Origin of the sequence: Aeromonas caviae (assembly GCF_000819785.1) — a bacterium.
Lineage (GTDB): Bacteria > Pseudomonadota > Gammaproteobacteria > Enterobacterales > Aeromonadaceae > Aeromonas > Aeromonas caviae.
In genome coordinates this window covers 1-57,671 of record NZ_CDBK01000098.1, presented here as the reverse complement: position 1 = coordinate 57,671, position 57,671 = coordinate 1, and the positions used below count along the sequence as shown (strand labels likewise).

The 57,671-nt window shown below is 63.7% G+C and carries 42 protein-coding genes (1 of these 42 running past the window's edge); 27 read left to right on the top strand and 15 right to left on the bottom strand.

Annotated elements, in window-relative coordinates; all coding sequences use genetic code 11:
* A protein-coding gene (gene kup / locus BN1120_RS17490; RefSeq protein WP_042017281.1) for a low affinity potassium transporter Kup crosses the window boundary here: on the bottom strand, nucleotides 1–990 show its 5' portion. It extends 879 nt beyond the left edge of the window; the window shows 990 of its 1,869 coding nt (coding positions 1–990); it begins with the start codon at nucleotides 988–990; its stop codon lies off the left edge, out of view.
* Nucleotides 991–1,586: 596 nt separating this feature from the next.
* Entirely contained in the window at nucleotides 1,587–2,666 is a 1,080-nt protein-coding gene (locus BN1120_RS21400; protein ID WP_158657314.1) for a phospholipase D family protein, read from the bottom strand.
* Nucleotides 2,667–3,323: 657 nt separating this feature from the next.
* On the opposite strand from BN1120_RS21400, the gene recR reads away from it, so the two are divergent.
* The 9 genes from recR (at nucleotide 3,324) to BN1120_RS17440 (ending at nucleotide 13,171) form a co-directional block, all read left to right on the top strand.
* A complete protein-coding gene (gene recR / locus BN1120_RS17485; RefSeq protein ID WP_039038914.1) occupies nucleotides 3,324–3,926 on the top strand; it encodes a recombination mediator RecR in 603 nt (200 codons plus the stop codon).
* 497 nt (nucleotides 3,927–4,423) lie between these two features.
* Nucleotides 4,424–6,337, top strand: a complete 1,914-nt coding sequence (gene htpG, locus BN1120_RS17475; protein ID WP_042017279.1) for a molecular chaperone HtpG — start codon at nucleotides 4,424–4,426, stop codon at nucleotides 6,335–6,337.
* A 238-nt stretch (nucleotides 6,338–6,575) separates the two neighbouring features.
* The gene (adk, locus tag BN1120_RS17470) at nucleotides 6,576–7,220 is read left to right on the top strand and encodes an adenylate kinase (RefSeq protein ID WP_010674422.1); all 645 of its coding nucleotides are present in this window, start codon (nucleotides 6,576–6,578) and stop codon (nucleotides 7,218–7,220) included.
* Nucleotides 7,221–7,339: 119 nt separating this feature from the next.
* On the top strand, nucleotides 7,340–8,314 hold the full coding sequence (hemH, locus tag BN1120_RS17465) for a ferrochelatase (protein WP_042017278.1): 975 nt from the start codon (nucleotides 7,340–7,342) through the stop codon (nucleotides 8,312–8,314).
* A gap of 64 nt (nucleotides 8,315–8,378) precedes the next feature.
* Nucleotides 8,379–8,771: an MAPEG family protein gene (locus BN1120_RS17460; protein ID WP_042017277.1), complete on the top strand. Its 393-nt coding sequence runs from the start codon at nucleotides 8,379–8,381 to the stop codon at nucleotides 8,769–8,771.
* 175 nt (nucleotides 8,772–8,946) lie between these two features.
* Nucleotides 8,947–10,251, top strand: coding sequence for an inosine/guanosine kinase (locus BN1120_RS17455; protein WP_010674425.1), 1,305 nt, complete (start codon nucleotides 8,947–8,949; stop codon nucleotides 10,249–10,251).
* A 162-nt stretch (nucleotides 10,252–10,413) separates the two neighbouring features.
* Complete coding sequence (locus tag BN1120_RS17450; protein WP_042017275.1) at nucleotides 10,414–12,042, top strand: methyl-accepting chemotaxis protein; 1,629 nt, start codon at nucleotides 10,414–10,416, stop codon at nucleotides 12,040–12,042.
* Nucleotides 12,043–12,165: 123 nt separating this feature from the next.
* A complete protein-coding gene (locus BN1120_RS17445; protein WP_010674427.1) occupies nucleotides 12,166–12,528 on the top strand; it encodes a DUF2750 domain-containing protein in 363 nt (120 codons plus the stop codon).
* Between the two features lie 148 nt (nucleotides 12,529–12,676).
* Nucleotides 12,677–13,171 (top strand): hypothetical protein, encoded by a 495-nt coding sequence (locus BN1120_RS17440; RefSeq protein WP_010674428.1) that lies wholly within the window; start codon nucleotides 12,677–12,679, stop codon nucleotides 13,169–13,171.
* Here the strand turns inward: BN1120_RS17440 and BN1120_RS17435 are convergent.
* On the bottom strand, nucleotides 13,134–14,771 hold the full coding sequence (locus tag BN1120_RS17435) for an EAL domain-containing protein (protein ID WP_042017272.1): 1,638 nt from the start codon (nucleotides 14,769–14,771) through the stop codon (nucleotides 13,134–13,136). The genes BN1120_RS17440 and BN1120_RS17435 overlap by 38 nt on opposite strands.
* A 188-nt stretch (nucleotides 14,772–14,959) precedes the next feature.
* Here BN1120_RS17435 and glgC point away from each other — a divergent pair, with 188 nt between their 5' ends.
* On the top strand, nucleotides 14,960–16,234 hold the full coding sequence (gene glgC, locus BN1120_RS17430; protein WP_039038908.1) for a glucose-1-phosphate adenylyltransferase: 1,275 nt from the start codon (nucleotides 14,960–14,962) through the stop codon (nucleotides 16,232–16,234).
* 58 nt (nucleotides 16,235–16,292) lie between these two features.
* On the opposite strand, the gene BN1120_RS17425 is transcribed toward glgC, so the two are convergent.
* Together BN1120_RS17425 and BN1120_RS17420 are read right to left on the bottom strand one after the other, a co-directional pair.
* The gene (locus BN1120_RS17425; RefSeq protein ID WP_042017271.1) at nucleotides 16,293–18,293 is read right to left on the bottom strand and encodes a hypothetical protein; all 2,001 of its coding nucleotides are present in this window, start codon (nucleotides 18,291–18,293) and stop codon (nucleotides 16,293–16,295) included.
* Nucleotides 18,294–18,439: 146 nt separating this feature from the next.
* Entirely contained in the window at nucleotides 18,440–18,991 is a 552-nt protein-coding gene (locus tag BN1120_RS17420) for a lipoprotein (protein ID WP_039038906.1), read from the bottom strand.
* A gap of 320 nt (nucleotides 18,992–19,311) precedes the next feature.
* Here BN1120_RS17420 and BN1120_RS17415 point away from each other — a divergent pair, with 320 nt between their 5' ends.
* From BN1120_RS17415 to amoH, 7 genes are read left to right on the top strand one after another with little or no spacing between them, the layout of a single operon-like run.
* A complete protein-coding gene (locus tag BN1120_RS17415; RefSeq protein WP_042017270.1) occupies nucleotides 19,312–20,499 on the top strand; it encodes an isochorismate synthase in 1,188 nt (395 codons plus the stop codon).
* The gene (locus BN1120_RS17410) at nucleotides 20,496–22,166 is read left to right on the top strand and encodes a (2,3-dihydroxybenzoyl)adenylate synthase (protein ID WP_042017269.1); all 1,671 of its coding nucleotides are present in this window, start codon (nucleotides 20,496–20,498) and stop codon (nucleotides 22,164–22,166) included. Before BN1120_RS17415 ends, BN1120_RS17410 begins: the two co-directional genes overlap by 4 nt.
* Nucleotides 22,167–22,183: 17 nt before the next feature.
* On the top strand, nucleotides 22,184–23,095 hold the full coding sequence (amoB, locus tag BN1120_RS17405) for an amonabactin biosynthesis bifunctional protein AmoB (RefSeq protein WP_042017268.1): 912 nt from the start codon (nucleotides 22,184–22,186) through the stop codon (nucleotides 23,093–23,095).
* The gene (amoF, locus tag BN1120_RS17400; protein WP_042017267.1) at nucleotides 23,092–26,181 is read left to right on the top strand and encodes an amonabactin biosynthesis non-ribosomal peptide synthetase AmoF; all 3,090 of its coding nucleotides are present in this window, start codon (nucleotides 23,092–23,094) and stop codon (nucleotides 26,179–26,181) included. Before amoB ends, amoF begins: the two co-directional genes overlap by 4 nt.
* Nucleotides 26,182–26,201: 20 nt before the next feature.
* Nucleotides 26,202–26,951: an amonabactin biosynthesis protein AmoA gene (gene amoA / locus BN1120_RS17395; protein WP_042017266.1), complete on the top strand. Its 750-nt coding sequence runs from the start codon at nucleotides 26,202–26,204 to the stop codon at nucleotides 26,949–26,951.
* Between the two features lie 14 nt (nucleotides 26,952–26,965).
* Nucleotides 26,966–33,238 carry an amonabactin biosynthesis non-ribosomal peptide synthetase AmoG gene (gene amoG, locus BN1120_RS17390; RefSeq protein WP_162183364.1) on the top strand — a complete coding sequence of 2,091 codons (6,273 nt, stop codon included), beginning with the start codon at nucleotides 26,966–26,968 and terminating at the stop codon, nucleotides 33,236–33,238.
* The gene (gene amoH / locus BN1120_RS17385) at nucleotides 33,235–34,779 is read left to right on the top strand and encodes an amonabactin biosynthesis glycine adenylation protein AmoH (RefSeq protein WP_042017264.1); all 1,545 of its coding nucleotides are present in this window, start codon (nucleotides 33,235–33,237) and stop codon (nucleotides 34,777–34,779) included. Before amoG ends, amoH begins: the two co-directional genes overlap by 4 nt.
* Nucleotides 34,780–34,985: 206 nt before the next feature.
* On the opposite strand, the gene BN1120_RS17380 is transcribed toward amoH, so the two are convergent.
* A complete protein-coding gene (locus BN1120_RS17380) occupies nucleotides 34,986–35,924 on the bottom strand; it encodes an ABC transporter substrate-binding protein (RefSeq protein WP_042017262.1) in 939 nt (312 codons plus the stop codon).
* A gap of 185 nt (nucleotides 35,925–36,109) precedes the next feature.
* On the opposite strand from BN1120_RS17380, the gene BN1120_RS17375 reads away from it, so the two are divergent.
* Complete coding sequence (locus BN1120_RS17375) at nucleotides 36,110–36,841, top strand: 4'-phosphopantetheinyl transferase family protein (RefSeq protein WP_042017261.1); 732 nt, start codon at nucleotides 36,110–36,112, stop codon at nucleotides 36,839–36,841.
* A gap of 89 nt (nucleotides 36,842–36,930) precedes the next feature.
* On the opposite strand, the gene BN1120_RS17370 is transcribed toward BN1120_RS17375, so the two are convergent.
* The 5 genes from BN1120_RS17370 to BN1120_RS17350 form a co-directional block, all read right to left on the bottom strand.
* Entirely contained in the window at nucleotides 36,931–37,749 is an 819-nt protein-coding gene (locus tag BN1120_RS17370) for an amonabactin ABC transporter ATP-binding protein (protein ID WP_042017259.1), read from the bottom strand.
* Between the two features lie 43 nt (nucleotides 37,750–37,792).
* Nucleotides 37,793–38,842: an amonabactin ABC transporter permease subunit 1 gene (locus BN1120_RS17365; RefSeq protein WP_042017258.1), complete on the bottom strand. Its 1,050-nt coding sequence runs from the start codon at nucleotides 38,840–38,842 to the stop codon at nucleotides 37,793–37,795.
* 12 nt (nucleotides 38,843–38,854) lie between these two features.
* Nucleotides 38,855–39,871 carry an amonabactin ABC transporter permease subunit 2 gene (locus BN1120_RS17360; RefSeq protein ID WP_010674444.1) on the bottom strand — a complete coding sequence of 339 codons (1,017 nt, stop codon included), beginning with the start codon at nucleotides 39,869–39,871 and terminating at the stop codon, nucleotides 38,855–38,857.
* Between the two features lie 78 nt (nucleotides 39,872–39,949).
* Nucleotides 39,950–41,923 carry a siderophore amonabactin TonB-dependent receptor gene (locus BN1120_RS17355; protein WP_042017256.1) on the bottom strand — a complete coding sequence of 658 codons (1,974 nt, stop codon included), beginning with the start codon at nucleotides 41,921–41,923 and terminating at the stop codon, nucleotides 39,950–39,952.
* Between the two features lie 60 nt (nucleotides 41,924–41,983).
* Complete coding sequence (locus tag BN1120_RS17350; protein WP_042017254.1) at nucleotides 41,984–43,219, bottom strand: MFS transporter; 1,236 nt, start codon at nucleotides 43,217–43,219, stop codon at nucleotides 41,984–41,986.
* A 215-nt stretch (nucleotides 43,220–43,434) separates the two neighbouring features.
* Here BN1120_RS17350 and BN1120_RS17345 point away from each other — a divergent pair, with 215 nt between their 5' ends.
* Nucleotides 43,435–44,184, top strand: coding sequence for a hypothetical protein (locus BN1120_RS17345; protein ID WP_041212937.1), 750 nt, complete (start codon nucleotides 43,435–43,437; stop codon nucleotides 44,182–44,184).
* Between the two features lie 9 nt (nucleotides 44,185–44,193).
* On the opposite strand, the gene BN1120_RS17340 is transcribed toward BN1120_RS17345, so the two are convergent.
* The 3 genes from BN1120_RS17340 to BN1120_RS17330 form a co-directional block, all read right to left on the bottom strand.
* A complete protein-coding gene (locus tag BN1120_RS17340) occupies nucleotides 44,194–44,655 on the bottom strand; it encodes a DUF2919 domain-containing protein (RefSeq protein ID WP_039038891.1) in 462 nt (153 codons plus the stop codon).
* 144 nt (nucleotides 44,656–44,799) lie between these two features.
* Nucleotides 44,800–45,747, bottom strand: a complete 948-nt coding sequence (gene corA, locus BN1120_RS17335) for a magnesium/cobalt transporter CorA (protein WP_005301617.1) — start codon at nucleotides 45,745–45,747, stop codon at nucleotides 44,800–44,802.
* Between the two features lie 414 nt (nucleotides 45,748–46,161).
* The gene (locus BN1120_RS17330; protein WP_042017253.1) at nucleotides 46,162–47,805 is read right to left on the bottom strand and encodes an electron transfer flavoprotein-ubiquinone oxidoreductase; all 1,644 of its coding nucleotides are present in this window, start codon (nucleotides 47,803–47,805) and stop codon (nucleotides 46,162–46,164) included.
* A 126-nt stretch (nucleotides 47,806–47,931) separates the two neighbouring features.
* Here BN1120_RS17330 and BN1120_RS17325 point away from each other — a divergent pair, with 126 nt between their 5' ends.
* From BN1120_RS17325 to aroG, 5 genes are all read left to right on the top strand, one after another.
* Complete coding sequence (locus BN1120_RS17325; RefSeq protein ID WP_039038996.1) at nucleotides 47,932–48,681, top strand: electron transfer flavoprotein subunit beta/FixA family protein; 750 nt, start codon at nucleotides 47,932–47,934, stop codon at nucleotides 48,679–48,681.
* A 103-nt stretch (nucleotides 48,682–48,784) separates the two neighbouring features.
* Nucleotides 48,785–49,714 carry an electron transfer flavoprotein subunit alpha/FixB family protein gene (locus BN1120_RS17320; RefSeq protein ID WP_042017251.1) on the top strand — a complete coding sequence of 310 codons (930 nt, stop codon included), beginning with the start codon at nucleotides 48,785–48,787 and terminating at the stop codon, nucleotides 49,712–49,714.
* A gap of 224 nt (nucleotides 49,715–49,938) precedes the next feature.
* A complete protein-coding gene (gene serC, locus BN1120_RS17315; RefSeq protein WP_010674452.1) occupies nucleotides 49,939–51,027 on the top strand; it encodes a 3-phosphoserine/phosphohydroxythreonine transaminase in 1,089 nt (362 codons plus the stop codon).
* A gap of 170 nt (nucleotides 51,028–51,197) precedes the next feature.
* Nucleotides 51,198–52,478 carry a 3-phosphoshikimate 1-carboxyvinyltransferase gene (aroA, locus tag BN1120_RS17310; protein ID WP_041212941.1) on the top strand — a complete coding sequence of 427 codons (1,281 nt, stop codon included), beginning with the start codon at nucleotides 51,198–51,200 and terminating at the stop codon, nucleotides 52,476–52,478.
* A gap of 197 nt (nucleotides 52,479–52,675) precedes the next feature.
* Nucleotides 52,676–53,731 (top strand): 3-deoxy-7-phosphoheptulonate synthase AroG, encoded by a 1,056-nt coding sequence (gene aroG, locus BN1120_RS17305; protein ID WP_041212942.1) that lies wholly within the window; start codon nucleotides 52,676–52,678, stop codon nucleotides 53,729–53,731.
* A gap of 86 nt (nucleotides 53,732–53,817) precedes the next feature.
* On the opposite strand, the gene BN1120_RS17300 is transcribed toward aroG, so the two are convergent.
* Entirely contained in the window at nucleotides 53,818–54,540 is a 723-nt protein-coding gene (locus BN1120_RS17300; RefSeq protein WP_042017249.1) for a TerC family protein, read from the bottom strand.
* A 117-nt stretch (nucleotides 54,541–54,657) separates the two neighbouring features.
* Between BN1120_RS17300 and BN1120_RS17295 the strand changes: the two genes are divergently transcribed.
* From BN1120_RS17295 to BN1120_RS17285, 3 genes are all read left to right on the top strand, one after another.
* Nucleotides 54,658–55,773, top strand: coding sequence for an ATP-NAD kinase family protein (locus tag BN1120_RS17295; RefSeq protein WP_042017248.1), 1,116 nt, complete (start codon nucleotides 54,658–54,660; stop codon nucleotides 55,771–55,773).
* A 107-nt stretch (nucleotides 55,774–55,880) separates the two neighbouring features.
* Nucleotides 55,881–56,159 (top strand): YfcL family protein, encoded by a 279-nt coding sequence (locus BN1120_RS17290; protein WP_010674457.1) that lies wholly within the window; start codon nucleotides 55,881–55,883, stop codon nucleotides 56,157–56,159.
* Nucleotides 56,160–56,258: 99 nt separating this feature from the next.
* The coding region (locus BN1120_RS17285) for an AMP-binding protein (protein WP_042017246.1) at nucleotides 56,259–57,671 on the top strand (1,413 nt) is incomplete at its 3' end.

Below are 57,671 nucleotides of genomic sequence, written 5' to 3'. Positions count from 1 at the left end.
CGAGGTGTGCACGATGCGGATGGGGGAGAGATAGCCGAGCCGCACCGCCTGCCGGGTGAGGGAGAAGACCCCGGAGATGACCGCCTGGGAGGCGATGACGGTGGCGAGCGTCGCGAGCAGCAGCAAGGGCAGCAGGGCCCATTTCGGCGCGAGCAGGAAGAAGGGATTGGCGATGGCCTCGGGATTGCCGAGCAGCAAGGCCCCCTGACCGAAGTAGTTGAGCACTAGCGATGGCAGCACCACCATGAACCAGGCGCGGCGAATGGGGCTCTTGCCAAAATGGCCCATGTCCGCATAGAGCGCCTCCACCCCCGTGATGGCCAGCACCACGGCGCCCAGGGCAAAGAAGGAGGCGCTCTGATAGGTCATGAAGAAGCGCAGCGCCCAGACCGGGTTGAGCGCCCCCAGCACCTCGGGGTGCTGGAGGATGCTATTCAGGCCAAGCACCGCCAGGGTCAGGAACCAGATCAGCATGATGGGGGCAAACAGCTTGCCCACGGCGGCGGTGCCGTGTTTCTGGATGGCAAACAGCAGGGTCAGCACCAGCACCGAGAGCGGCACTATGTAGGCGTCCAGGGAAGGCGCCACTATCTTCAGGCCCTCGATGGCCGACATCACCGACATGGCCGGGGTGATCACCACCTCGCCATAGAAGAAGCTGCCGCCAATCAGCCCCAGGATGATCAGCACCGGCGTCCATTTTTCCGGGGTGTTGCGGGTCGCGAGCGACATCAGGGTGAGTATGCCCCCTTCGCCCGCGTTGTCCGCCCGCATCACGAAGGAGAGGTACTTGACCGAGACCACCAGGATCAGCAGCCAGAAGATAAGCGAAAGAAAGCCCAGGATGGAGGCGGGCTCCACCCCGAAACCGAACTGGCCGGAGAGGCACTCGCGCAGGGTATAGAGCGGGCTGGTGCCGATGTCGCCATAGACCACGCCGATCGCCGCCAGCATGACGCCGGGCAGGGCGGGTTTGTTAGTACAGTTCATGAAATTATCTTGTCAGATTGCCGGTGGCATGGCTGCCAACACAGGGGCCCCGTACTACCGGGAGTTCACGGATAGTCGTTCGGGAGGATCTTCAGGATTGCGATGGGAGCGGGGGTTAGCTGGATATAAATAGGAGGCTCATCATGGACACAGTCTGTTTATCTGCGATTCAGCTTATGATGACACAGAGTCTGTGGGAGTATGTTCAGGTATAAATAATCAAAAAAGACTTTTGAACGAGGTTATTAATTACTCCTTGATTGAAATAGGCCCCCGTGCAGCGAGCAAGTGTTTGTTTTTGCTAAGCAGCCATTTTTAGCCAGTCTTTTCAATCAAACGGATTGAAAAACGGGCGATAAAATGTTGACCAATAAATTATCGGCAGGAGCGACAGAGAGGGAAGGCTTGGGTAGCAATGGAGTCTTTATTTCATCGGCTGGATGGAGAATGGTCGGGAAGAGAAGTGACCGCAGTAAAGACAGCCACTATAAAGTGAGGGCATAAATAGAGGGTGGGAATGTAGGGGGCAATGAACGAAGTGAAATGCACCATTATTAGCGCTGAAATGAAATTCACTTATTACACTCCCCAAAACATCAATTATTATACTCTTCAATCTTAGATATCAAGAATTTTGCAAATACTTCAGAAAGCTGAACCTTATCACTACCCATGTTAATAGTTCCAAGAGTTAATCCTCCAGCGTAAGTTACAGACTTTCCTGGGTATTTATCATGGAATTCGGATAACATATCTTGTCTTCTTAAATTATACTCCCACCATTTTCTTCCAAAATTAACGCTGTTGTTTTTCCCCTCTAGGTACCATGGCCAGCGTTCCATCCATGGATTAATTTTAACCTGAGAGTCAGTTACACTTTGCAAGCCGCTAGTAACTTTAAAATAGGACAATAATGATCCAGCTCCGATAGCTGTTGTAATGATGACATCACCTTTCTTTATTCCTTTGGGTTTCTTTTTTGAAAAGTGTAAATTTTGATGTAAATCTGAAAAATCACGTCTGTCATCCAACGTGATTGGGGAATCTTTATGGCCGATAGGTTTCAGATAGTATTTTGTTTCGTAGTTATTTGAATCGGAATCTGAGTATACAGAGCTTAATATATCATAGCTAATACTATCTTTTTCTATCCAATGAGGATTGTTTCCTAAATACACATCTGCAAATTGGCATGCTCGTTCAACTTGGAAACGAGTAACATCGGGGTATTCAATCAAATCGAATACTTGGTTCAATGCGTCTTCTATTAGGCTAGCATCTTTAATAAGCACTCCCCATTCATGGTTGTTAAATATACCGTTAGTGGTGAAGTTTCCTGATGTTAGTATTAGTTCTTTATTTATGCCAAGTGAAAAATATAATTTACCATGTAGATTGTTATCAATATGTACTTTGCAGGTAATATTCGGATGTTTCTCATCGAAAAAACTATAGAAGTCTCTTAGTTGAAATGGTTTTTTTATTTGTTCGATATCTCTTGGCTTGAATGTGGTTATTAATTCTATTTTTTTGGTTGATGAAAAATCAAAATGGTTGAGAAATGACTTCATGTCATCTGCAAGATATGGCGAAACGATAATAACTCGGTCACCACAGTTTTGAATGATACGTTTTAGATGCTCCGCTTGAAGATTATTTGTATTTGATAACAGCAATTTTCGTTTCCTTATTAAATATTTTTAATGGTTATATATTATGAAGAAAGGAAGTAATGATGGTGTCCAATTTTTACTATTGCTCCTAAGTTCATTCCCACAGCCCGCGCCTTTAGTCTGCACTGCAAAATCTTGCCGTTCCCTAGTAACGGCCTCAACGGAGCTGGTTGTCGCGTGAGTCATACTAATCGGCTAGTGAAAAAACAGAAGGGGGAGCCGTTGAAAACCGGCGCAACGTCATAAATCGGGACCTCAAGAGGGCATTCATTGTTTGGTTTTGTTAAACGATAACTGGTTATCGAATAGAAAAACCAAACAATGTGGGCCTGGTTTCTGGCCGTGCTGGCTTGTCTGGAGGCTGGTGGGGAGTGAGTTGGGGCAATCTGGGAGGGTTTCCCGGTTTCCCCGGAATTGGTTTGGCAATCATGGTGTGATCTGGGTTGTGGGAAGAGGGGAAAGGGAGGTTGCCGCTCAATGCTGCGCCCCGACCGGGGTGATGTTGGGCCGTCAGGCACTGTGGCGGGATCGGCCATTGGCGCTCGGGGCCGGCTCGGGTATAGTCCTGCGCCAACAAGATAGGTTCGGATGGAGGAGTCGGCGCCGCTTCAGGCAAGCGGGTCGAATCACTCCTTCGGCGCGGCGTTAAAGGATATCCCCATGAAATTCAGTCCCCTGCTCGATGAGATGATGAAGGCGCTGCAGGTCTTGCCGGGCGTGGGCCCCAAGTCCGCCCAGCGCATGGCGTTCACCCTGCTGGAGCGCGAGCGCAGCGGTGGTCTGCGTCTGGCCTCCCTGCTCAACCGGGCGCTCACCGAAATAGGTCATTGCAGCCACTGCCGCACCTTTACCGAGAACGATCGCTGCGAGATCTGCGCCAATCCCAAGCGTGAGGAGAACGGCCTGCTCTGCGTGGTGGAGAGCCCGGCGGACGTGGCGGCCATCGAGCAGACCGGCCAGTTCTCCGGCCGTTACTTCGTGCTGATGGGCCACCTGTCGCCCCTTGACGGCATCGGCCCCGAGGAGCTGGGGCTCGATATCCTGGAGCGCCGCCTCAAGGAGGAGCAGATCAAGGAGCTGATCCTCGCCACCAACCCCACCATCGAGGGGGATGCCACCGCCTGGTACATCGCCGACATGGCACGCACCGCCGGGGTGGAGGTGAGCCGCATCGCCCACGGCGTGCCGGTGGGCGGGGAGCTGGAGCTGGTGGATGGCACCACGCTCTCCCACTCCCTGATGGGGCGCCAGCGCCTGAGCTAAAGACACCACGGACCCCACCCCGGCCCTCCCCTTGGCAGGGGAGGGAGCAATGGATCTTGCCCCACTCCTCCCCTTGGCAGGGGAGGGAGCAATGGATCTTGCCCCACTCCTCCCTTTGGCAGGGAAGAAAGCAACGAACCCAACCCGGCCCTCCCCTTGATAGGGGAGGGAGCAATGGATCTTGCTCCACTCCTCCCTTTGGCAGGGGAGAAAGCAACGAACCCCACCTCAGTCCTCCCCTTGGCAGGGGAGAGCAAGGCTGACCCCGCCATTGGCTCCACGCTCGATCCCAATCTGACCCTCCTCGCCAGACAGGGGATGGCAGTGCACCTCCCCCTTGTGAAGGGGGAGGCCGGGAGGGGGTTGCCTGTGTGGGCCAAGCGAGGGGCTTGTGTGCAAATTTGCTCTCAAGTTTGCACGCAAGCCCCTTGATATTTGAAAGGCCAACCCCATCTAGCTTGGGAATCTGTTCAACCCGACGTTTTGAGGACTGGTCGATGACCCAAAGTGTTCACGCCGAAACCCACGGCTTTCAGACTGAAGTCAAACAACTGCTGAGCCTGATGGCTCACAGCCTCTACTCCAACAAAGAAGTATTCCTGCGCGAGCTGATTTCCAACGCCTCCGATGCGGCGGACAAGCTGCGCTTCAAGGCGCTTTCCGATGCCTCTTTGTTCGAAAACGACGGCCAGTTGCGCGTGCGCCTGGTGGTGGACAAAGAGAACAAGACCCTGACCATTTCGGACAACGGCATCGGCATGACCCGTGACCAGGTGATCGAGCACCTGGGCACCATCGCCAAGTCCGGCACCGCCGAGTTCTTCAAGCACCTCTCCGGTGACCAGGGCAAGGATTCCCAGCTGATCGGCCAGTTCGGGGTGGGCTTCTACTCCGCCTTCATCGTGGCCGACAAGGTGACCGTGGTCTCCCGCGCCGCCGGCACCGCGCCGGAGCAGGGCGTGCAGTGGGAATCACAAGGGGAAGGCTCCTTCACCGTGGCTGACGTGACCAAAGCTGGTCGCGGCACCGACGTCATCCTGCACCTGCGCAGCGATGAAGAGGAGTTCCTGGACGACTGGCGTCTGCGTTCCGTGGTCAGCAAATATTCCGACCACATCAGCGTGCCGGTGGAAATGTACAAAGAGGGCACGCCGGATCGCGAAGAGGATGGTGAAACCATCGTCGGCACCCCGGGGGAGTGGGAGCAGGTCAACCGCGCCACTGCACTGTGGACCCGTAACCCGAAAGATATCAAGGACGAGGAGTATCAGGAGTTCTACAAGCACGTCGCCCACGACTTCGAAGACCCGCTCCTGTGGGGTCACAACCGGGTGGAAGGGGCCCAGGAGTACACCAGCCTGCTCTACATCCCGGCCCGCGCGCCGTTCGATCTCTACAACCGCGAGCAGAAGCACGGCCTGAAACTCTATGTGCAGCGCGTCTTCATCATGGACGACGCCGAGCAGTTCATGCCGACCTACCTGCGCTTCGTGAAAGGGGTGCTGGATTCCAACGATCTGCCGCTCAACGTCAGCCGTGAAATCCTGCAGGACAACAAGGTGACCGCCTCCCTGCGCAAGGCCTGCTCCAAGCGCGTGCTCACCATGCTCAACAAGCTGGCGAAAGAGGATGGCGAGAAGTACGCCAAGTTCTGGAGCGAGTTCGGCAATGTGCTCAAAGAGGGCCCGGCCGAGGATTACGCCAACCGGGAAGAGATCGCGAAGCTCTTGCGCTTTGCCAGCACCGCCGGCGAGGGCGAAGCCCAGACCGTGTCGCTCGAGGATTACGTTGGCCGCATGAAGGAAGGTCAGCAGAAGATTTACTACATCACCGCCGACTCTTATGCCGCTGCCAAGAACAGCCCGCACCTCGAGATCTTCCGCAAGAAGGGCGTCGAAGTGCTGCTGATGTGGGAGCGGGTGGACGAGTGGCTGATGAGCCACCTGACCGAGTTCGACGGCAAGCAGCTGGTCTCCGTCACCCGTGGCGAACTGGATCTCGGGGATCTGGAAGACGACGCCTCCAAGCAGGCGCAGGAAGAGGCCGAAAAAGCCAACGCCGGTCTGGTGGAGCGGGTCAAGAAGAGCCTCGGGGAGGCGGTGAAAGAGGTGCGCGTCACCCACCGTCTGACCGACTCGCCGTCCTGCATCGTCACTGACGCCCACGGCATGAGCACCCAGATGATCAAGCTGATGCGCGCCGCCGGTCAACCGGTGCCGGAGCAGAAGTACATCCTGGAGCTCAACCCGGACCATGCCCTGGTGAAGAAGCTCGGCACCATCGAGGATGAGAGCCTGTTTGGCGAGTGGGTCTCCCTCCTGCACGAGCAGGCCCAGCTGGCGGAGCAGGGCGGCCTCAATGATCCGGCGAGCTTCGTCTCCCGTATCAACCGTCTGCTACTCCAGGCGTGATGTGATTGTGATTGGCCCACTGCATGACAGTGGGCTTTTTTTTGGCCGTTCCCCTCTGGTGCGCTGCTGCATTTTCAATCATTTTTCGTGGTCGTCGTCTGCGTCTTTGGTCGCAGAGACGGGGCGGGAGTGTGGTGATAATCTGGCCACTCACACGGGGCGAGCTTGTTAATACGGGCGAAAACGTGTAGTTTTTTGCCTTCTCAAGAATTGAATAACCAATCAACTAGGAGCGTGTATGCGCATTGTTCTGTTGGGAGCTCCGGGCGCCGGCAAGGGTACCCAAGCTCAGTTCATCATGGAAAAACACGGTATTCCGCAGATCTCCACCGGCGACATGCTGCGTGCGGCGATCAAGGCGGGTACCGAGCTGGGCCTCAAGGCCAAAGCCGTGATGGACGCAGGTCAGCTCGTCTCCGACGACATCATCATCGGCCTGGTCAAAGAACGCATCGCGCAACCGGATTGCGCCAACGGCTTCCTGCTGGACGGCTTCCCCCGCACCATTCCCCAGGCGCAAGCCATGAAGGATGCCGGTGTGACCGTGGACTTCGTGCTGGAGTTCGACGTGCCGGACGAAGAGATCGTCAAGCGCATGAGCGGCCGCCGCGTGCACTCCGGCTCCGGCCGTACCTACCACGTGGTGTTCAACCCGCCGAAAGTGGAAGGCAAGGATGACGTGACCGGCGAGGATCTGGTGATCCGTGCCGACGACGAAGAGACCACAGTGCGCAAGCGTCTGGATGTCTACCATCAGCAGACCGCGCCGCTCATCGGTTTCTACGGCAAGGAAGCGGAAGCGGGCAACACCCGTTACGTCAAGATCGACGGCACCCAGCCGGTGGATCTGGTCAGCCAGCAACTGGCCGCCATTCTCGGTTAAGCCATTCAGGGCCGGCAGGACGCAGCCGTTCGCCGGCTGGCGACGAGAGTGAGAAAAGGGTCCATACCGGGCCCTTTCTTGCATTCCATTCCCACGACACAGAACGACAGGATGCTAACGTGACCACGAAAACCGGGATCTTGCTGGTCAATCTGGGTACCCCGGCCGCGCCGACCACGGCGGCGGTCAAGGCGTTTCTCAGCCAGTTTCTGCACGATCAGCGGGTCGTCGACCTGCCGCGCTACCTCTGGTGCCCCCTGCTTCACTTCATCATCCTGCCGACCCGCTCCCCCAAGGTGGCAAAGCTCTATCAGCAGGTGTGGACCGAGCAGGGCTCCCCTCTGATGGTCATCAGCCAGCAGCAGCGCGCGGCCCTGGAGCACGAGCTCAAGCGGGAAGGGGTCGAGGTGCCGGTGGCGCTCGCCATGACCTATGGCGCCCCGTCGCTGGCCGATGGCTGGCAGGCCCTCAAGGCCCAGGGGGTCAACCGGGTGATCCTGCTGCCGCTCTATCCCCAGTATTCGGTCAGTACCACCGCCTCGGTGTTCGACGCCTGGGCCAGGGCGATGAAAACCGAGCGCAATCTGCCGGTGGTGCGGCTCATCCGCGATTACCATGCCCACCCGGAGTACATCCAGGCGCTGGCCATGAGCGTGCGTCGCCACTGGGAGCAGCACGGCCAGGGGGAGCATCTGCTGATGTCCTTCCACGGCATTCCCGAGCGCTACGAGCGGGAAGGGGATCCTTATGGTCATCAGTGCAGACGCACCGCCGCCCTGCTGGCGGAGGCGCTGGGGCTGGCCCCGGAGCAGTGGACCGCGAGCTTCCAGTCCCGCTTTGGCAAGGAGGAGTGGCTCAAGCCCTACACGGACCTGACCGTGGGCGAATTGCCCTCTCGCGGCGTCAAGCGGCTCGATGTCATCTGCCCGGCCTTCTCGGCGGATTGCCTCGAGACCCTGGAGGAGATCCAGGTGCAGAACCGGGAGATCTTCATGGCCGCCGGTGGCGAGCAGTTTGAATACATCCCGGCCCTCAACAGCGATCAGGCCCATATCCGCATGATGGTTTCCCTCATCTGTCGCGAGCTGGCATGATGGCCGTTCTCATCCGGTGCCCGACGTGGCGGACGTTCGGATTCAACGATAAAGGAGTGTCCTGATGATGCATATCACGCTGATTTACGCCGGCCTGCTCGGGCTCTTGTTCCTGCTGCTCTCCTTCTGGGTGGTCAAGCGCCGCGCCCAGTTCAGGGTGATGATAGGGGAGGGGGAAGCCCCCGAGATGCTGGCCGCGATCCGCGCCCACGGCAACTTTGCCGAGTACGTGCCCCTCACTCTGCTGCTGATGGCCCTGTGCGAACTGGCGGGGGTCGGGTCGCTCTGGCTGCACCTGGGCGGTGTGCTGCTGCTGGTGGGTCGCATCCTGCATGCCATCGGCATCCAGATCCCCAGGGCTCCCAACATGCCGCGCCTCTTCGGCACCCTCTTCTTCTGGCTGTCGCTGGGGATGTTCTCGGTGCTGGCCCTGGTGCAGGGGCTCTCGGCAAGCTGAATGTCATCCCGCAACACCACCCCGCCACGGGGTGGTTTTTTGTGGCAGCCAAGTCAAACGTTTTCCTCGCAAGCCCTTGTCTATACTGACCTCAAAATTCAATCGTGCGACTTTTCGGCGTGGTGGATTGTGTTAAAATCCCGCCCCTCTTTTCCCCAGAGCACAGAAGATTGCCATGAAATTTCCCGGTCAGCGCAAGTCCAAACACTACTTCCCGGTCGACAGACGTGATCCCCTGATCCCGCAGAACTCCCAGCTCACCGAACTGGGCAAGGCCTATGTAGTGGGCATCGATCAGACTCTGGTGGATATCGAAGCCCATGTGGACGAAGACTTCCTGAACCGGTACGGCCTGAGCAAGGGCCACTCCATGCTCATCTCCGACGAGGTGGCGGAGCTGGTCTACGACGAGCTCAAGGCCAACAACATGGTGGTGAGCGAATTTGCCGGTGGCACCATCGGCAACACCATGCACAACTACTCCGTGCTGGCGGACTCTCACTCCATCCTGCTTGGCGTCATGAGCCAGGACATCCGCATCGGCAGCTATGCCTACCGCTATCTGTGCAACACCTCCTCCCGGGTCAACCTCGACTACCTGCAGCCGGTGGACGGCCCGGTCGGACGCTGCTTCACCTTCATCACCGAAGGGGGAGAGCGCAGCTTTGGCATCAACGCCGGCAAGATGGATCACCTGGATGTGGACCACATCCCCGAGACCATCATCAAGGAGGCCTCGGCCCTGGTGATCACCGCCTACCTGGTGCGCGGCGCCGACGGCACCCCCATGAAGGAGGCCGCCATGGCCGCGGTGCGCTATGCCCGCGAGGCCGGGGTGCCCGTGGTGCTGACCCTGGGCACCCGCTTCGTCATCGACGAGAATCCCCAGTGGTGGCGCGATTTCATCAGCGAGAACGTGACCGTGCTCGCCATGAACGAGGACGAGGCGGAGGCCCTGACCGGGATAAAGGATCCCCTCGGCGCGGCCGACAAGGCGCTGGACTGGGCGGACATGGTGCTCTGCACCGCCGGCCCCATCGGCCTCTACATGGCGAGCTACACCGACGAGGACTACAAGCGCGAGACCACCCACACCCTGCTGCCCGGCGTCATCCCCGAGTTCAACATGTACGAGTTCAGCCGCCCCATGGCCCGGGACAAGTGCCGCAAGCCTGCGCGTATCTACTCCCACATCTCCCCCTACATGGGCGGCCCGGAGAAGATCAAGAACACCAACGGGGCAGGGGACGGGGCGCTGTCCGCCGTGCTGCACGACATGGTGGCGAACGCCTACCACCGCATGAACGTGCCGAACTCCGCCAAGCATCTCTCGGAATTCCTGACCTACTCCTCTCTGGCCCAGGTGTGCAAGTACGCCAACCGGGTGAGCTACGAGGTGCTGGCCCAGAGCAGCCCGCGCCTCTCCCGCGGGTTGCCGGAGAAGGAAGACAGCCTGGAAGAGGTGTACTGGGAGCGGTGATACCTCTTCCTGTCGACCACGAGAAAGGGTGCCACTTGGCATCCTTTCTTGTTTTTGGGGCTGGATCATGTTTTTGGCATCGCTTTTGCTGACATCGTGGACAGCCCGCGTCGCGGCGGCATACCTTGTGTTAAGGATATGTAGCTGCTGCGGGGCGAGGGTATGTTGAGACAATGGAGTATCGGTCGGCGTCTGTCGCTGGTGACCCTGATGGTGCTGGCGCTGCTGGGACTGCTGCTGTTCTTCTGCCTGCAGATCTATCAGCAGGGGCTGATGGGTGAGAAGAGCCGCCAGACCCAGGCCCAGGTGGAGACCGCCTACAGCCTGGTGGCAGGGCTGGAAGCCAGGGTACGCAAGGGGGAGCTGGACGAGGCGAGCGCCAAGGCCGAGGCGCTGGCGCTGATCAAGGGGTTGCGTTACGGCAACGATGACTACTTCTGGATCAACGACAGCCACCCCACCATGGTGATGCACCCCATGAAACCCGAGCTGGACGGCAAGGATCTCTCCGGGGTGGAGGACAAGCAGGGGCTCAGGCTGTTCGTCGCCTTCGCCGATCTGGCCCGGGCCCAGGGCGCGGGGGAGGTGGCCTACTACTGGCCCAAGCCGGGGGTGGACGAACCGGTACGCAAGATCTCCTACATCAAGCGCTTCGCCCCCTGGGACTGGATCATCGGCACCGGCGTCTATGTGGACGACGTCGAGGCCCAGTACCGGGAGGTGCTGCACACCCTGCTGGGGATTGGGCTGGTGCTGGCCCTCCTGCTGTTTGCCGTGGTTGGCCTCATTGTGCGCAGCATCGTCGTGCCCCTCTCCCGCTCGGTCTCGGCCCTTGGCAACATCGCCAGGGGGGAGGGGGATCTGCGGGTACGTCTGCCGGAGTCGGGGCGTGACGAGCTGAGCCAGCTCAGCATCAACTTCAACCTCTTCGCCAGCCAGATGGCGCAGCTGGTGGCCCGCAGCCAGCATATAGCGGATCAGAACCGGGTGCATGCCCACCAGCTGGCCGAGGTGGTGGAGCGTACCGGCGCCATCGTCACCGGCCAGGAGCAGGATACCCTGCGGGTGGCCAGCGCCATGGAGCAGATGACGGTGAGTAGCCGCGAAGTGGGCCAGCACGCGGCCCAGGCCGCCGACGCGGCGGACTCGGCTCTCAATCTGGCCCAGCATGGCCGCGAGGTGGTGGTCCAGACCCGGGAGTCCATCAGCCAGTTGGCGGACGAGATGGTGGAGACGGTGCAGGCGGTGAGCCGCCTCGAGCAGGAGACTCAGCAGATTGGCTCCGTGCTCGACGTCATTCGCGGGGTGGCGGAGCAGACCAACCTGCTGGCCCTCAACGCCGCCATTGAAGCGGCACGGGCCGGGGAGCAGGGGCGCGGCTTTGCGGTGGTCGCCGACGAGGTGCGTACCCTGGCGACCCGCACCCACAGCTCCACCGACGAGATCCGGCAGATGATCCAGCGGCTGCAGGAGGGGGCCGGCAAGGTGGTCAGCGGCATCAGCCAGTTGCAGCAGCTCTCCCGCGCGACGGCGGACAGGGCCGGCGATGCGGATGTCGCCATCAATGCCATCGATGGATCCGTCCACACCATTACTGCCATGAATGGGCAGATTGCCACGGCGGCGGCGGAGCAGAGCCGGGCGGCGGAGGAGATCAACCAGCGGCTGGTGGCCATCACCCAGCTGGCGGCGGATGCCCTGGCCCAGAACCGGCTGACCGAGCAGGCATCCGGGCAACTGGCGCTGGCCTGCGACGAGCTGGGGGCCCTGGTGGCGAAATATCGCATCTGACGGCCTTTCTCCCCGCTTTTTCGGGATAAGGCTTGAGTCTGGGGGGCTTTTGGGACACCATCTGCCCCATTCTCGGCCAGCCCTGGCCGACAGCCTGCCATTGCTTTGCAAGAGAGAGACCCCATGAGCAAACTAACTGACAATCTTGACGCCAATTTCCAGCTGTTCATCGAAGAAGTCCGCGAGTCGGGTCAGGTGTGGGGTCTGCGCTACGGTGAAGACTGGGTGGTGTGCCGCTCCGCCGAGTTCGAAGATGCGGACGTGATGCCGCTCTGGTCCGCCGAAGGAGATGCCCGCCTGCACTGCGTGGACGAGTGGGCGGATTACGAGCCGGAAGTGATCGAGCTCGAAGAGTTCCTGGACATCTGGATCAACGATCTGGACGAGGACGACGTGCTGGTCGGCCCGAACTGGAACGCCGATCTGGAAGGTCAGGAGCTCGAGCCCATCGAGCTGGCCAAGGCGCTGGTGGAACTGGACGCCTGAGTCAGCCGTGCTGCCGGATTGTGATGAACCGGCCCCCTTCGGGGGGGCCGGTTTTTTTATGGCCGCCATGGGCCATGAAAAGGCGATTTGCCTTTGCACCCGTCCCGGGGATGGGTCATCATCAACCCTTTGCCGATCGGGAGGTGCCATGTTTGTCTTTGACGTGACCACGAAGGCGGGGGCGCAGGGGAGGATCCAGGTGCAGGCGCTGGACTGGAGCCAGAGCGGCCCGGTGAGCTTTCAGTGTGACAGCGACGAGCTGGCCCTGGTGCTGCTGAGCGGGTGCCGCTGCGATGCCGTGGGGTACTTCAATCTGCTGGGGGGCTGCAAGCCGCTCTACGTGGAGCAGTGGCTCACCTATTTGCAGGAGCGTGGCCAGCTGGAGAAGGTCACGGCCCGCCAGGAGAGCCCGTCCCAACCCGATTACCTGACCCGGGCCGGGCTGGCGGACGACGAGCTCAATGCCCTGCTCGGCCAGATCTACAAGGTGGCCGGGTTCAACCGCCTGCAGATCAACCGCTACCTCAAGCATCGCCACAACCCGACCATGCTGGCGACCCGTTACGATCAGAAGGAGCTGGAGCGTTATCGCCAGCTCAACGACATCATTCTGACCCTGTTGAAGCTGAAACCGTCTCCGTGAAGATCCCCATCTGACCGATCTCCGGTCCCAGCTCCTGGGGCCGGGCGATGAGGTAGCCCTGCAAGCCGTCCACATACATGCTCTGCAGCATCTGCTTCTGGCCTATCTGTTCCACCCCTTCCGCGATCACCAGGCAGCCCATGCGATGGGAGACGTCGACGATCATCCGCACGAACTGCTGGTTGGTGAGATCCTGCTCCAGCTCGGTGATGAGACCGGGATCCAGCTTGATGTAGTCGGGTTTGAGCTCGCGAAACAGGCTGAAGGAGCCGATCCCCTTGCCGAAGTTGCAGATGGCCGAGCGGCTGCCGTGGCGCCTGAGCAGCTCGAACAGCCGCCTGGACCCGGTCAGGTTGCGCTCCAGGTGCTCCTCGTCGAGCTCGAACACCAGATTGGCCCCGATGTCGGGGTCTTTTTGCAACTGGTGATCCAGCCAGATGAGAAAGGCGCTGTTTTGCAGCAGGGAGCCCGGCAGATTGAGGCCCCATCGGCTGTTGTGGCCTCCGAAAGCGCGGTATTGGCGGATGACGTGGCGGATCACCATCTGGGTCAGGCGCAGTACCATGTCCAGCCGCTGCGCCATGGCGAGCAGGGTATCGCTTGGCAGCACGGTGCTGTCGCTGCTGCTGAAACGGGGATAGATCTCGTGGTAGGCGAGCATGCCGCGATGCAGGGGCTGGATGGGCTGGCAGGTGAAGCTGATGCTCTCCTGCTCCAGCAGATCGGTCAGCACCTGGGTCCAGTGACGCTGACCCTGCACCTCGACCACCTCGTCGTTCTGTTGGATGGCCCAGCCATTGACCACCTCTGTCTGGGCGCGGGCCAGCGCGAGATCCGCCCGGGCCAGAATGGCCTCTATCTTCTGCTCGCTGCTCAGGCGGGTCATGCCCGAGTAGGCGGCGCTCTCGAGCTCGTGATCGTGCTGATAGCGATCGAAGGCGATCTTCAGATCCCGTCCCAGCAGATGGGGCGGGATCTGGGCCAGGGGGGGCAGCAGGACGGCAAAATCGGCCCCCGAGATGCGATAGACCCGGTGGCCCGGGAAGCGGCTGACGGTGTGGCTGATGAGGGCGGCGATGTCCCGGATGTAGGCATCCCCGGACTGGAAGCCGCGCTGGGCGTTGAGGGTCCCGAGCTCGGTGGCGCGGATGAGCACCAGGATGGCGGTCTGGGTGTTTTCCTGTTGCAGCAGCTCGGTCAGATCGCGCCGGAAGGCGTGGCGGTTGCCAAGGCCCGTCATCTCGTCCCGGGTCGCCTGATTGTGCAATTCGGTGATCTGGCGGTGGGCATCGATCTCGGCCTCATTGAAGGACGCAAGGAGCTGGCGCAGAGCCGTTTGTGCCTGTACGCTGTCGAGCATGGCGGGATCCCGTTGCTGCAACGCCAGCAGCCAGCGTTGCTCCTGCCTCGTCTTTTCCCCACGGCGCACGCTGTGGGTGAGAAAGAGCAGCAGGGCGAATCCCGTCAGGGTGGTCATCAGGACCAGCAGCAGGGTGAGCGGTGAGGCGGGGGGGGCGAGCAGCACTCCCTGCAACAGCAGCATGGGAATGCAGACCAGTGCGCTGACCAGCAGCAGGTTTCCCTCATGTTTATTCAACATCGTTTCATCCTTGATGATGTTCATGATGTAGAAATTCTAACCAAGTCGCTGGCGCAAAACATGAGTACTCACGCAACTCCACGATAAAGCGCCGGCGGAATGCAACTAAATGTGAGTGAAAACACTTTCATGGTCTGTAAAAAAAGCGAAGATGGGTTGAAAACAGCCCCAACAGAGCAGAGGTAGATATGTTGCTAGAACCCGTAGACACCGCCAAAGCACGGCAACTATTGAATCAGAGTATGGCCTTGGTGCTCGCAGGGGGACGGGGCAGCCGCCTGAAGCAGTTGACCGATAACCGCGCCAAGCCCGCCGTCCACTTTGGCGGCAAATTCCGTATCATCGACTTCGTGCTCTCCAACTGCATCAACTCCGGCATCCGCCGGGTGGGTGTGGTGACCCAGTACAAGTCCCACAGCCTGTTGCGCCACCTGCAATCGGGCTGGTCTTTCCTGCGCTACCAGATGAACGAGTTCATCGACTTGCTGCCCGCCCAGCAGCGGGTGGACGAGGTGCATTGGTATCGCGGCACCGCAGACGCCATCTACCAGAACGTCGACATCATCCGTGACTACGGTCCCAAGTACATCGTGGTGCTGGCAGGGGATCACATCTACAAGATGGACTATGCCGCCATGCTGCTCGATCACGTGCGCCTCGGTGCCAAGGTGACGGTGGCCTGTATCGAGGTACCGCGCTGCGAGGCATCGGCTTTCGGCGTGATGGACATCGACGAGCAACGCAAGATCCGCGCCTTCGTGGAGAAACCGGCCAATCCGCCCGCCATGCCGGGCTGCGAGGATCGCTCGCTGGCCTCCATGGGCATCTACATCTTCGAGGCGGAGTACCTCTACCAGTTGCTGGAAGAGGACATCCACAACCAGGAGTCCAAGCACGACTTCGGCATGGACGTGATCCCGCGCATCGTGGGGGAGGGCAAGGCCTTTGCCCACCCGTTCAACATGTCCTGTGTCGGGGCCAAGGAGGGGCAAAAACCCTACTGGCGCGACGTGGGGACCCTGGATTCGTTCTGGGAGGCGAACATGGACCTTGCCTCCGTGGTGCCCGAGCTCGACATCTATGACGAGAACTGGCCCATCTGGACCAGCCAGAACATGTCGCCCCCGGCCAAGTTCGTGCAGGACAGAAACGGCCAGCACGGCATGACCATCAACTCCATGTTCGCGGGGGGCTCCATCGTGAGCGGCTCCTTCGTGCTCAACTCGGTGCTGTTCACCAACGTGCGGGTACACTCCTTCTGTACCCTGGACCAGGCGGTGATCTTCCCAGGGGTCGAGATCGGGGCTGGTTGCCGCTTGCGCCGGGTGGTGGTGGACAAGGGGTGCAAGCTGCCAGACGGCCTGGTGGTGGGGGAGAACGCGGACGAGGATGCACGCCGCTTCTACCGCTCCGAGCAGGGCATCGTGCTGGTGACCAAGCCGATGCTGGCCAAGCTCGGCTAACCTCGTCGACACAGACAAAAAAAGGGAGCCCTGGGCTCCCTTTCTATTGGTGGTCGATTTATTTCTCGCTGACCAGGGCCTTGCCGGCCATCACCATGGCGGTGCCATGCTTGCCACCGGCGGCGGTCACTTGCGGGACGCCATCTTCGTCGGTGTCGCTGCCGGTACCCTCGATGACGTTCTCGCCGGAGTCGCCGACCCACTCGGCCATCTGCATGCCGCCGTTGACGGTGCCGCGGAACCAGCTCACGTAGCGCTGGGTCAGCTGTGCCAGCTCCAGCTCGGGTGCCTTCTCGGCCCCTTCGTTGCGCAGGTTCAGCATGGCAGAGCGCAGGGCGCCGGAGATGGCGGCCTGGGTCCAGGGGGTGTATTCACCCTGCTTGCCGGCGAGCCAGGTTCCGGCCTTGGCATTGAAGTAGGCCTTGTCGGCGGCGATGAAGAGCTCGCGCGCCGCCGTGCGGTACTTGGCATCCGAGGTGGCCAGGAAGGCGGCGGTCAGGCCGCGTATGGCGGCGAACTGCGCGTCGATGGACTGACCGGCGTCAAGCTTGCCGCCCAGGGTCAGACCGTCATGGACCAGGCCGTTCTTGCCCTTGAGGTTGGCGAGGATGAAATCGGCCTGCTTGCGGACCAGTGCGATCGCCTGCTCACCCTGCGGGGTCTTGAGGTTCAGCTCGCCATTGTCACCGGCGGCGTAACCCACCGGCAGCGCATCCTGGGCGCGCTGGAAGATCTGCAGGGCGACCAGGGCGTAGGCGGCGTCGAAGGTGGTGACGTGCCCGGCCTGTTTGCCAGCCTGCCAGCTGTCGACCAGGGTGCCAGCCTTGGGCTCGAAGTGCAGGGCCAGCAGGTTCTTGAAGGTGAGGTTGGAGAGGTTCAGGGCCAGGGAGAAGGCATCGCTGCCCGCCACCGCCTTGCCCAGATCGTTGGTCTGGTTGGCAGCCGGAGAGGCGGCGAACGGGGCACCGTCAAACACGGCGTGGAAGGCCGGGTTCTGGTTGGTGTTGGCCGTGCGCTGATCGCTGAAGGCGTAGAACTCGGAGAGGGGCCACAGCAGCATCCAGGCGTCGCGCAACTGGGCGGTGCCGTCCACGACCTCCAGCTTGCCGATGGCACCGGCGTCATTCTTGCTGGTCTCGGTCACTTTCACCTGATGAGGGAAGTAGACAACCCCCTTGGCCGGATCGTACTGCGGGGTGATTTTGGCGCCCAGGGTCTTGCCGTCAAAGCCGAGCTGACCTTGCAGGATGGCGAGCTTGTCGATGGACTGCTCGGTCAGCATCATGCCGTTGAAGCCGTCGGCGGCAGAAACCCCCAGCTTGTGCTTGCCGTCCTGATCCATGGTGGCGGACGCGGCTTCCACCTCTTCATCGGTCTCGGCTACGTGCATGCCCCCCAGGAAATCCTGGGACCACATCACTTCCTTGAGCAAGATGCCGCCCACGGCGGCCGGGACCAGCAGGTTGTCACTGCCGCTCCAGCGCAGGGTGGCGTAGTCGCGGAAGTAGGCGGGGACCTGGGTCTTGACGCTCTTCTCGTTGCCCTTGGCGGTCTTGATGGTGATCTGGTCACCGTTGACCGGGGTGGCGTTTACGGCCTGGGCGAACTCCGGGTTGGCGGAGGCGTAGGGCAGGGAGAGGGGATACATGCCCTGGGGAATTTCATCGGCGGGGAAGCCGACGGCCTCGGCCATGGCCAGTACCCGTTTGCCCAGGTCGGCCAGGGTGCCGCCACGGGCCTGGTTTTGCGGCCCGTTTACCAGATGGGGGCCCATGCCGGACTGGTAGTTGAGGGCGTACATTGCCTCTTCGGAGTATTCATAGGATTCGATGCCGGCGGCGAAGTCGAACGGGGTCGGCTCGTCGGCGCGGTTGGCGTCCAGCACATCCAGATCCAGACCGAGGGCCTCGGCCAGCGGCTCGCCGGAGAGCTCGAATTCGGTGTAGGCCAGCATGTTGGCGGCGGTGTTGAACGTCTTGTCCTCCACCTTGACGGCAGCCTGTGCGGCGCTGCTGAGGAGTGCGCAGGCGATCGCCTGCACCAGTACGGTTTTTCTCATGTCCTTCTCACCATATTGTTGATTTTATTATGACGCTTCTCATGAATCTAAATGAGAATGGTGTGCATTATGGGGCAAAGGGCGGGGCTTGAGAAGAAAAAAACCGCGCCCCGGTGGGGTGAAGAGGAGGGGCGCGGCGGCAGGTGTCACATCAGTTTGAAGGGGATGACCAGTCGGCCCGGCTCCACCTTGAGGGCCTCGACCTTCTCCTTGATCCGCGCCTCGTTCTGGCGGCTGCCATCGAGCCGGTAGACGGGGGTCTGTGAGAGGAACAGAGAGAGGGACTGGTTGAAGGTGGGCAAGAGCGGGGAGAGGGCGGTGCCCACGTCCGCCGGCTCGGTCTTGACGGAGAGCAATTCGAGATCGCGCAGATAGATGGCGCCCTGCTCGGCCACATAGTCCGGGCGTGCCCGCAGGGAGAGGCGGATCTTCATCTGCTGGCTGCCAAGGGGGCTCGCCACCTGCAGCTCGCCGGCGGCATCCAGCTCGACCTTGTCGGCCTGGCTGCGGCCGATGCGGCTTTGCATGTCATCGAGTCGGATCTTGCTCGACATGATGCCGGGGATCCCCAGCTGTTTCTCGAAGGCGACTCGCTCCTTGAGGTACTGGTTGATCTCCCCTTCGCTGACACTGTACTGGGTCAGCGAGCAGGCCGCCAGCAGCAGGGCGAAGGGAAGCAGAAGCAGGTGTTTCAACATGGGAGGGTTCCATTTTCGGGGCTGTCACAAGAGGTGGCGCCATCTTAGAGGCAAAGCGGGTTGGCCGCCAGTGGGGCCGCCCTGACCGGTTTCTGTCGCATCCCCCATATGGGGATGGCAATCCGTTTTCATTCGAGTAGCTGTTTCCCTTCACCGCCAGCAGGCCCGTCCTGGCGTCATCCCCGACATACCCACAGACAAGCTCCTGTTTTAGCGATGCAAAATCCCATTGACCCCGCGATTTCAAAGCGAGTATTTTACCGCCGCACAAAGTCAAATTGATAATCATTATCATTTTGAATCTTCTTTGAGGGTGTTACGTGAAGACTCGAGTAATGGACAATGGCACACCTGCCGAGGCGAAGATGTCGCCTGATTTCTTGTTTACCTCGGGTCAGGGCACGATCAGTGCCACTGACCTGGGGCAACCCATCACCACCCCCGCCTGCGAGTGGCCCCTGCTGGCACAGCAGATAACCCTGGCCCTCGATGCCGCCAGGGCTGCCGGCCAGACCAACCCTCTGCTGATCGGTGCTTTTGCGTTCGACCCGGCAGAGGCTTCCTGCCTCTATGTGCCCGGCCGCTATAAGCGGGGCGATAAACTGGCCCCGAAAGAGCCGCCATCGGTGACCGCGGCCGAGCAGGCCGTCGAGGCCAACCGGGTCATCTCGGTGCAGAGCACCCCGCCGGCCAGCGAATTCCAGGCCTCGGTCAGCGCGGCGCTGGATGCGTTTGCACAAGGTCGGCTGTCGAAGGTGGTGTTGTCGCGCAAACTCACCCTTACCCTGCACCAGCCCGCCGACCCTACGCAGGTGATGGCCCGTTTGATGGCCCAGAATCCCCATGCCTTCCACTTCTCCCTGCCGCTCGGCCAGGACCGCCGCCTGCTGGGCGCAAGCCCCGAGCTGCTGCTGCGGGTCAGCGGGGGAGAGGTGTTCACCCATCCGCTGGCGGGATCCGCCAGACGGGTGAGCGAGCCGGCGCAAGACGAAATGGTGGCCCGGGAGCTGCTGGCTTCTCGCAAGGATCAGCATGAACACAAGTTGGTGATCGACGAGATCCGCCGGGTGCTGACCCCCCACTGCCGCGAGCTGGCGATACCGTCCAGCCCCTCGCTGATGAGCACGGATACCCTCTGGCATCTGGGCACCCCCATCGCCGGCCGGCTGCACGGCGGTGAGGCATCGGTGCTCTCCTTGGCCTGCCAGCTTCATCCCACCCCGGCCCTGTGCGGCTATCCCACTGATCTGGCCCGCCAGTTCATCCGCGAGCAGGAGCCCTTCCGGCGAGCCCTGTTCAGCGGCATCGTTGGTTGGTGCGACAGCCAGGGCAACGGCGAGTGGGCTGTGGTGATCCGCTGCGGCGTGCTCGATGGCCATCAGGTCGAGCTGTTTGCTGGCGCCGGTATCGTCGCGGGCTCGGATCCCGCCATGGAGTGGGCCGAGACCGGCACCAAGCTGGGCACCATGCTCAAGGCACTGGGCCTGGATTTGGAGGTGGCGCAATGAGCGATACCAACCGCTTCCTGCCCTATACCCGCTGGCCCGAAGAGTTGGCCCAGCTGTACCGCGCCAAGGGCTATTGGCGCGGCGAGCCGCTGACCGCCATGCTGGCGCGTCAGTGCGAGCTGGCCCCCGACGCCGAGGCCATCCTCTGCGGCGAGCGCCGCTTCAGTTATCGTGAGCTGGACGCCGCCTCGAGCCGGCTGGCCGCGAATCTGGCCCGCCACGGCCTGGGGGTGGGGGATACCGCGCTGGTGCAGCTCCCCAACGTGGCCGAGTTCTATCTGGTGTTCTTTGCCCTGCTCAAGGCCGGCATCGCGCCGGTCAACGCGCTCTTTAGCCACAACCGGCTGGAGCTGGCCTCTTACGCCGAGCAGATCCGGCCCCGCCTCTTTATCGGCTCGCTGACCCACCCGCAGTTTGCGAGCAAGGGTCGCGAGAGCGAGCTGCTGGCAAGCATCGGCGCCGAACTGGTGCTGCTGGATGGCGACGCAGGAGAGTTGGGGCTGACCCGCTGGCTTTGCGAGGGGGATGAGGGGAGCTCCCCATCCGTTTCTTTTGCCCCGACCCCGGCGAACGAGGTGGCCTTCTTCCAGCTCTCCGGCGGCAGCACCGGCACTCCCAAGCTTATCCCGCGCACCCATGACGACTATTACTACAGCGTGCGCCGCAGCAATGAGATCTGTGGCCTCGGCTCCCATACCCGCTATCTGTGCGCCCTGCCGGCACCCCACAACTTTCCCCTGAGCTCCCCGGGTGCCCTCGGGGTATTCGAGGCGGGCGGCACTGTGGTGCTCGCCCCCGATCCCAGCCCCATCAGCTGCTTCCCGCTGATCGCCCGCCACCGGGTCAATCTCACCTCGCTGGTGCCGCCGGCGGTCTCGCTCTGGCTGCAGGCCGCGGAAGCGGATCCCACAGCGCGCACTCAGCTCGAGAGCCTCGACTTGCTGCAAGTGGGTGGCGCCAAGCTGGGGGAGGCGGTGGCCAGCAAGATTGGGCCGCTGCTCGGCTGCCGGCTACAGCAGGTGTTCGGCATGGCGGAAGGGCTGGTCAACTACACCCGGCTCTCTGATCCCGACGAGAAGGTCATTCACACCCAGGGCCGCCCCATGAGCCCGGACGACGAGGTGCGCATCCTCGATGAGGCGGGCAATCCGGTTGCCCCCGGCGAGCCTGGCGCCCTGCACACCCGCGGCCCCTATACCTTCCGCGGCTACTACCAGAGCCCGGCCCACAACGCCCGGGTGTTCGATGCCGAGGGTTTCTACTGCTCCGGCGATCTGGTGGTACAGGATGCCGATGGTTACCTCACCGTGGTGGGGCGGCAGAAGGATCAGATCAACCGGGGCGGCGAGAAGATCGCGGCGGAAGAGGTGGAAAACCAGCTGCTGCACCATCCGGCCATTACCCATGCGGCCCTGGTCTCCATGCCTGACAGCGCCATGGGGGAGAAGAGCTGCGCCTTCATCGTCAGCACGGATCCCGCCTTGAAGCCGCTGGCCTTGCGCAAGTTTCTGCGCGAGCGCGGAGTGGCGGATTTCAAGCTGCCCGACCGTTTCGAAACTCTGGACGCCCTGCCCATGACGGCGGTGGGCAAGATTGACAAGCAGGGGCTGCGGGCGCGCATTGCGCACGCCATCGCCGCCAACCAGCCTCTACAGCATAAAAACTAGTAAGGAATCATGACGTTATGGCTATCCCAACCCTGAACAATTACGCCATGCCCAGCCAGTGGAAGGCCAACAAGGTCGACTGGTCTCTGGATCCCAAGCGCGCAGCCCTGCTGATCCACGACATGCAGGAGTACTTCACCGCCTTCTATGGCGAAAACAGCCCGCTGATTGCGGCGCTCACCGAGCAGCTGGCCGCCGTGCGCAAGCAGTGCAAGGCCCTCGGCATCCCGGTCTTCTACACCGCCCAGCCCAAGGATCAATCCCCTGAAGATCGCGCCCTGCTGAGCGACATGTGGGGCCCGGGGCTCAACAAGCGGCCCGAGCAACAGCAGGTGGTGGCAGCGCTGCGCCCGGAGCGTGACGACACCGTGCTGGTCAAGTGGCGTTACAGCGCCTTCCAGCGCTCCGAGCTGGAGCAGATGCTCAAAGCGCTGGGACGGGATCAGCTGATCATCGGCGGCATCTACGGCCATATTGGCTGCATGATGACCGCCTGCGACGCCTTCATGCGCGACATCCAGCCCTTCTTCCTGGCGGACGGGGTGGCGGACTTCTCCCTGGCCGACCACCAGATGGCGCTCGACTACGTGGCGACCCGTTGCGGCAAGGTGATCCGCTGCGAGGAGGTGCTGGCCCTTGCCCCGGCTTCCGCTTCTGCCGCCCAGCCCACCAATCCGTTGCTGACGTATGAGGGGCTCAAGGCGCGGCTGCTGAGTCATATCGACGAGGACGAAGATGAGTTTGACCCCGACGAGAACCTCATCGACTACGGTCTGGATTCGGTGCGGATCATGGCCCTGCTCACCGAGTGGCGCGCCGCCGGGGTGGAGCTGGGCTTCGTGGATCTCGCCAAGCTGCCGACCCTCAACGGTTGGTGGCGCCTCATCGAGGCCAGGCTGGCAGCCCAGGCCCTGGAGGTGACCCCATGAACCGCTTCCCCTTGACCATCCCCCAGCAGGGGCTCTGGTCCGGACATCTGCTCAACGACGACAAGGCGATGTTCAACACCGCCGAGTGCATCGCCTTCGACGGCAAGGTCGAGGCGGTAGTGCTGGCCGCGGCCCTTGCCAAGGCAGTGGGGGAGTGCGAGGCACTCAAGGGCCACTTCGAAGACGATAAGGAGGCGGTCTGCTTCGTTCCGGCCGAGCTGCCCCTGGCCTATGAAGAGGTCTCCCTTGAGCGCGATGACGAGGCGCTGGCCCGCGCCTGGGCCTGGGCCGATCTGCGCCGCCCGTTCGAGCTGACCCAAGAGGCGCCCTGCCGCTTCGCCCTGTTGCGCGGCCCCGGCCGCGATTATCTCTACAGCTGCGTGCACCACATCGCCCTCGACGGCTTTGGCACCACCTTGCTGTTCCAGCGCATCGCCGAGCTGTATGCAGAGGGGCTGGCCGGTGAGATGAACTCCCCATCCCCCTTCGGTTCGTTGGCGGAGGTGCTGGCGGAAGAGGCGAGCCGCGAGCAGAGCGGCAAGAACGCCGCCGCCTGCGCCTTCTGGCAGGAGCAGCTGCAAGGCTGGCCCGAGGTGAAGTCCTTTGGCGAGACCCGTGCCCCCATCGCGGCCGAATTTATCCGCGAGAGCCGCCCACTGCCGGCGGCGTTCTGGCAATCCCTGACCGGCTTTGCCGACGAGCACAAACTGGGCTGGCCCGATCTGCTGCTGGCCGGTATCTCTGCCCAGTTGTCCCTTGCCAGCGGTCAGGAAAAGACCCTGCTCGGCCTGATGATGATGAACCGCATCGGCTCGGCATCGTTGACCGTGCCCTGCATGCAGATGAACATTACCCCGCTGGCGCTGACACTGGGTGAAGAACTGGATCTGGCGGGAGCCGCCGGCGCCGTGGCCAAGGCCAAGCGCGGGGTGCGCAAACACCAGCACTACCGCTACGAGCTGTTGCGCCGCGACCTTGGCCTGGTGGGGGGCGACAAACGCCTGTTCGGCCCGCTGGTCAACATCATGCCGTTCGATCACGCTCGCCGCTTCGGGCCGCTATCTGCCCATATTCTCAACATCAGCGCCGGCCCGGTGGAGGATCTCACCATCGAGGTACAGGTCGGCGTCGATGGCCAACCACGCCTGGATCTGGACGCCAACCCCGGCTGCTACCAGCAGGCCGATCTGGCGGTCATCGCCGATACCCTGTTTGCCCTGCTGGGACGTTGGCTGGCCGAGCCCGCCCGGACTCTGGGAACCCTCAAGGCCGACTGGCTGGCAGAGCAGCGGGCCAGCGCCCTGATCGCCGGCCCCGCCGATGAAGCTCTCCAGGTGCGGCCGGTGCTGGAGGCGCTCTGCCACTTCGCCGCCCAGACCCCGGACAAGGTTGCGCTGGAGCAGGGAGAGGCCCGCTTCAGCTACGAGGCGCTGCTGGCCAGGGCCGAACAGATGGCGGCCGCCCTGCAGGCCGAAGGCGTCGTCCCCGGCGACAAGGTGGGGGTCATGCTGGCCCGCACCCCCCAGGCCATCTTCGCCCAGCTGGCGGTGCTCTTGGCGGGCGCCGTCTACGTGCCGCTCGACCCCGAGCAGCCCCTGGAGCGTCAGGGCCATATCCTGCGGCTGGGGGAGGTCAAGACCCTGATCACCCAGGCCGAGTACCGTCACAAGCTGGCCAGCCTGTTTGAGGGGCGTACCCTCCTGGCGGGGGATCTGGTGAGCGATAACCGCTTGAACCAGCCGGCCGCCGGCCGCGCCGTCGCCTACCTGATGTTCACCTCGGGCTCGACCGGTCTGCCCAAAGGGGTGGCGGTGAGCCACGGCGCGCTGGATCACTTCGCCGCCGCCGCCCGCTGCCGTTATCACCTGGATGAAGAGGCGCGGATGCTGCAATTCGCCCCCTTCAACTTCGACGCCAGCATCGAGGAGGTGTTCGCCACCTTGAGCGCCGGCGCCACCCTAGTACTGCGCACCGACGCCCTGCTCGAATCCATGCCCGCCTTTGCGGCCGGGGTGGAGCAGATGGGGATCACCCACCTCGACCTGCCCACCGCGTTCTGGAACGAGTGGGTGGTGGCGCTGACGGCGGGTCAGGCCCACATTCCTGCCAATCTGGCTACCGTCATCATCGGCGGCGAGGCGGTCTACCCCGAGCAGCTGGCCCAGTGGCAGCGTCAGGGCCGCAACGATGTGCGCCTGTTCAACACCTACGGCCCCACCGAAACGACCGTGGTGGTGACCACTCAGGAGCTGCAACAGGAAGACCCGAGCCAGGCCCAGTTGCCCATCGGCCTGCCGCTGCCCGGCATGCAGGCGCTCATCCTGGGGGCGGGGGAGCAACCCGCCAAGGAAGGCGAGCTGGTGCTGCTCGGCCCGCAGCTGGCCAACGGCTATGTGGGGGGCGTGCAAGGGAGCTTTGGCACCCTGCGGGTTGGCGCGGAGCAGATGCCCGTCTATCGCACCGGCGATCGGGTGCGCCTGGTGGATGGCCGGCTGGTCTATCTGGGTCGGCGCGACAACGAGTTCAAGATAAGCGGCTATCGCATCCAGCCCGGTGAGGTGGAGGCCCAACTGCTGGCCCTGCCGGGGGTGGACGAGGCGTGCGTGCAGGGGGTGAGCATCGGCAGCGTGCACCGGCTGGTGGCCTTCGTGGCGGGGGCGGAGCGCGACAGCCGGGTCATCAAGGGGCAACTGGCCAAGGTGTTGCCCGCAGCCATGATCCCCACCGACTATCGCCACTATGACCAGCTGCCCCGCACCGGCTCCAACAAGCTGGATCGCAAGGCCCTGCTGGCCGCCTACCAGGCGGGCGGCGAAGCCCTGACCCTGGGCAGCGAGACCGAGAACCGGGTCGGCGCCATCTGGCAGCAGATCCTGGGGCTCGCCACCATGGCGCCCACGGACAACTTCTTCGAACTGGGGGGCCAGTCCCTGCAGACCATCCAGATAGTCAACCGGCTCGGCGCCGAGTTCGGGGTGCAGGTCAAGGTCTCCGACGTGTTCGATCACCCGCGCCTCGACGACTTCTGCCGTTTCCTCGACGGCCTGCTTGCCGAGGACGAAGAGAGCGTGGAGATGGTGTGGTGATGAGCAAGGAGCAACAAGCAATGGCCTTTGATTTTACTGGCAAGCGGGTCTGGGTGACCGGGGCCGGGCGCGGCATCGGCCGCGAGGTGGCGACGCAGTTCGTGGCGGCCGGCGCCACCGTGGTGGGGCTGGATCTGGCGTTTCCCGATGCAGGCTACCCCTATGCCACCCGGCTGCTCGATATTGGCGATTCTAAGGCGGTCAACGCCTGCTGCGCAGCGCTGCTGGCGGACGGCGGGCTCGATGTGCTGGTGAACGGGGCCGGGGTACTGCGTCTCGGCCCCACCGAAACCTTAAGCGATGACGACTGGCACGACTGCATGACGGTCAACGCCAGCGGTGTCTTCTATCTGCTGCGGGCCCTGGTGCCCCACTTCAAGGGGCAGCGGCGCGGTGCCATCGTCACCATCGGCTCCAACGCCGCCCATGTGCCGCGCATGCAGATGGCGGCCTATTGTGCCTCCAAGGCGGCGGTCACCAGCCTGACCCAGACGGTGGGGCTGGAGCTGGCCCCCTTCGGCGTGCGTGCCAATCTGGTGTCGCCGGGCTCGACGGATACCCCCATGCTGCGCGGCATGCTGTCAAGCGAGGAGGCCATGGCCCGCACCATTGCCGGGTTGCCTGAGCAGTTCAAGCTCGGCATCCCCCTGCGCAAGGTCGCCACCCCGGCGGAGATCGCCCATACCGTCCTCTTCCTGGCCTCGGATCTGGCCAGCCACATCACGCTGCAGGATCTGGTCGTCGACGGCGGCGCCACCCTGAGTGCCTGAGGCTTGAGAAACAGATGAACAATATGATTTTGCTGTTGAAACAGCTGGAACGGCAGGGAGTCAAGCTGGCGCTGAACGACAAGGGCCAGCTTATCTCCCAGTCGAGCAAGGAGGCGGTGACGCCGGCCATCGGCGCCACCATCAAGGCCCACAAGGATGAGCTGGTGCGTTGCCTGGCGGCCCGTGCCGCTTTCGAAGAACCTATCGCCGCCGAGGGCGCCCGGCAGGGCTCGCTCTCGTCATCCCAGAGCGGGCTCTGGTTTATCGAGCAGTACGAGGAGGCCTCCCACCTCTACAACATGCCGGTCTATTTTCGCGTCAAGGGAGAGCTGGACACGGCGGCACTGGAGTTTGCCTTCGACCACCTGTTTGCCCGCCACCCCAGCATGCGTACCCGCTTCATCAAGGACGAGGCGGGCAGGGGTGCCCAGGAGATCCTGCCCCACGTGCCCTTCAAGCTGCAGCTTGAGGACGTGAGCGCAGAGGCCATTGCCGAGCGCGAGGCCTATGTGGCTCGCCGGGTGCGCGAGGAGATTGGACGCCCCTTCTCCCTGACCCAGGGGGAGCTCAGCCGAGTGCATCTTATTCGGCTGGGCAGCCGCGAGCACGTGCTGCTGATCACCCAGCACCACATCATCTCCGACGGCTGGTCGGTCAAGAACATGTTTGCGGATCTCAAGCGCGCCTTTCTTGCCCATCAGAACCGCGAGCCCTTGCAGGTGAGCGAGCTGCCGCTCACCTACATCGACTATGCCCGCTGGTTCAACTCGCCGCGTTTTCTCGATTATCACGCCGAGTTCAAGCCGTTCTGGGTCGACCGGCTCGGTGGCAGCCCCGAGGTACACGGTCTGCCGCTCGACAAGCCGCGCCCGGCCCATCAGGACAGTGGCGGCGAGCTGGTCTTCTCCACCATCGACAATGAGCTGTGGGAGAGCTTCAAGCGCCTCTGCCAACGGCACAGCACCTCCAACTTCATCGGTCTGCACGCCCTGTTCGCCCTGCTGATGGTGCGCCAGAGCGGCGAGAAGGAGGTGGTCATCGGCACCCCGCTCGCCTATCGCGAGCGTCACGAGATCGAGTCGCTGGTGGGCTTTTTCGTCAATACGCTGGTGCTGCGCACTCAACTCAGCGGCAAGCCCAGCTTTGTCGACTATCTGCAGCAGTGCCGGGAGGAGGATCTGGCGGCCTTCGATCACCAGCTCTACCGCTTCGAGGCGCTGGCCGAGGCCATCGGCGCCGATCGCACTACCGCCATCAACCCCATCTTCCAGATCATGCTGGTCTATCAGGCCAAGGTGGACTTCAACGATCTCATCCCCGGCTGCCAGCTGGTGGAGGAGACCTCGCCTGTGCTGCCGGCCAAGACCGACATCTCGGTCAAGGTGACCGAGCTGATGGACTCCGTCAGGGTGGACTGGCTGTTTGCCACCGCCCTGTTCGAGCGAGAGACCATCCAGGCTTATGCCGATCGCCTGCTGCACCTGATGCGCGCCGTGGTGGCGGCCCCCGAGACCGACATCTGGCAACTGCCGCTGGAGGCGGGCACCGACCAAGCCGCGCTGGCCGCCGAGCTTGCCGACCTGCCGCCGGATTACCCGAGCCGCGACACCCTGCTCTGTCATATCGAGCGGCGCGCTGGGAAGTGCCCGGACGCGTTGGCGGTGAGCGACGGTGTGCAATCGTTGACCTATGGCGAGCTGGAGGTGCGAGCCAACCGGCTGGCCCACTGGCTGCAGGCTCGCGGCGTCACCCCGGGCGCAGCCATCGGCATCCAGGCCAGACGCGATGTGGCCTTCGTCATCGCCCTGCTCGCCTGCTGGAAGGCGGGGGCGGCCTATGTGCCGCTGGATCCTGCCTATCCCGCCGAGCGGCTGGCCCATATCTTAGGCGATGCATCCATCAGCCTGGTGCTGGGCGGCGTGCCGGACCCGCGGCTTGGCGAGGCTCTGGCGGGCACGACGGCCGAGTATCACGATCTGCACGGGCTGGCGCTGGACAAGATGCCAACCAGCACGCCTGCACTGCCTCGGGACGCCGCCATGCTGGCCCAGATCATCTACACCTCCGGCAGCACCGGCCTGCCCAAGGGGGTCATGGTGGAGCAGGGCAGCCTGGTCAACCTGATGGCGGATCACGGCGAGCGCATCGCCCTTGATCAGAATGGAGCCATGTTCAACTGCATGTCCCTCTCGTTCGATGCGGGCAACATGACCGCCTTGCTGCCCCTGTACTGCGGCGCGGCCCTGCACTTCGGCGAGCAGGGCGAGGGGGTGATCAGTGCCGCGATCGCTTGCGGTGCCAGCCATATGATTTTGCCGACCGCCCTGCTGGCGAACCTGCTGCCACCGACGGATCTCGGTTCCCTCAAGGCCATCGGCTTTGGCGGCGAGGCGTGCCCGAGCAGCCTGGTGGAGCGCTGGGGGGAGCGGGTGGCCCTCTTCAACATGTACGGCCCGACCGAGTGCACCGTCACCGCGCTCTGCGCACGGCTCACCCCGGGGGTGCCCATCACCATAGGTCGACCGGTCAACAACCTGAAGGCACTGATCCTGGACGAGGCGGGCAACCTCTGCCCGGTGGGGGTGCCCGGCGAGCTCTGCCTGGCGGGGCTGGGGCTGGCCCGCGGCTACCTCAATCTGCCGGAACGTACCCAGGAGGCCTTTATCGAGCTGGCCTTTGATGCAACAAATGAGGAACGTACCCATCGCCTCTATCGCACCGGCGATCGGGCCCTGCTGCGCCGTGATGGCAACATCCAGTATCTGGGCCGGATAGACGAGCAGATCAAGCTGCGCGGCTATCGCATCGAGCCGGGGGAGATAGAGACCCGGCTTGCCGAATTGTGCCCGGCCATTCGCCAGATCAAGGTGGTGGTGCAGGAGGGGCGCCTGCTCGCTTACGCCTGTTTGCAGGCCGGGGCAAGGGAGCCCGACGGCGATGCCCTGCTGCAGCGGGCCGGCGAGTGCCTGCCCGAATACATGGTGCCGGCGCGCCTGTGCTGGCTGTCCGAGATGCCGCTCACCCCCAACGGCAAGCTGGACTTGCGCCGTCTGCCCGCCATCGTCTGGCAGCAGGGCAAGGGCGAGCCGCAAAACGAGCTGGAGCAGACAGTGCTTGCCATCTGGCAAGGGGTGCTCAAGCAACCGCTCGGGGTGGAGGATGACTTCTTCCGCCTGGGCGGTGACTCCATCCTCAGCATCCAGCTCACCACCCGGTTGCGGGATGCGGGACTGCACTGCAGCGTGAAGGACGTGTTCGAAGCCAAGACGGTGCGCCGCCTCTGCCGCCAGCTCGGCCAGCAGCAGGCGGTCAGCCACAGGAGCGAGCAGGGCAGTTTGACCGGCGAGTTCCCGCTCCACCCCATTCAGCACTGGTTCTTCGAGCAGGGCTTTGCCAAGTCCGGTCACTGGAACCAGGGGGTGATCCTGCGCCTGCCGGCCGGGGTGGACGATGAGGCCCTGCGCGGCTGGCTGGATGCGTTGCGCCAGCACCACGATGCCCTGCGTCTGGCGGTGACCCCGACCGGCCAGCGCTACCTGGCCGAACTGCCATTGCCGCCGCTGCCGACCCTGGATGCCGCCAATCTCGATGAGGCCGAACTGCAAGCCCGCCTGACCGAGCTGCAGGGAGATTTCGACCCCGCCAGCGGCCACACCCTGGCCTGGGCCCGCCTGCGCAATCTCTCTCTGGAAGGTGAGCGGGAGGGCGAGACGGTGGAGGGGCTCTTCCTCGCCTTCCATCACCTGGTCATCGATGCGGTCTCCTGGCGCATTCTGGCCGAGGATCTGGCTCGGGTGAGCAGGGGCGAGCCACTGCCCGCCAAGGGCAGCAGCTATCGCCAGTGGGGCGAGGGGCTGGCGGCCTACGCCAAACGGGAAGAGGATCAGCTTGGCTTCTGGTTGGCGCAGGGGGAAGGCAGCCAGGGTCACCTGCTGATCGCTGCGCGCGCCATCGATGGCCGCGCCGCCGCCAGCCTGCTGCAACTGAGTCAGGAGACCACGGCTCGGCTCATCGACGCCGCCAACCAGGCCTACTTCACCCGGGTGCCCGACCTGTTGCTGGCGGCCCTGACCCGTACCCTGAGCGAGCAGGGTTACGGCAGCCGTCACTGCGTGATGCTGGAAGGGCACGGCCGTGAGGTCATCGATGCTGAACTCGACGTGAGCCGTACCCTCGGCTGGTTTACCAGCACCTACCCGCTGGCGCTGGTGGATGCCAGGGAGTGGGATGCGCTGGTCTGCGCCACCAAGGAGCAGCTGCGCGCCGTGCCGGACAAGGGGGTGGGCTTCAACGCCCTGCGACTGCACCACCCACGAGGCTGGGCACTGCCCGAAGCCCTGATCGTCTTCAACTACCTGGGGGTCAGTCATCAGGGCGAGGCCGCTCAACCCTGGCAGCCCCTGCCGCTGGCGCCGGGGGCACCCACGTCCCTTGACAACCTGCCGCGGGAGCTGGTCAGCCTGCATGGGGGCGTGTTTGATGGCCGTCTCACCCTGCGCCAGGTGGGCGCCCTCAACCAGCAGGCGAGCGACGCCCTGATGGCGCGGCTGGCGGACAACCTGACGGCGCTGGTGGAGCACTGCTGCACGGTGAAGGCTCCGCGCCACACCCCGAGCGACTTCCCGGGGCTTGGCCTCTCGCAAGCCGCGCTCGATCGGGTGCTGAGCGGGCGTGAGGTGGAGACCCTGCTGCCCATGACCTCGCTTCAGCAGAGCATGTTCCATCACAGGGCGCTGCTGCCCCGAGATCACGCCTATCACCTGCAGACCGAGATGGACTATCGCCAGCCGCTGGACGTGGCGGTCTACCGTCAGGCCTGGCAGGGGGAGATCGCTCGCTGGCCGGCCCTTCGCAGCGAACTGGTACTGGCTGACGGGGTGGCGCTGCAGCGCATCCTCAAGCATGCCGAGTTGCCATTCCACTATGAGGACTTGTCCGAGGTGGGAAATGCAGAGGCACGGATCCAGGCCTACCGGGAGCAGGATCTGGCCCGCCCGATCCCGCTCGAGCAGGCCCCCCTGCTGCGCCTTGCCTGCTTCAAATTGGCTCCCGATCACCACAAGGTGATCTTCAGCGCCCATCACGGCGTGCTGGATGGCTGGAGCGGCCCCGTGTTGCTGGGTTCCTTGCATCGCGCCTATCAGGCGCTGATGAACGGCCTGTTGCCGCAGGGCGAGCCGGATACCGCCTGGCTCGAATTTGGCGGCCATATCGCCAGCCAAGCCCGCAGCGCCGAGGCTTACTGGCAGGGCCGTGGCGAGCTCTTGGCCAAACCCAACGATCTCGCCTGCCTGTTCGGGGTGACGCTGGACGCAGCCTCAAGCGGGCGCCATACCCAGCAGCGGCCGGCGGTGTGCGCCACGGCGTTGCCGGTCGAGGTGGCGACCTTGCTCGCCCATCGTGCCCGCGACCTGGGCGTGACCGCAGGCCTGTTGGCCCAATATGCCTGGCACCGTCTGCTGGCACGCCGCTCTGACGATGCCGTCACCCTGGTGGGCAACGTGACCCCGGGCCGGGATTACCCCATCGAGGGGATCACCGCGAGCGTCGGGCTCTATATCAACAGCCTGCCACTGGCCCTGGCGTGGCGCACCGAGCTGACCCTGGCCGAGCATATCGCCCGGTTGCAGGCCGATCTGATGGCGCTCAATGAGCACGGCACCCAGTCGCTGGCGGCACTGACCAAAGGCCGGTCGCGCCTGTTCCAGAGCCTGTTCGTGTTCGAGAACTACCCCATGCCGGCGGCCCCTGCCGCCCCCGAACCCCACCAACTGGTGCCGCGCTTTGGCGCCGTGGTGGAGAAGGTGGAGCTTCCTCTCTCCTTGGTGGTCAGCAGTCGGGGCGAGACGCTCCAGCTGCGCCTCGAGTTCGATGGCGAGCAGATCCCCGAGGCCCGGGCCGAGGCGGTGCTGGCTGACTGGCTGGCCGAGCTCGACTGGCTGGCGCAGACGGATCTGAGCCAACCGGCCAGAGTGGCGACGGCACTGCCCCCGGTGATGCCGCAGGTGGCCGCCACCAGGACGGAGCCCGGTCTGGCTCAGCCGCCGGCCGAGGCCCGCGTGCTGGTGGCTCTGTGGGAGCGCCAGTGTGGCGTGCCCGGCATCTGGCAGCAGACCTTGTGTGAACTCGGGGTGGATTCGGTGCAGCAGCTCGCCCTGCTGGCGGCCCTCAACGAGGCGTTTGGCCAGGAGCGGGCGCCGCTCAGCCTGCAGACCCTCAAGGCCCATCCATCCCCCAGCCGGCTCTATCGGCACTGGCTGGTGCGCCAAACGGAGGCCGCACTATGACAGTGACCATCAAGCATGAGGCTCCGCTCGTGCAAACCCGGCCAGCCCCCCGTGAGGGGGCGGCCAACCTGGGTGCGCGGCTGGCCGCCTGTCTGGCCGCCAGTCCGCTGGCCCCCGCCATCCGTATGGGCGGGGAGGGCATCAGTGAGGGCGGATCAGATGAGCAGTGGCTCAGCTACGGCGCGCTCAATGTCAGGGTCGGCGAGATTGCCGCCCGATTGCAGGGGCTGGCGGTGGGGGAGCGGGTCGGCCTCTATCTCTCCCGCAGCCCCGATCTGGTGGCCAGCCTGCTGGCCTGCCTGCGCCTTGGCCTCACCTTCGTGCCCCTTGAGCCGGATTTTCCGGTGGAGCGGCTGCAGGGGATCGCCCGCCAGGCGCGCCTGTCGGCGGTGATCTGCGACGGCGACAGGCCGGCTCCCGCCTTCGGCTGTCCGCTGCGCACTCTCGACGGGCCGGCAGATGCAGGGCCCGTCTCCTGGCCCCAGGTGGATGATGCCCTGGCTGCCTACATGATGTTCACCTCGGGTTCCACCGGCGAGCCCAAGGGGGTGGTCATCAGCCGGCGGGCCCTGCTCTGCTTCCTCGACGGGATCCGCGAGCGGCTCGGGCTTTCACCTGGCTGCCACTGGCTCTTCATCACCACTCCGGCTTTCGACATCTCACTGCTGGAGATGCTGGGGCCGCTCTGGGGCGGTGGCCGGCTGACGGTGGCTGGCGGTGAGCACAACAAGGATCCCCTGGGGATGCAGGCCTTGCTCGAGGCCGACTCCTCCATCAACTGGCTGCAGGCCACCCCGGCCTGCTGGCGTATGTTGCTCAAGGCTGGCTGGCAGGGGCGCAATACCCTCACCGCCCTGTGCGGCGGCGAGGCGCTGGACCCAGGTCTGGCCGAGCAGCTCTGTGCCCGCACCCGGCGGCTGTGGAACTGCTACGGGCCGACCGAGGCCACCGTCTGGTCCCTGGTGAGCGAGGTGCGCTGGCCGCCGGTTGGCGGGCAGATCACCATCAGCCACAGCCTGCCCGGCTATCGTCACTGGGTGCTGGACGAGGCGGGGCAGCCGGTGGCAGAGGGGGAGTGCGGCGAGCTCTGCATCGAGAGCCCGGCCCTGTGCGAGGGGTACTGGCGCAAGCCGGCCTTGACCAGCGCCGCCTTCCTGCGCCTTGCCACCCATCGCCTCTATCGCACTGGCGATCGGGTGCGCCTCCTTGGGGCGGACCGCTTCCTCTATCTGGGACGACGCGACGATCAGATCAAGCTGCGGGGTTTTCGCATCGAGCTCGGCGAGGTGGAGGCGGGACTGCGCCGCCAGGCCGGGGTGCAGGAGGCGGCGGTGCGTCTGGTGGGCGAGGGGGACGAGGCCATGCTGGTGGGTTACGTGGAGGCGAAAAGCGGGGTGACTCTCAATCGCCTCGCCCTGCGCAAGGGGCTGCAGGCGACGCTGCCTCACTACATGGTGCCGGCGCGGCTCATCCTGCTGGATGCCCTGCCCAAGACCGGCAGCGGCAAGCTCGACAGAAAGGCGCTGCCATTACCGGGGTGACAAAGGGCTTGCAGGCTCGATGCCTCAATAACAGGGTGCTGGCACGGATCCTCTTGCTGGATGCCCTGCCCAAGACCGGCAGTGGCAAGCTCGACAGAAAGGCGTTGCCTTTGCACGAGTAAGCTGTCTTGCCGGATGGTAAGAGCGATGGATAAAAAAGAAGCCCGCATCATGCGGGCTTCTTGTTGGCTGTAAACCGAGGGGGCTTAGTGAGCGATGGGGGCGGCATCCGGTTTGGTGAGCAGGCGCTCGACGTCGTCGATCACCTTGAGGGCCGCCTGGGGGCCGCCGGTGGAGGTCCAGAGCGACCCGTCGACGGCGCCGAAGCGCTTGCCCTTGATGGCGCCGAGCTGCTGGAAGGCCGGGGTCTGCTCGGCCTGCTTCATGGCATCCACCGCATCCCCGCTGGTGCTGAGGGTGCCGATCACCAGCCAGTCACCGTCCAGCAGGTTGAGGGATTCGAGGCTCAGGGCCGGGGAGTGGGGGCTCTTGTCGCCAATCTGGTGGGAGGGGCGGGTGAGCCCCATCTCGGTGACCACGCTGCTGGCAAAGGTGCCGCCGTGCATGTAGCTCGGCCCCTTGGGGTTCCAGCGCACTATGCTCATCTGTTCCCCCTGATGCTGGGCAAGCTTGCTGCGGGCCTCTGCCAGGCGGGCCTCATACCGGGTGAGGAACGCCTTGGCCTCGGCCCCCCGGTTCATCGCGTCGGCGCTGCGACCGAATACGGTTTTCCAGGGCTCGCCCCAGTTGCCGGTGACGACGGTGGGGGCGATCTCCTTGAGCAGGGCCAGGAGCTCGGGCTTGGTCTGGCCGGTGAGGATGAGGTCCGGCTCCAGATCGATGAGGGTCTCCAGATTGGGGTTGTCCAGATCCCCGACCACGGCGATCTCCTTGCCCGCCTTGTCCAGCAGATAGCGGGGCAGGGTGGACTGGCCGCGCCCATTGACGGTGCCCACCGGCTGCACCCCCAGAGTCAGGGCGCTGTCGAGATCGAGTTCGCTCAACACGACGACCCGCCGGGGCGCATCGGGGACGCTCTGGGGCTGGCCGTTGGCATCGATGACCTGGCGGCTGCCCGCCTGGGCCTGGAAGCCCGTCAGGCTGGCCAGCATGAGCAAGGTGGCCAGCGGGGAGAAGATCTTCATGGTGACATCCTTATGGGTGAAATCGGTGGGCCGGAGTCTGTGGAAAGTGCCTGAGAGCCGCCCGGCCAGCCCCGAATGGGCGGGGACATGCTACCACAAAGCAAGTGAGAAGCGTTGTCATTTGTATTTGTGGCATGACCTCGGCTTGCTTTGGTACCATCGCAGGCCCCTGTCAGGAGCCTTGCATGTTGCCTCGTTGTCCCTCACTCGATGGATCCTTTGTCCGTCAATTCGATACCTTGTACCTGCCGGGTCTTGAGACGCTGCTTCTGCATCGGGTCTGTTTTGAGCCCGCCGCCTTCTCGCCGGAGTGCTTTGGGGCCCAGGGCATCATCCTGCCTGCTTCATTGCAGGGGGCTGCCCCCAAGCGCCTCGGGGAGTTTCTGGCAGGGCGTCTCGCAGCCCGTGAGGCCCTGCGTCCCTTCGGTCTTGCAGGATGCAGCGTGGCCATCGGAGCGGCCCGGGAGCCACTCTGGCCTGAAGGGGTGGAGGGGAGCATCAGCCACAGCCGGCTGGCGGGAGAGGGGGTGGCCCTGTGTGCGGTGCGTCCGGGCCAGGAGGGAATCGGGCTGGATCTGGAGGCCTGGCTCGATGGCGACCAAGGGGCGCAGCTTTGGCCCGGCATCATGGATGGGGAGGAGTGGGGACGGCTGGAGGCGGGGGCTCACGACGCCCAGCTGAGCCTGGCAGAGGGACTGACTCTGGTGTTTTCCGCCAAGGAGAGCCTCTTCAAGGGGCTCTATTCCCGGGTGGGGCGCTACTTTGACTTTCTCGATGCCCGCTGGCTCGCCATGACGGCGCAGACTCTCACCCTGGAGCTCAAATGCCCGCTGACACCGACCCTGCCCGCCGGCTGGCGCTGCACCCTGCACTGGCAAGCCCTGCCGGGGGGCGTGCTCACCGTCTTGCTGCTGTGAGCACGATGCCAGCGCCCGGATAACGTCAGCGCAAAACCCAAAAAAGAAACCGCCTGATGGCGGTTTCTTTTTTGGGCACAGGGTATGGCTCAGGCCGGCACGCCATGGTCGGCGCGCAGGCGGGGCACTTCGTCAGCGCGTCGGCGGGGCACGATGACAGGGGCCCCGTCGCCGGGGGCGTGCAGTATGTCCACATCGGTCTGGTAGAGGCGATCGATGAGGGGCTTGGTCACCACCTCCCGGGCCGGGCCCATGGCCTGGATGGCGCCATCCCCCAGGGCAATCAGCTCGTCGCAGTAGCGGGCGGCGGTGGCGAGATCGTGGATGACGATAAGCACCGTCTTGCCCTCGGCGGCGACCCGATGGATGGCCTCCATCACCTCGGTCTGGTGGCCGATGTCCAGCGCGCTGGTGGGCTCGTCCAGCAAGATGATGTCCGCATCCTGTGCCAGCACCATGGCGAGCCACACCCGCTGGGCCTGACCGCCGGACAGCGAACTGGCGCTCTGGTGCCAGATGGCATCGAGCTGCATCCGCTCCCGGGCCCAGTTCACCATGCGGGCATCTTCCTCGCTCCACTGATTGAACCAGCCCTGATGGGGATGGCGGCCATATTGCACCAGCTGCTCCACCAGGATACCGGGGGGGACCAGGGGACGTTGGGGCAGATAGGCGAGTTCCCGAGCCAGGGCTTTGGCGCCATAGGCACCGAGTGGCTTCTCCTTGAGCAGGATCTCCCCGGACCGGGGTTGCTCCTGTCCCGCAAGGAGCTTGAGCAGCGTGGATTTGCCGCCGCCGTTGGGGCCGACGATCCCCACCAGTTTGCCCCGGGGGAGGGAGAAGGAGATCTCCTTGAAGATGGTCTTTTGCGGGTAGCCGAACTGGAGTCGGTTCACGGTGAGCGTCATCGGGCGGCCCTCGGTCTGTATTGAAAATGGATGAATGCCATGGTCAGTCGGCCTTCTGGCGATCTTTGAGCAGGATGAAGAGCAGCAGCAGGCCGCCGAGAATGCGGGTCATGATGCCGGTGGCCACCTCGTGGGGGCTGGCCAGCACCCGCACCAGGGTGTCGCTGGCGAGCAGCATCAGGGCGCCGCACAGGGCGGCAATCCACAGCGGCACGATGCGATCCCGGCTGAGCCAGGAGGCAAGGATGGGGGCCGCCATGGCGATGAAAACCACGGGGCCGCCGATGGCGGTGCCAAGGGCTGCGACGATGATGGCCTGGGCCAGGACCCCGAGCTGGACCCGGTTCACGTTGACCCCGAGAGTACGGGCGGTGATCGGTCCCAGGCGCAGCACGCCGAGGGAGCGGGAGAGACAGACGGTCCAGGGGCAGATGAGCAGGAGCAGCAGGCTCACCGGCAGCAGGGTGCCATAGCCCTGACCGACGAAGTTGCCCATGTTCCACAGATAGAGGCTGGTGAGGTGCACCAGGGACTGGGTGGACATGACGAACTGGCCGAGGGCGTTCATCAGCTCCGAGACCCCGATGCCGATCACCACGAACAGGTAGCCCTGCTCCCCCGGCTTGTTGCACAGGGCATAGAGCACGGCGGCGGCAAACAGGGCGCCGAAGGGGGCGGCCCACCAGGGCCAGGTACCCAGGGTCAGATAGAGGGAGAAGATGATGATGGCCAGGGATGCCCCCTCGTTGACCCCGATCATGTCCGGGGTGGCGAGGCGGTTTCGCACCAGGGTCTGCACCAGGCAGCCCGAGAGTCCCATGGCGGCGCCGGCCACCAGCACCGCCAACAGGCGCGGCAGTCGGATCTTGAAGACGGTCACTTGATCGAGTCGGCTTCCCTCCCCGAGCAGGGTCTGGATCACCCCCATCATGGTGATCTTGCCGGAACCCAGGGTGAGGGCCAGCAGGGAGAGCAGGGTGAGGGCGACCAGGAGCCCCAGGGTGATGAGCCAGGCGCGGCGGTGCAGCAACAGGGTGTGGCTGCCAAGGCGAAGGCAGAGGGTGCCGCTCGGGAGTGAGAGAGAGTTCTTCATGGGCGTGGCACCTTATTTGACGGCCAGCAGGGAGCGGAAGCCGCCGCTGCGCACCACCAGGATGAGCACGGGCGCCCCGATGAGCGCCAGAATGACGCCGTTGGGCAGCTCGTAGGGCTGGATAAGCCAGCGGGCCAGCACATCGGCACCGAGCAGAAACAGCACCCCGAACAGGGCGGAGAAGCGCACCTGGATGGCGAGGCGAACCGGCTCCACCAGGCGGGCGCAGTAGGCGGCGAGGAAGCCGACAAAGCCGATGGGACCTGCGATGGCGATGGCGCAGGCGGTGAAGAGCGTTGCGGCCAAGAGCACGCCGATCCGCACCCGGGTGGGGCGGATGCCGAGGGCCCTGGACTGGTGATCCCCCATCTGCATCAGGGTGAGAGGGCGACAGAGCGCCAGGGTCAGCAGCAGGGCGGCCAGGGCGAAGGGGACCACGGTGAGTACCGCTTCCAGACTGGAGGCGGCAAGGGACCCTAAGTTCCAGAAGCGGAACTGCTCCAGCACCACCCGGTTGGAGAGCAGCAGGAAGTTGGAAAGACCGCCGAAGGTGGCGGAGAGGGCGACCCCTACCAGGATGAGCTTGAGGGGGTTGGAGCGCCCCACCATGAGGCCGAGGCCCAGCACGATGAGGTTGCCGAGCAGGGCCCCCATGCCGGACCAGAGCAGATACCCGTAGGCGGATTCGACGCCAAACCAGGTGAGGCCGATCACCAGAGCAAAGACGGCGCCGGCATTGACCCCGAGCAGGCCGGGTTCGGCCAGAGGGTTGCGGGTGGCACTTTGCAGCATGGAGGCCGCCAGGGAGAGTGATGCCCCCACCACCAGGGCTGCCAGGGTACGGGGCAGGCGCAGGGTATGGACTATCATGGCGAGCTTTTCATCGGCCACGAAGGCGGGATCGCCCATCAGGAAACCGGCGACCTCGCGGCCACCATAGACACCGGCCCCGGTGGCCAGTGACAGACAAATCAGCAGGAAGAGGAGCAGCACGCCGAGCCAGAACAGCCGAGCTTGGTATCTGAGCACTCAATGACTCCTTGAATTCGGGGAGGCAGAAACGCAATAAGGGAGCCCCGCGACCGGGGCTCCCGCATACAGGATGGATTACAGCTTGTAATCGACCCCTGCGTAGACGGTGCGACCTTCCAGGATGAAGTCGGCGTCGGTCGCCACCTCGTCACGCTGGGTGTTGGTGAGGTTGGTGATGCCGAGCTTGAAGTCCAGGGCCGGCGTGACGGTCCACTTGGTATTCACGTCCAGGGTCTGGTAGTGCTTGGAGGTGAATGCCTGGGCGTTGCGGGCCGGCACCTTGATCACCTGACTGCCGACATACTGCCAGGCCAGGTTGGCGCTGACCACGTCGCTCGCCTTCCAGTCCAAGCCGATGTTGCCGGTGTGATCCGGGGTCTTGGCCAGATCGTCACCCGTGCTCTTGTCTTCGGAGTCCAGCAGGGTCAGGTTGCCGGTCAGCTGCACGTTGTCCAGCACGTCGAACCAGCCGGTCAGCTCCAGCCCCTTGATGCGGGCCTTCTTGACGTTGAGGTAGGTCATGACGGTCGGACGGTAGCCCGGGCCCCACTGATCGCTCTGGATCAGATCCTCGATCTCGTTGTGGAAGCCGGTCACCCCTGCGCCGAAGCGATCGGCGTTGTAGGCGGTGCCAAGCTCGTAGCTGACGGAGGTTTCCGGCTTCAGATCCGGGTTGCCGATCACCTTGCAGGCGCCGCGGCAGGCGGTGGTGGCGAACCCTTCGCTGGACTGGGCCAGGGTCGGGGCCTTGAACGCCTTGCCGGCGCCGCCCTTGATCACCCACTCGTCACTCAGGGAGTAGAGGGCGTAGGCACGGGGGCTGAACTCGTTGCCATAGGTCTCGTGGTGATCCAGACGGCCGGAGAGCGTCAGGGCCAGATCCCCAAAGCCGAACTCGTCTTGCAGGTAGAGGGCGCTCTGGCTCGCATCCACGCTGCCGTTCTGGATGCTGCGGCTGTGCTCCAGCTCGGTCTTGCGGAACTCTGCACCCGAGGTCAGCAGGTGATCCCCGAGGTAGCCGCTCAACTGGCCATCCACCGTGTTGTTGGTCTGGGTGATGTCGGCGGCGCCACCGTTGAGCTGGGAGTCATCCATCAGATCGGTCTGCTCGAAGTAGTAACGAGCGCGGCTGTCGAAGTGTTCCCAACGGCCGTTGTGGGTCAGCCCCAGGCTCAGGCGATCGAGTTTCTGCACGTTGTGGGGAGTGGCCGGTGCGGTCGGGGCACGGGGCACGTTGTTGAAGTAGCTGTCCATGTCGTTCTGGTTGTAACCCAGATCGAAGTCGATGTCCTGGTTGTCGGCCACCAGCCACTTCAGGCTGGAGAGCACGTTGACCACTTCCCGTTTCTCCAGGGCGTCGGCATCCGGGTTGTTGGACTGATCGCTCTTCCAGCGATCCCGCTGATAGCCTTCCACCACCACGCTGCCCAGCAGCTTGTTGTCGATCAGGGCGCCGGAGACGAAGGCGCTACCCTGGTTGGCATCCCCGCCATCCCCCTTGGTGGGCATGGTGTGGGTGTAGCCGACGGCCGCTTCGGTGTTCTCCTTGGCCTGGCGCAGGATCACGTTGACCACGCCGCCGAGGGCATCGGCCCCGTACAGGGAGGAGACGGGACCGCGGATCACCTCGATGCGCTCGATGGCGGCCATGGGGATGGAGCTTAAGTCGAAGTCGTTGCCAAAGGAGCTGCCCAGGGTCTCGCGGGCGTTGACCCGCTTGCCGTTGACCAGCAGCAGGGTGTAGTCACCGCCCATGCCGCGGATCTTGATCTCGTTGCGACCCGTGGGGTTGGTGCCGATGATGTTGACACCGGGCACGTGCTTGAGGGCATCGCCGATGTTGTTGACGTTCATCTTGTCCAGATCGGCGCGGGTGACCACGGAGACGCTGGCCGGGGCGGTCAGCTCGGTGTGCTTGGTCTGGGTGGCGGTGACCACCACCGTCTCGTTGGCCTTGACGGACTCGGCCTGGGCCAGGCCCGGTACGGCCAGCAGACCAAGGGAGAGCAGAATGGGGTTCAGTTTAAAGAGGCCGTGCTGCAACTGCATTGTCAAAAACTCCATGGATATAACTGAGGTTATGGGGTCCGGATTCTTCTGATCCGGTGCTCACTGACTTCCTTGTCTGGCGGTGCCAGAGGCAGGATTATTGTTATCTCTTGTGCGCTTCAGGCCCCGGATGAGGAACCAGACACCGGCGCAGGCCACCAGGGTGCACGCAATGTTGATCCAGGCCAGGGTGGGGAAACCGTGCAGGGCGCCCCCCTCGTCGGAGACCAGATATCTGGCGGAGAACAGGCTGCCGAGGCCCGCCGCCACATTGGTGATCGAGCCCTGGAAAGACATAAAGGCGGCGCGCTGATGGGGGGCCGGAATGGCCGCCGTGACCGCGAGGGTGGTGCTGGCACGGGCGGAGCTCAGGGCCATGAAAAGGGTGAACAGCAGATAGAGAGGCAGGCCTGCCGGCAAGGCAAAGCCCACCAGGGTGATCAGGGCCAGGGCCAGGCTGGTGAGCAGGATGGCGCCCTGGGCGCGGCCCTGATCGATCCAGCCGCCGCACAGGCGCATGGTGGCCATGCTGGCAAGACCGCCGCACAGATAGAGGCTGGCGATCTGGTGGCGCGGGAAACCCAGGTTGAACTGGAAGTAGTTGGCAAAGTGCGGAATGAGCAGGAAGTGGCCGAACATCTGCAGGCAGAGGATGAAGAGGGCTCCCTGGCAGAGCGGTGACCCCAGCAACTGGCGCATCCCCTGGCCTGCCGGGGCCCGGTTGACCGGCAGGGACGGCAGCCAGATGGCACACAGCAGGGCCAGCAGCAGGCCCCCTGCACCAAACAAGAGGAAGGGGCTCTGCCAGCCAGACCACTGGGCCAGCACGAGGGCCGCGGGCACGATCAGAATGGCGGCCAGGGAAAACGCCATGCCCACGTAGGCGAGGCGGCGGCCCCGCTCGGCGGGCGGTACCAGATCCAGCACCGCCGCCATCAGGATGGCACCCAGGGGGCCGGCCACGCAGCCGGACAGGATAAAGAGCAGCAGCAGGGTCTGGCTATCCTCGGCCAGGGCGCAAGCCATCAAGAGCAGGAAGCGCAGGATCAGCAGTACCAGCAGGGCGGGTTTGCGGTTGACCCGATCGAGCCAGGGGGCGGCCAGGAGGCCCAGCAGGGCGGCGCCCAGGGTGGCGCCACCGCTGAAGTAACCTGTCTGCTCCGGCAGCATCCCCAGGTGGGTTACCAGTTCCGGGCCAAGGGGCATCACCATCATCATGCAGCCCATGGAGAGCATGTTGATGAGCAGCGCCAGGTGGATGGCGGCAGGGGTGGATGCGACGGATTCTGGCTTCATCAGAGGCTGACTCGAAAAAATGAGTCCGAATTGTATCCGAGGGTTTTTGTTGTGACAACAAATGATAACCATTTTTATTTGTATTGATTGGTATCTTAACGAGTCTTTATCAGGTACCTCTGTGTGGGGTTGCATACCAGGCCCGTTGCAATCGGGGCGCCATGGACCATGATGGCAGGAAGCGAGAGGGTGGCGGTGAACGCCGGGAGGAGAAGATGCGCGCTGGATCAGGGTATTGGGGGCTGGGGTGCTGCCTGTTGCTGGCATTGCCCTTGAGGGCCGAAGTGAAGGTCATACCGGTATTCGAGGCGGATGCCGCGGTGCAGACGCTCAAGGAGATCTACCCGGATCTCGGGGTGAGCGCCATGGGCAACCAGCTGGTACTGAGCGGAACCCCCGCCCAGTTGCAGGAGGCCGAGCGTACCCTGGCGCAAGTGAACCAGCCGCCCCAAAGCCTGCTCATCGAGTGGCGGGTGGATGGTGCCTCCAGCAGTCAGCAGGCCGGAGTGGGGCTGGGCCTGGATGCCAAACGGCAGTGGCTGCTGGAGGGGGATGCCCGGCACTATGAACGCAGCCAGAGTGACAACTGGCAGGTGCGTGGCCTCTCCGGGCGGCCCGTGTTGTTGCAGATGGGGTCCTATCAGCCGGTCACCTTTTACCAGTGGCAGGGGGGAAGGGTGGTGGGCATGATGCCGCTGATGAACGGTCTCTACGCCACCGCGACCCTGATAGGGGACAGGGTGCAGGTGGCCCTCAGCAGTGAACAGGCAAGAGTGGAGCGGGGCAACATACACACCGGCCAGAGTGCCACCGAGGTGAGCGGCGCCCCGGGCCAGTGGCTGACGGTGGGGGAGCTTTCCACAACCCAAGGCAGCCGGGAGGCCGCGATCGCCAATCCATCAGGCATGGGCGGGGCCAGCGGCAGCGAACGCCAGACTCTGCAGATCCGGGTCACGCGCCAGTGAACCAGCCTGTCAGTGGGGCTGATCCAGAGCATAATCCCGCAACTGGCGGCTTCTCAGCAGATACCAGAGCGCCCAGAGGCTGGCGATGAGCACCAGGGCGGTGGGCCAGTTGAACGACCACTGCTGCAGATTGAGGCTGTGCAGTTGCATCAGCAGGCCACTGACGGCAGAGCAGAGCAGCAGCAAGGGGCTGTGGCGTCTGAGCCAGGCTCTGGCACTGTGGGTCTGGCGATGGGTGCCGCCGCAGGCGAGCAGCGCCAGCATGGCGGGCACGTCCGTCAGCAGGCTGATATAGAGGGTGAGCTTGTCCGGGTAGAAGAGGGTCAGGATGGCGCTGCCACTCTCCCGGGTGACCCCCGCCATCAGAAACAGCCAGACCGAGCGGGTCAGCAAGAGGGCGATGGGCCAGAACCAGAGCGGGGGGCGCAACTGGCCGTGATCGTCGTAACGGTGTTCGGGGTAGAGGGTCATGGTGGCCCGGTATCCATTCATGCAGTGCGAGTGATGAAGGGGATATGGGGCACAGGGCAGGCCATTGCAAGGCTGGCAACGGCCGGGAATTAATCGGGGGGCCAGGCCCCCCAATCCGCAGTCTTTAGTTGCCGGGTTCCGGCGTCACAGCCAGCCTTTTCGCTTGAAGAAGAGACCGGTGCCCAGCGATGACATCACCATCAGCACCAGGGAGAGGGGATAGCCGTATTCCCAGGCGAGCTCCGGCATGCGGCCGAAGTTCATGCCGTAGATGCTGGCGATAAGGGTCGGCGGCAGGAAGATGACCGCGGCAACCGAGAAAATCTTGATCACCTTGTTCTGCTCCAGATTGGTCACCCCCATGGAGGCCTCCAGCTGGAAGTTGATCTTGTCGAACAGGAACTGGGTATGGGGCAGCAGGGATTCCACGTCGTGCAGCATCTCGTCGATCCACTTGTTTTGCTCCCCCGTCATGCGCTGGCGCAGACTGCGTTTGAGAAAGCGCAGGGCGCGGCGGGTATCGTGCAAGGAGAGACGGATCTGGCCGTTGGCCTCTTCCTGGGCCATCAGCTCCTTGAGCATGGGGTTGATCTGGTCCGGCTCGAAGATCTGATCGGCGGTGTTCTCCAGGGTCTTGTAGCCATCCTCAATGAGATCCGAGAGATACTCCACCTTGAGGTTCTGCACCTCCAGCAGGATGTCGAGGGCGTCTTCGACCTCCAGTCTGTCCTGGCGCATGTAGTGGCGCAGCAGACGCACCAGGCCGATGTCGTCCTCGCGGATGCTGATCAGCAGGTTGTTGCGCAGGGTAAAAGAGACGTGCACACCCTTGGTGTCGCGACCGATGCGCTGGGGAAACAGGGAGTGGATGTGCAGACCGTCGGTGTCCCAGTAGAAGCGGGCGGATGCCTCGATGTCATCGAGCTCCTCCTTGTCCGGCACCTCCTCCAGGAACAGGCCCGTCAACCATTCTCGCTCCGCAGTGTCCGGCTTGTAGGCATCCAGCCAGACGGTGTTGTCGGGAACGATGTCATCCGGCCCGAGCGTGACTATGTCCAGCACCTTGTTGTTGAGAATGTAGGCGGTGATCATCTGTCCCCCCTTAAGAAGTCATGGGTAATCAGGGATGGTTGCACAGGTTCATGCGGCCTTAGATCGCACGGAAAGCGATCCCATGAAATAGCATAACGAGGCCGATGGACAACCTGAATGCGGCGAACTATACAGGGGCGGGACCCGCTTGTCAGGGCCTATTCATCAGGGGTTCAGCCTGTTCGCTCAAAAAAGCGGCGAGGTCGGATCAGCCGTGGCGACCCCGATGCGGGCGATCCCGGCGTCGCCTCCTTTGTTCGCCCTGGAGTGGGGGAGGGCCCGGGCTCACCGGCGGGAATGGCGGGTTGCTGGTCGCCCTGCGACAGTCCCCGCCAAGCGCAGGAAACGGTCTCCGGGCGGTGTTCCGGGGCTGCGTCTCCTTGTTATCTGCTCTGGTGTGCGTGGGCAAGCCTGTTACAGATTGGGGTAGTTGGGGCCCGAGCCGCCCTGGGGCGGCGTCCAGACGATATTCTGGCTGGGATCCTTGATGTCGCAGGTTTTGCAGTGAATGCAGTTGGCGGCGTTGATCTGCAGCCTTGGCCGGGTATCCCCATCGAGGATCTCGAACACCCCCGCCGGGCAGTAGCGCTGGGCGGGTTCGGCCCAGGTGGGCAGGTTGACCTCGACCGGAATGCGCGCGTCCTGAAGGGTCAGGTGACAGGGTTGATCCTCGTCGTGGCTGGTGCTGGCCAGATAGACGGAAGAGAGCTTGTCGAAGCTGAGCTTGCCGTCGGGTTTGGGGTAGTCGATGGGCTGGCAACGGCTGGCCAGGCGCAGCTGGCGGTAATCCGGTTCCTTGTCCAGCAGAGTAAAAGGAGAGGTCAAGGCAAAGAGTCGCTGCTCCAGCCAGTTGAAGGCGCCGCCGAGCCAGGGGCCGAAGCGGTGCAGGGCGGCCCCAACGTTGCGGGCCCTCTTCAGTTCCCGGGTCAGCCAGCTTTGCAGCAGCGCGTCCTGAAACTCGGCCAGATCCCGTCCCCCTTCATCCCCTCCTCGCAGTGCCATGGCGACCGTCGCGGCCGCCACCATGCCTGACTTCATGGCGGTGTGGATCCCCTTGATGCGGGAGAAGTCGAGGGTGCCCGCGTCACAACCGATGAGCAGGCCGCCGGGAAAGTGCATGCGCGGCAATGAGTGCCAGCCCCCCTTGGTGATGGCCCGCGCGCCGTAGCTGATGCGCTCGCCCCCCTGCAACGTTGCCGCGATGAGGGGGTGGTGCTTGAGACGCTGGAATTCGTCAAAGGGGCTGAGCCAGGGATTCTGGTAGTTGAGATCGACGATAAGGCCGACCGCCACCTGATCCTGGGCCAGATGATAGAGATAGAAGCCCCCCTGACTCTTGTTGCCCTTTCCCTCACCAAGGGGCCAGCCGCTGCCATGGAGCACCCGCCCAGGATGGGATTGTCCCGCAGGCACCTGCCACACCTCCTTGAAGCCGATGGCGTAATGCTGCGGCTGGGCGCTATTTTCCAGATGGAATCGGGCGATCAGCTGTTTGCCGAGGTGGCCGCGCGCCCCTTCGGCAAACAGGGTATAGCGGCCATACAGGGCCATGCCGGGCACGTGATCCGGCTTGGGGTTGCCCTCCTTGTCGAGGCCCAGATCGCCGGTCACCACCCCGCGCACCCGGCCCTCCTCCACGATGAGGGTGCTCGCCGCAAAGCCCGGGTAGATCTCGACACCGAGGGCCTCGGCCTGCTTGCCGAGCCAGCGGCAGAGGGTGCCGAGGCTGATGATGTGGCTGCCGTCGTTGTGCATGCGGGGTGGCACCGCCCAGTGGGGCAGCTGCAGGGAGCGGCTGTCGCTTTGCAGCAGATGGACCTGATCATCCGTCACCGGCACGCCGAGGGGGGCCTCCTGCCAGCTCTCTGGCAGTAGCTCCCTGAGGGCGACGGGATCGAGCAGTGCGCCGGAGATGAGGTGGGCGCCAATCTCGGCCCCCTTCTCCAGCAGGCAGACCGAGAGGGCCGGGGCCTGCTGCTTCAATGCGATGGCGGCACTCAGGCCTGCCGGGCCGCCACCGACGATGACGACATCAAATTCCATTGCTTCGCGTTCCATCTTGCCTCTGCGCTCGACTTGGCCTAGGGTAGTGCTGGTAGTTTACGTAAACGTAAACCACTTTGTCAGCAGAAAAGTGAGTGACGACAAGGTGGACCCACACAACAGGTATGAGGGATGACCGCCATGAAGCTGCTGGTCGCAGTCAAACGGGTCGTTGATTACAACGTCAGGATCCGGGTCAAGGGGGATGGCTCCGATGTGGAGCTCGCCAATGTGAAGATGGGCATCAACCCGTTTTGTGAAATCGCGGTGGAGGAGGGGGTCAGGCTGCGGGAAGCCGGCGTGGCATCCGAGCTGGTGGTGGTGACCTTCGGCCCCGAGGCGGCGGCCGAGCAGTTGCGCCATGCCCTGGCGCTGGGGGCGGATCGGGCGCTGCACTATGTTACCGGCGAGACCCTGACCCCGCTCACCGTGGCCCGGGCCCTGCAAACGGTGTGCGGGCAGGAGCAGCCCGACCTGGTGCTGCTCGGCAAGCAGTCCATCGATTCGGACAACAACCAGGTGGGGCAGATGCTCGCCGCCCTCAATGACTGGCCACTTGCCACCTTCGCTTCCGCCATCAGGCTGGTGGAGGGGGAATTGCAGGTGACCCGCGAGATAGACGGTGGCCTCGAGACCCTCGGGATGGCGCTGCCCGCCGTGGTGACCGTGGACTTGCGCCTCAACGAGCCGCGCTTCGCCTCTCTCCCCAACATCATGAAGGCCAAGCGCAAGCCACTGGAGAGCCAGCCGTTCGCCGCCCTCGGGGTGGTGCCGGCCGGCCAGACACGGCAGCTCGGGGTGATGGCGCCGCCGGTGCGCAGCGCCGGCATCAGGGTGGGCTCGGTGGACGAGCTGCTGGACAAGCTCAAGCACGAAGCCCGGGTGCTCTGATGGGCAGGGGCATGAGAGGGATGCCTCCCACAGGCGTGAGCGCCATGCATGGGGCAGCGGCCCCGGGGAGCAAGGGATCAATGGATGACATGAAGGTGCTGCCATGAGCGTACTTGTGATTGCGGAACATCATCAGGGGCGGATCGCCGACAACCTGGCCCAGCTGGTCACGGCGGCGGGGCGCCTGGGGGGCGAGGTGCACCTCTTGCTGCTGGGGCAGGGGCTGACGGAGGCGGGGGAGCAGGCCGCCGCCCTCACGGGGGTAAACCGGGTGCTGCTGGCAGAACATCCCATGCTGGCGGAGGGGCTCAACGACGGGGTCGACAGACTGCTCGCCGAGGTGGCCAGGGACTACCAGCACTGCCTGATGGCGGCCAGCAGCCAGGGCAAGGATCTGCTGCCGCGGGTGGCGGCCAGGCTCGGGGTGGAGATGATCGCCGAGGTGACCGGCATCGAGGGGCCCGACACTTTCCTGCGTCCCATCTATGCGGGCAACGCCATCGCCCGGGTGGCGAGCAGCGCCCCCGTCAAGGTGCTCACCGTGCGGCCCACCGCGTTCGCCAAGGCCGGGTCCGGGGAGGAGCGTGCCGTGATGGAATCGCTGCCGGTGGCCGAGGTGCGCTGCCGTACCCGGCTCATCGAGCGGCGTGCGGTGCGCTCCGCCAGACCCGAGCTCGGGGCGGCCCGGGTGGTGGTCTCCGGCGGGCGGGCGCTCGGCTCGAAAGAGCACTTTGCCCTCATCGACGCTCTGGCGGACAAGCTGGGGGCTGCCGTCGGGGCATCGCGGGCCGCCGTGGATGCAGGTTATGTCTCCAACGACCTGCAGGTGGGGCAGACCGGCAAGGTGGTGGCCCCCGAGCTCTACATCGCGGTGGGCATCTCGGGCGCCATCCAGCATCTGGCGGGGATGAAGGAGTCCAAGGTGATCGTCGCCATCAACAAGGACGCCGAGGCCCCCATCTTCCAGGTGGCGGACTACGGTCTGGTGGGGGATCTCTTCACCCTGCTGCCGGAGCTCACCGCCAAGCTGTAAATTTGCCACAAAGGGGCGAAGAAAGCCGTCCGTGCTGTCTCGCCCCCGTTTCCATGCATATTCTCTGCAAGCCCTGGCCCGTTCAGGGCTTTTGTCTGATGGGTGCCCGGTGGCACCAGGGCAAAAGGTTGCGCTGGATCCCAAAAAGCCTTTGCCCCCACGGGGGGCTGTCGTGTAAAAACGTTCGAGTCACCGATCACACACATCCATTCACGGAAAGCGTCATGAGCAAACAGATTTACAACTTCTGCGCCGGCCCCGCCATGTTGCCGGTTGAAGTCATGGAGCGCGCCCAGCGCGAATTTTGTAATTTCCAGGGGCTGGGAGCCTCGGTCATGGAGCTTTCCCATCGCGGCAAGCCCTATATGGCGGTCGCCGAGAAGGCCGAAGCGGACCTGCGCGACCTGCTGGCGGTGCCGGACAACTACAAGGTGCTCTTCATGCACGGCGGTGGCCGCGGCCAGTTCTCCGCCGTGCCCATGAACCTGCTGGGTGGCGCCAACAAGAAGGCGGATTACCTGGTGACCGGCGTCTGGGCCCAGAGTGCCGTGGATGAAGCCCAGAAATACGGTGACATCCAGACCTTCCAGGGGGTGGCCAAGAACGAGCAGGGGGTCTCCCACCTGCTGCCGACGCCGGCGTTTCGCGCCGATGCTGCCTATGTACACTACTGCCCGAACGAAACCATCGATGGCATCGAGATGTTCGACATCCCGGCCACCGGCGATGTGCCCCTGGTGGCGGATCTCTCCTCCACCATCCTCTCCCGTCCCCTCGACGTGAGCCGCTTCGGCATCCTCTACGCCGGTGCCCAGAAGAACATAGGCCCCTCTGGTCTGGCCATCGCCATCGTGCGCGACGACCTGCTGAACCAGGCCCGCGCCGATGTGCCGTCCATCTTTGACTACCAGCTCACCGCCAAGAACGACTCCATGTTCAACACGCCCCCCACCTACGCCTGGTATCTGGCCGGTCTGGTGTTCGAGTGGCTCAAGGAGCAGGGTGGCCTGGCGGCGATGGAAGCACGCAACAAGGAGAAGGCCGACTTCCTCTACGGCTACCTCGATCAGTCGAGCTTCTATGGCAACAAGGTGGATGTGGCCTGCCGCTCCCGCATGAACGTGCCCTTCCAGCTGAAAAACGAGGCCCTGGACAAGCTGTTCCTGGCGGAATCGGAAGCGGCCGGTCTGCTGGCCCTCAAGGGACACCGCATCGTCGGTGGCATGCGCGCCAGCCTCTACAACGCCATGCCCCTGGAAGGGGTCAAGGCCCTGGTCAGCTTTATGGATGATTTTGCCAAACGCCACGGTTGAGGCGTGTCTCCCCATTGCCAGACGCCGGGGACTCCCCGGCGTCTGTTTTTCAGACCCATCCTGACCCAGGCTGCCCTCTCCCGCGGTCGTGCCACTGTCGAACTTGCCGCGGGGGACGCGGGCTGTTAACGTCCGGTCAGGTGATTTAATTGAGATCGAACAGGAAGTCTATGAATTCGTTGCGTTTGGAACCCATTTCTAGCGTGGCCGGGGTGGTCAATCTGCCCGGCTCCAAGAGTGTCTCTAACCGGGCCCTGCTGCTGGCGGCCCTGGCCCGGGGCACCACCCGGCTGACCAACCTGCTCGACAGCGATGACATCCGCCACATGCTGGCGGCGCTGACCCAGCTCGGCGTCAAGTACAAGCTCTCCGCCGACAAGACCGAGTGCACCGTGCATGGTCTGGGTCGCAGCTTCGCGGTCTCGGCACCGGTCAACCTGTTCCTCGGCAATGCCGGTACTGCCATGCGCCCCCTGTGCGCCGCCCTGTGCCTGGGCTCCGGCGAGTACACCCTGGGCGGCGAGCCGCGCATGGAAGAGCGCCCCATCGGCCACCTGGTGGATGCCCTGCGCGAAGCGGGTGCCCACATCCAGTACCTGAAGAAAGATGGCTATCCGCCCCTGGTGGTGGATGCCAAGGGGCTCTGGGGTGGCGATGTCCACATCGACGGCTCCGTCTCCAGCCAGTTCCTGACGGCGTTCTTGATGGCGGCCCCCATGGCGGCCGGCGACACCCGCATCCACATCAAGGGGGAGCTGGTCTCCAAGCCCTACATCGACATCACCCTGCACATCATGAAGCAGTTCGGGGTGGTCATCGAGCACGACGACTACAAGGTGTTCTACATCAAGGGCAACCAGACCTATGTCAGCCCGGGGGACTTCCTGGTGGAAGGGGATGCCTCCAGCGCCTCCTACTTCCTCGCGGCGGGCGCCATCAAGGGCAAGGTGCGGGTTACCGGCATCGGCAAGCACAGCATCCAGGGGGACATCCACTTCGCCGACGTACTGGAGAAGATGGGGGCCCGCATCACCTGGGGCGATGACTTCATCGAGGCCGAGCAGGGGCCGTTGCACGGCATCGACATGGACATGAACCACATCCCGGATGCGGCCATGACCATCGCCACCACGGCGCTGTTTGCCGAGGGCACCACCACCATCCGCAACATCTACAACTGGCGGGTGAAGGAGACCGACCGCCTGCACGCCATGGCGACCGAGCTGCGCAAGCTGGGCGTGGAAGTGGAGGAGGGGCACGACTTCATCACCGTGATCCCGCCCGCACAGCTGACCCACGCGGCCATCGACACCTACAACGATCACCGCATCGCCATGTGCTTCTCCCTGGTGGCGCTCTCCGATACGCCGGTCACCATCAATGATCCGGGTTGTACCTCCAAGACCTTCCCGGACTACTTCGACAAGCTGGCCAGCGTCAGTCAGGCTTGAGCCCTTTCGGCCCGCTTCGTGCGGGCCTTTTCATCTCTGCCCCCCGCTTTTTTCATGCCTCTTAGCAGCATTATGCAAACTTGCAAGGTGCGATAATAAAATTCCTTGTCGAAGAATGTAATTTTCTATTTACACCGACCCGGCACAGGGCTAGATTGAGATCTCTTTATCGCAGTCATCTAGCAGGAAACTTGGTCATGCAGCATCAAACCGACGACGTTCGTATCAGTGAAATCAAAGAGTTATTGCCCCCGGTTGCGGTGCTTGAGAAGTTTCCGGCGACCGACACCGCCTCGGCCACCGTGTTTGAATCCCGTCAGGCCATCCACAACATCCTGGCCGGCGACGATGATCGCCTGCTGGTGGTGATCGGCCCCTGCTCCATCCACGATCCGGTCGCCGCCCTGGAATACGGCAAACGCCTCAAGGTGCTGCGCGACGAGCTGAAAGATCAGCTGGAGATCGTGATGCGGGTCTACTTCGAAAAACCCCGTACCACAGTGGGCTGGAAGGGGCTGATCAACGACCCCTACCTCGACAACAGCTGCCAGATCAATGACGGCCTGCGCCTGGGTCGCAAGCTCTTGCTGGATCTCAACGACATGGGGCTGCCGACCGCCTCCGAGTTCCTCGACATGATCACCCCGCAATACGTGGCGGATCTGATGAGCTGGGGTGCCATCGGCGCCCGTACCACCGAATCCCAGGTACACCGCGAGCTGGCCTCCGGTCTCTCCTGCCCGGTGGGCTTCAAGAACGGCACCGACGGCACCATCAAGGTGGCCATCGACGCCATCGGCGCTGCCAGCGCCCCGCACCACTTCCTGTCGGTGACCAAGTACGGCCACTCCGCCATCGTCTCGACCGCTGGCAACCCGGACTGTCACATCATCCTGCGCGGTGGCCGCGAGCCCAACTACAGCGCCCGTCACGTGGATGAGGTGGTGAGTGGTCTGGACAAGGCCGGTCTGCCCCAGAAAGTGATGATCGACTTCAGCCACGCCAACAGCAGCAAGCAGTTCAAGAACCAGATGCTGGTGGCCGAGGACGTGGCCGGTCAGCTGCGTGCCGGCAGCAAGGCGGTGTTCGGCGTCATGGTGGAGAGTCACCTGGTGGAAGGGCGTCAGGATCTGGTGGACGGGTGCGAGCTCACCTTCGGCCAGAGCATCACCGACGCCTGCATCGGCTGGGCCGATACCGAGGTGCTGCTGCGCAACCTGGCGGACGCCGTGGCCGCTCGCAACGCCCTCTGAGCCCAAGGCGCCCCGTTGGCGGGGCAATAAAAAAGCGCGACCCTGGGTCGCGCTTTTTGTTTGGCCATCTCTCGGCAGGTTGCGGTTTACTTGGCCCGCTCCTGGTGGCCGCGCAGGCGGATGTTGATCATCTCCACCACCAGCGAGAAGGCCATGGCGAAGTAGATGTAACCCTTGGGAATGTGCAGATCCAGCCCTTCGGCCATCAGCGCCACCCCGACCAGGATAAGGAAGGAGAGGGCCAGCATCTTGATGGTGGGGTGGGTATCGACGAAGTCGCCGATGGCCTTGGCGGCAAACATCATGACGCCGACGGCGATGATGATGGCCAGCACCATGACAGGGACATGATCCGCCATGCCCACGGCGGTGATGACGGAGTCCAGGCTGAAGATGATGTCGAGGATGGCGATCTGCACCAGGGTGGACAGGAAGCCCGCGGTCTTGCTCACCACACCCGCCTCTTCGGCGGCCCCTTCCAGGCTCTGGTGGATCTCGTGGGTGCTCTTGGCGATGAGGAACAGACCCCCCACCAGCAGGATGAGATCCCGTCCCGAGATGGCTTCCCCCAGCACGGTGAAGATGGGCTCGGTGAGGCGCATCACCCAGGCCAGGGAGAGCAGCAGCAGGATGCGGGTGCCCATGGCGAGCCCCAGCCCCAGGATGCGCGCTTTCTGGCGCTGGGCTTCCGGCAGGCGACCCACCAGGATGGAGATGAAAATGATGTTGTCGATGCCGAGCACGATCTCGAGCAGGGTCAGGGTGGCGAGCGCGACCCAGGCGGAGGGGTCAGCAATCCATTCCAGCATGATTGAACCTTGGTTGAACAGTGATTGAGGTAGAAGCCGCGCATTTTAGCAGGGGGTCATGGCTTGTCCCAGTGGCGGGAAAAGATAAAAATGGCGGCGATCCAACAGGAGGGAAACATGTTTCGATTAGGGCTCATCATCAACCCCGTCGCCGGCATCGGCGGGGCCGTCGGTCTCAAGGGCAGTGACGGCATGGTCGCCGAGGCGCTGGCGCGCGGGGCCGTCCCCAAGGCCCGGGAGCGGGCCCGCCAGGCCCTGTTGCCCCTGTGCGAGCTGACCACGTCATTCGAGCTGCTGACGGTGGCCGGTGAGATGGGGGAGACGCTTGCCGCAGAGCTCGGGCTGCCCCATCGCATCGTCCATCGGCCTGCCGGGGCGCAGACGAGCGCCGAGGACACCCGGGCTGCCGCCCTGGCCCTGCGCGATGCCGGGGTGGATCTGCTGCTCTTCGCCGGTGGCGATGGCACCGCCCGTGACATCTGCGCGGCGGTGGGGGAGTCCTGCCATGTGCTCGGCATCCCGGCGGGGTGCAAAATCCACTCTGGGGTCTACGGGGTGACGCCGGCGGCGAGCGGCCGGGTGGCGGCCAGAATGATCGCAGGGGAGCTTCTGAGCCTGGTGGATGCGGAGGTGATGGACATCGACGAGGAGGCGTTTCGCGCCGGCAAGGTGCGCGCCCGCCACTACGGCCAGCTGCTGGTGCCCGGTGATCTGCGCTACGTGCAGGCGGTCAAGCAGGGGGGGCGGGAGTCCGAGGAGCTGGTGCTCGCCGATCTCGCCGCTGGCGTGGTGGAGCAGATGGAGCCCGATACCCTCTACCTGATGGGGTCGGGGAGCACGGTGGCCGCCTGCATGGGGGAGCTGGGTCTGGAAAATACCTTGCTCGGTGTGGATCTGGTGGAAAATGGCCGGCTTATCGGGCAGGATCTGTCCGCCGCCGAGATCCTGACCCGGATCCGCGGCCGTCGCTGCCGTCTGATCATCACCCTGATCGGCGGTCAGGGACATCTGTTCGGGCGCGGAAATCAGCAATTGAGTCCAGACGTGATCCGGGCCGTCGGGCGCGAGCATATCCAGGTGCTCGCCACCAAAGCCAAGCTGGCGGCGCTAGAAGGCCGTCCGCTGCTGGTGGACACCGACGATCCGGCACTGAACCGGTCGTTGAGTGGTTATCTGCGCATAACCACGGGATACAAGGATCAGGTCATCTACCCGGTGGCCAACCCGGAATAGGACATCAAGGATGCGGCTGGCCTGGCGCCAGAGAGCCGCGATCAACCGGATCGCGGTTCCACTCCCCGAATTTTTTGCCGGCAACCCCGGAAATGAGGCTGCGTTAAATGACGATTCACGATTTTGAACACAAGTTGTTGGGACTGATCGACGCCATGGTCGCCACGGCCAGCGAAGACGAGCTGTTTGCGGGTGGCTATCTGCGAGGGCACATCTCCCTTGCGGTGGCGCGCGCCGAGCTGGAGGGCAAGACCCTGGTGCGGGACGTCAAGAGCTATGTGCTGCGCAGCCTGAACGAGGCCATCTTGCAGGGTGAGCTCTCCGAGCAGGACGAGGTGCTGGTGCAGGAGATGTGGAAGCGTCTGCAGGCCCAGGCGGAAGCTTGATCCCATTCGCAGTTCAAACACAAGTTTAAGTAATCTGCTTCCCTGAGTGTTATCAAAAGGTTAATAATGAGGCTCGCCTTTTGTTTCAGGGATTAAACCATGGCCTCCACCTCACGCATTGCCACCAGACTGCCGCTCGAGATGCTCTATCACTGGGAGCGGCAGTGTCCCGACCGAATCTATCTGCGTCAGACCATCCACCGCGAATACGTCGACTTCACCTGGGGTGAGGTTGCCGACGAGGCGCGGCGCATGGTGACGGCACTGCGCGCCCTGGGCCTGGTGCCCGGTGACAAGGTGGCCCTGCTCTCCAAGAATTGCGCCCAGTGGTTCATCGCCGATCTGGCGATGCAGATGGGGGGATACGTGAGCGTGCCCATCTACCCCACCGCCAACGTCGACACCATCGAATACGTGCTGCGCCACAGCGAAACCAGGGCGATCTTCGTCGGCAAGCTGGACGACTGGAAGAGCCAGGAGGCGGGGGTGCCCGGGGATCTGCTGCGTATCGCCCTGCCTTACGACACCATGCCGGCCGCCCACCAGTGGGACGATCTGCTGGCGCAATACGACCCCATCCCGGACAGCCCGGTGCAGGCGCCGGATGCCCTGCTGAGCCTGGTCTACACCTCCGGCAGCACCGGCAAGCCCAAGGGGGCCATGCTGAGCGTGGAGCGCTACGCCTGGTCCTGCGAGAAGCTGGTGGAGGCGGTCTCCCTCACCGCCGAGGATCGCGGCTTCTCCTACCTGCCCCTTGCCCACATCACCGAGCGGGTCTACATCTACGGCGGCAGCCTGTTCAGCGGTGCCACCATCGCCTTCCCCGAATCCCTCGACACCTTCATCGAGGACGTCAAGCGCTGCCGTCCCACCGTCTTCATCTCGGTGCCGCGGCTCTGGGCCATGTTCCGCATCAAGATCCACGAGAAGCTGCCCCAGAAAAAGCTGGCGCTGCTGCTCAAGATCCCCCTCGTCTCCAGCCTCATCAAGAGCAAGCTGCAAAAGGGGCTGGGGCTGGATCAGGCGCGGGTGCTGGGCTGCGGCTCGGCGCCGGTGGCCCCGGCGCTGCTGGAGTGGTATCACAGCATCGGCATCCATATCACCGAGGCCTGGGGCATGACCGAGAACCACGCCTACTCCACCCTCAACTACCCCTTCCGGGCGGACAAGATAGGCACCGTCGGCAAGGCCGGGCCCGGGGTGACCATCAAGATCTCCGACGAGGGGGAGATCCTCTGTCGCTGCGACGGCATGATGGTGGGCTACTACAAGGATCCCGAACACAGTGCAGAGGCCATCGACGCCGAGGGCTGGTTGCACACCGGTGACATGGGCAAGCTGGACAGGGAGGGTTACCTCACCATCACTGGCCGCATGAAGGATGTCTTCAAGACCGCCAAGGGCAAGTACGTGGCCCCGGTGCCCATCGAGGGGATGCTCGGGCAGGAGCCCATCATCGAGCAGCTCTGCGTCATCGGCTACGGCATGCCGCAGCCGATGACGCAGAGCTGC

Coding starts and splice junctions, on each gene's coding strand:
- BN1120_RS17365 (WP_042017258.1), bottom strand. CDS start 38,842: ATGAAGAACTCTCTCTCACTCCCGAGCGGCACCCTCTGCCTTCGCCTT.
- BN1120_RS17370 (WP_042017259.1), bottom strand. CDS start 37,749: ATGACGCTCACCGTGAACCGACTCCAGTTCGGCTACCCGCAAAAGACC.
- aroA (WP_041212941.1), top strand. CDS start 51,198: ATGAATTCGTTGCGTTTGGAACCCATTTCTAGCGTGGCCGGGGTGGTC.
- amoF (WP_042017267.1), top strand. CDS start 23,092: ATGAACCGCTTCCCCTTGACCATCCCCCAGCAGGGGCTCTGGTCCGGA.
- amoG (WP_162183364.1), top strand. CDS start 26,966: ATGAACAATATGATTTTGCTGTTGAAACAGCTGGAACGGCAGGGAGTC.
- BN1120_RS17425 (WP_042017271.1), bottom strand. CDS start 18,293: ATGAGAAAAACCGTACTGGTGCAGGCGATCGCCTGCGCACTCCTCAGC.
- amoB (WP_042017268.1), top strand. CDS start 22,184: ATGGCTATCCCAACCCTGAACAATTACGCCATGCCCAGCCAGTGGAAG.
- BN1120_RS17455 (WP_010674425.1), top strand. CDS start 8,947: ATGAAATTTCCCGGTCAGCGCAAGTCCAAACACTACTTCCCGGTCGAC.
- BN1120_RS17290 (WP_010674457.1), top strand. CDS start 55,881: ATGACGATTCACGATTTTGAACACAAGTTGTTGGGACTGATCGACGCC.
- BN1120_RS17340 (WP_039038891.1), bottom strand. CDS start 44,655: ATGACCCTCTACCCCGAACACCGTTACGACGATCACGGCCAGTTGCGC.
- amoA (WP_042017266.1), top strand. CDS start 26,202: ATGGCCTTTGATTTTACTGGCAAGCGGGTCTGGGTGACCGGGGCCGGG.
- BN1120_RS17410 (WP_042017269.1), top strand. CDS start 20,496: ATGAGCGATACCAACCGCTTCCTGCCCTATACCCGCTGGCCCGAAGAG.
- BN1120_RS17355 (WP_042017256.1), bottom strand. CDS start 41,923: ATGCAGTTGCAGCACGGCCTCTTTAAACTGAACCCCATTCTGCTCTCC.
- BN1120_RS17320 (WP_042017251.1), top strand. CDS start 48,785: ATGAGCGTACTTGTGATTGCGGAACATCATCAGGGGCGGATCGCCGAC.
- BN1120_RS17350 (WP_042017254.1), bottom strand. CDS start 43,219: ATGAAGCCAGAATCCGTCGCATCCACCCCTGCCGCCATCCACCTGGCG.
- BN1120_RS17345 (WP_041212937.1), top strand. CDS start 43,435: ATGCGCGCTGGATCAGGGTATTGGGGGCTGGGGTGCTGCCTGTTGCTG.
- aroG (WP_041212942.1), top strand. CDS start 52,676: ATGCAGCATCAAACCGACGACGTTCGTATCAGTGAAATCAAAGAGTTA.
- BN1120_RS17375 (WP_042017261.1), top strand. CDS start 36,110: ATGTTGCCTCGTTGTCCCTCACTCGATGGATCCTTTGTCCGTCAATTC.
- htpG (WP_042017279.1), top strand. CDS start 4,424: ATGACCCAAAGTGTTCACGCCGAAACCCACGGCTTTCAGACTGAAGTC.
- BN1120_RS17300 (WP_042017249.1), bottom strand. CDS start 54,540: ATGCTGGAATGGATTGCTGACCCCTCCGCCTGGGTCGCGCTCGCCACC.
- corA (WP_005301617.1), bottom strand. CDS start 45,747: ATGATCACCGCCTACATTCTCAACAACAAGGTGCTGGACATAGTCACG.
- BN1120_RS17440 (WP_010674428.1), top strand. CDS start 12,677: ATGTTTGTCTTTGACGTGACCACGAAGGCGGGGGCGCAGGGGAGGATC.
- BN1120_RS17420 (WP_039038906.1), bottom strand. CDS start 18,991: ATGTTGAAACACCTGCTTCTGCTTCCCTTCGCCCTGCTGCTGGCGGCC.
- BN1120_RS17295 (WP_042017248.1), top strand. CDS start 54,658: ATGTTTCGATTAGGGCTCATCATCAACCCCGTCGCCGGCATCGGCGGG.
- BN1120_RS17435 (WP_042017272.1), bottom strand. CDS start 14,771: ATGTTGAATAAACATGAGGGAAACCTGCTGCTGGTCAGCGCACTGGTC.
- recR (WP_039038914.1), top strand. CDS start 3,324: ATGAAATTCAGTCCCCTGCTCGATGAGATGATGAAGGCGCTGCAGGTC.
- BN1120_RS17460 (WP_042017277.1), top strand. CDS start 8,379: ATGATGCATATCACGCTGATTTACGCCGGCCTGCTCGGGCTCTTGTTC.
- glgC (WP_039038908.1), top strand. CDS start 14,960: ATGTTGCTAGAACCCGTAGACACCGCCAAAGCACGGCAACTATTGAAT.
- serC (WP_010674452.1), top strand. CDS start 49,939: ATGAGCAAACAGATTTACAACTTCTGCGCCGGCCCCGCCATGTTGCCG.
- BN1120_RS17325 (WP_039038996.1), top strand. CDS start 47,932: ATGAAGCTGCTGGTCGCAGTCAAACGGGTCGTTGATTACAACGTCAGG.
- adk (WP_010674422.1), top strand. CDS start 6,576: ATGCGCATTGTTCTGTTGGGAGCTCCGGGCGCCGGCAAGGGTACCCAA.
- amoH (WP_042017264.1), top strand. CDS start 33,235: ATGACAGTGACCATCAAGCATGAGGCTCCGCTCGTGCAAACCCGGCCA.
- BN1120_RS17380 (WP_042017262.1), bottom strand. CDS start 35,924: ATGAAGATCTTCTCCCCGCTGGCCACCTTGCTCATGCTGGCCAGCCTG.
- BN1120_RS17330 (WP_042017253.1), bottom strand. CDS start 47,805: ATGGAACGCGAAGCAATGGAATTTGATGTCGTCATCGTCGGTGGCGGC.
- BN1120_RS17445 (WP_010674427.1), top strand. CDS start 12,166: ATGAGCAAACTAACTGACAATCTTGACGCCAATTTCCAGCTGTTCATC.
- BN1120_RS17450 (WP_042017275.1), top strand. CDS start 10,414: ATGTTGAGACAATGGAGTATCGGTCGGCGTCTGTCGCTGGTGACCCTG.